The sequence below is a fragment of the Mixta sp. BE291 genome, assembly GCF_031457955.1.
Lineage (GTDB): Bacteria > Pseudomonadota > Gammaproteobacteria > Enterobacterales > Enterobacteriaceae > Mixta.
In genome coordinates this window covers 1-57,138 of sequence record NZ_JAVDXN010000013.1, presented here as the reverse complement: position 1 = coordinate 57,138, position 57,138 = coordinate 1, and the positions used below count along the sequence as shown (strand labels likewise).

General features: G+C 56.0%; 52 protein-coding genes and 6 tRNA genes. 13 read left to right on the top strand and 45 right to left on the bottom strand.

Features of this window, described 5'->3' with window-relative positions:
* Window positions 1-17: 17 nt before the first annotated feature.
* The 3 genes from rhtC to pldA all read right to left on the bottom strand — a co-directional run bounded on the left by rhtC (window position 18) and on the right by pldA (window position 3,582).
* Window positions 18-647 (bottom strand): threonine export protein RhtC, encoded by a 630-nt coding sequence (rhtC, locus tag J2X14_RS20125; RefSeq protein WP_352412914.1) that lies wholly within the window; start codon window positions 645-647, stop codon window positions 18-20.
* 132 nt (window positions 648-779) lie between these two features.
* Window positions 780-2,606, bottom strand: a complete 1,827-nt coding sequence (gene recQ, locus J2X14_RS20120; protein ID WP_352412913.1) for an ATP-dependent DNA helicase RecQ — start codon at window positions 2,604-2,606, stop codon at window positions 780-782.
* Between the two features lie 97 nt (window positions 2,607-2,703).
* Window positions 2,704-3,582 (bottom strand): phospholipase A, encoded by an 879-nt coding sequence (pldA, locus tag J2X14_RS20115; RefSeq protein ID WP_352412912.1) that lies wholly within the window; start codon window positions 3,580-3,582, stop codon window positions 2,704-2,706.
* 190 nt (window positions 3,583-3,772) lie between these two features.
* Between pldA and J2X14_RS20110 the strand changes: the two genes are divergently transcribed.
* Window positions 3,773-4,243 (top strand): thioesterase family protein, encoded by a 471-nt coding sequence (locus J2X14_RS20110; protein ID WP_352412911.1) that lies wholly within the window; start codon window positions 3,773-3,775, stop codon window positions 4,241-4,243.
* 59 nt (window positions 4,244-4,302) lie between these two features.
* Window positions 4,303-5,202, top strand: a complete 900-nt coding sequence (rarD, locus tag J2X14_RS20105; protein ID WP_352412910.1) for an EamA family transporter RarD — start codon at window positions 4,303-4,305, stop codon at window positions 5,200-5,202.
* On the opposite strand, the gene J2X14_RS20100 is transcribed toward rarD, so the two are convergent.
* The 9 genes from J2X14_RS20100 to lptM form a co-directional block, all read right to left on the bottom strand.
* Window positions 5,182-6,228, bottom strand: a complete 1,047-nt coding sequence (locus J2X14_RS20100; protein WP_352412909.1) for an AbrB family transcriptional regulator — start codon at window positions 6,226-6,228, stop codon at window positions 5,182-5,184. The two genes, rarD and J2X14_RS20100, sit on opposite strands and share 21 nt — an antisense overlap.
* Window positions 6,229-6,330: 102 nt before the next feature.
* Window positions 6,331-7,284, bottom strand: a complete 954-nt coding sequence (gene corA, locus J2X14_RS20095; RefSeq protein WP_352412908.1) for a magnesium/cobalt transporter CorA — start codon at window positions 7,282-7,284, stop codon at window positions 6,331-6,333.
* Between the two features lie 144 nt (window positions 7,285-7,428).
* On the bottom strand, window positions 7,429-7,485 hold the full coding sequence (gene ysgD / locus J2X14_RS20090) for a YsgD/CorL family protein (protein WP_350355818.1): 57 nt from the start codon (window positions 7,483-7,485) through the stop codon (window positions 7,429-7,431).
* A 179-nt stretch (window positions 7,486-7,664) separates the two neighbouring features.
* Window positions 7,665-9,827: a DNA helicase II gene (gene uvrD, locus J2X14_RS20085; RefSeq protein WP_352412907.1), complete on the bottom strand. Its 2,163-nt coding sequence runs from the start codon at window positions 9,825-9,827 to the stop codon at window positions 7,665-7,667.
* Between the two features lie 57 nt (window positions 9,828-9,884).
* Window positions 9,885-10,601, bottom strand: coding sequence for a 5-amino-6-(5-phospho-D-ribitylamino)uracil phosphatase YigB (gene yigB / locus J2X14_RS20080; protein ID WP_352412906.1), 717 nt, complete (start codon window positions 10,599-10,601; stop codon window positions 9,885-9,887).
* Window positions 10,601-11,509, bottom strand: coding sequence for a tyrosine recombinase XerC (xerC, locus tag J2X14_RS20075; RefSeq protein ID WP_352412905.1), 909 nt, complete (start codon window positions 11,507-11,509; stop codon window positions 10,601-10,603). Before xerC ends, yigB begins: the two co-directional genes overlap by 1 nt.
* Window positions 11,506-12,207: a DUF484 domain-containing protein gene (locus tag J2X14_RS20070; RefSeq protein ID WP_352412904.1), complete on the bottom strand. Its 702-nt coding sequence runs from the start codon at window positions 12,205-12,207 to the stop codon at window positions 11,506-11,508. The genes xerC and J2X14_RS20070 overlap by 4 nt, the downstream gene beginning before the upstream one ends.
* Window positions 12,204-13,028 (bottom strand): diaminopimelate epimerase, encoded by an 825-nt coding sequence (gene dapF, locus J2X14_RS20065; RefSeq protein WP_352412943.1) that lies wholly within the window; start codon window positions 13,026-13,028, stop codon window positions 12,204-12,206. Before dapF ends, J2X14_RS20070 begins: the two co-directional genes overlap by 4 nt.
* 29 nt (window positions 13,029-13,057) lie before the next feature.
* The gene (gene lptM / locus J2X14_RS20060) at window positions 13,058-13,282 is read right to left on the bottom strand and encodes an LPS translocon maturation chaperone LptM (RefSeq protein ID WP_352412903.1); all 225 of its coding nucleotides are present in this window, start codon (window positions 13,280-13,282) and stop codon (window positions 13,058-13,060) included.
* A 168-nt stretch (window positions 13,283-13,450) separates the two neighbouring features.
* On the opposite strand from lptM, the gene cyaY reads away from it, so the two are divergent.
* Window positions 13,451-13,771: an iron donor protein CyaY gene (gene cyaY / locus J2X14_RS20055; RefSeq protein WP_352412902.1), complete on the top strand. Its 321-nt coding sequence runs from the start codon at window positions 13,451-13,453 to the stop codon at window positions 13,769-13,771.
* Window positions 13,772-13,826: 55 nt separating this feature from the next.
* Here cyaY and J2X14_RS20050 read toward each other — a convergent pair whose 3' ends face one another.
* From J2X14_RS20050 to J2X14_RS20035, 4 genes are all read right to left on the bottom strand, one after another.
* Window positions 13,827-14,249 (bottom strand): hypothetical protein, encoded by a 423-nt coding sequence (locus J2X14_RS20050; protein WP_352412901.1) that lies wholly within the window; start codon window positions 14,247-14,249, stop codon window positions 13,827-13,829.
* A 189-nt stretch (window positions 14,250-14,438) separates the two neighbouring features.
* Window positions 14,439-14,855, bottom strand: coding sequence for a hypothetical protein (locus J2X14_RS20045; protein ID WP_352412900.1), 417 nt, complete (start codon window positions 14,853-14,855; stop codon window positions 14,439-14,441).
* Window positions 14,852-15,544 (bottom strand): hypothetical protein, encoded by a 693-nt coding sequence (locus tag J2X14_RS20040; protein ID WP_352412899.1) that lies wholly within the window; start codon window positions 15,542-15,544, stop codon window positions 14,852-14,854. Before J2X14_RS20040 ends, J2X14_RS20045 begins: the two co-directional genes overlap by 4 nt.
* A gap of 189 nt (window positions 15,545-15,733) precedes the next feature.
* Window positions 15,734-18,286: a class I adenylate cyclase gene (locus tag J2X14_RS20035; protein WP_352412898.1), complete on the bottom strand. Its 2,553-nt coding sequence runs from the start codon at window positions 18,284-18,286 to the stop codon at window positions 15,734-15,736.
* Window positions 18,287-18,577: 291 nt separating this feature from the next.
* Here J2X14_RS20035 and hemC point away from each other — a divergent pair, with 291 nt between their 5' ends.
* Genes hemC through hemY form a run of 4 tightly spaced genes read left to right on the top strand, consistent with a single transcriptional unit; the run spans window position 18,578 to window position 22,612 of the window.
* A complete protein-coding gene (gene hemC, locus J2X14_RS20030) occupies window positions 18,578-19,519 on the top strand; it encodes a hydroxymethylbilane synthase (protein ID WP_352412897.1) in 942 nt (313 codons plus the stop codon).
* Window positions 19,516-20,262, top strand: a complete 747-nt coding sequence (gene hemD, locus J2X14_RS20025; RefSeq protein ID WP_352412896.1) for a uroporphyrinogen-III synthase — start codon at window positions 19,516-19,518, stop codon at window positions 20,260-20,262. The genes hemC and hemD overlap by 4 nt, the downstream gene beginning before the upstream one ends.
* Window positions 20,263-20,279: 17 nt before the next feature.
* On the top strand, window positions 20,280-21,419 hold the full coding sequence (gene hemX, locus J2X14_RS20020) for a uroporphyrinogen-III C-methyltransferase (RefSeq protein ID WP_352412895.1): 1,140 nt from the start codon (window positions 20,280-20,282) through the stop codon (window positions 21,417-21,419).
* Window positions 21,420-21,421: 2 nt separating this feature from the next.
* Window positions 21,422-22,612 (top strand): protoheme IX biogenesis protein HemY, encoded by a 1,191-nt coding sequence (hemY, locus tag J2X14_RS20015; RefSeq protein ID WP_352412894.1) that lies wholly within the window; start codon window positions 21,422-21,424, stop codon window positions 22,610-22,612.
* A gap of 736 nt (window positions 22,613-23,348) precedes the next feature.
* Here hemY and J2X14_RS20010 read toward each other — a convergent pair.
* From J2X14_RS20010 to trxA, 18 genes are all read right to left on the bottom strand, one after another.
* Window positions 23,349-23,425: transfer RNA gene (locus tag J2X14_RS20010), tRNA-Pro, on the bottom strand.
* Between the two features lie 33 nt (window positions 23,426-23,458).
* Window positions 23,459-23,545: transfer RNA gene (locus J2X14_RS20005), tRNA-Leu, on the bottom strand.
* A 16-nt stretch (window positions 23,546-23,561) separates the two neighbouring features.
* Window positions 23,562-23,637 (bottom strand) — tRNA-His (locus tag J2X14_RS20000).
* 59 nt (window positions 23,638-23,696) lie between these two features.
* Window positions 23,697-23,773: transfer RNA gene (locus tag J2X14_RS19995), tRNA-Arg, on the bottom strand.
* A 178-nt stretch (window positions 23,774-23,951) separates the two neighbouring features.
* The gene (wecG, locus tag J2X14_RS19990; protein ID WP_352412942.1) at window positions 23,952-24,692 is read right to left on the bottom strand and encodes a lipopolysaccharide N-acetylmannosaminouronosyltransferase; all 741 of its coding nucleotides are present in this window, start codon (window positions 24,690-24,692) and stop codon (window positions 23,952-23,954) included.
* 1 nt (window position 24,693) lies between these two features.
* On the bottom strand, window positions 24,694-26,070 hold the full coding sequence (gene wzyE, locus J2X14_RS19985) for an ECA oligosaccharide polymerase (RefSeq protein WP_352412893.1): 1,377 nt from the start codon (window positions 26,068-26,070) through the stop codon (window positions 24,694-24,696).
* Window positions 26,067-27,140 carry a TDP-N-acetylfucosamine:lipid II N-acetylfucosaminyltransferase gene (gene wecF / locus J2X14_RS19980; RefSeq protein ID WP_352412892.1) on the bottom strand — a complete coding sequence of 358 codons (1,074 nt, stop codon included), beginning with the start codon at window positions 27,138-27,140 and terminating at the stop codon, window positions 26,067-26,069. The genes wzyE and wecF overlap by 4 nt, the downstream gene beginning before the upstream one ends.
* Window positions 27,137-28,387 (bottom strand): lipid III flippase WzxE, encoded by a 1,251-nt coding sequence (gene wzxE / locus J2X14_RS19975; protein WP_352412891.1) that lies wholly within the window; start codon window positions 28,385-28,387, stop codon window positions 27,137-27,139. Before wzxE ends, wecF begins: the two co-directional genes overlap by 4 nt.
* Window position 28,388: 1 nt before the next feature.
* The gene (gene rffA / locus J2X14_RS19970; protein ID WP_352412890.1) at window positions 28,389-29,519 is read right to left on the bottom strand and encodes a dTDP-4-amino-4,6-dideoxygalactose transaminase; all 1,131 of its coding nucleotides are present in this window, start codon (window positions 29,517-29,519) and stop codon (window positions 28,389-28,391) included.
* A gap of 4 nt (window positions 29,520-29,523) precedes the next feature.
* Window positions 29,524-30,216, bottom strand: coding sequence for a dTDP-4-amino-4,6-dideoxy-D-galactose acyltransferase (gene rffC / locus J2X14_RS19965; protein ID WP_352412889.1), 693 nt, complete (start codon window positions 30,214-30,216; stop codon window positions 29,524-29,526).
* The gene (rfbA, locus tag J2X14_RS19960) at window positions 30,194-31,075 is read right to left on the bottom strand and encodes a glucose-1-phosphate thymidylyltransferase RfbA (RefSeq protein WP_352412888.1); all 882 of its coding nucleotides are present in this window, start codon (window positions 31,073-31,075) and stop codon (window positions 30,194-30,196) included. The genes rffC and rfbA overlap by 23 nt, the downstream gene beginning before the upstream one ends.
* A gap of 11 nt (window positions 31,076-31,086) precedes the next feature.
* Window positions 31,087-32,160: a dTDP-glucose 4,6-dehydratase gene (rfbB, locus tag J2X14_RS19955; RefSeq protein ID WP_352412887.1), complete on the bottom strand. Its 1,074-nt coding sequence runs from the start codon at window positions 32,158-32,160 to the stop codon at window positions 31,087-31,089.
* The gene (gene wecC / locus J2X14_RS19950; protein WP_352412886.1) at window positions 32,157-33,419 is read right to left on the bottom strand and encodes a UDP-N-acetyl-D-mannosamine dehydrogenase; all 1,263 of its coding nucleotides are present in this window, start codon (window positions 33,417-33,419) and stop codon (window positions 32,157-32,159) included. Before wecC ends, rfbB begins: the two co-directional genes overlap by 4 nt.
* Entirely contained in the window at window positions 33,416-34,546 is a 1,131-nt protein-coding gene (gene wecB / locus J2X14_RS19945; RefSeq protein WP_352412885.1) for a non-hydrolyzing UDP-N-acetylglucosamine 2-epimerase, read from the bottom strand. The genes wecC and wecB overlap by 4 nt, the downstream gene beginning before the upstream one ends.
* A 57-nt stretch (window positions 34,547-34,603) precedes the next feature.
* Entirely contained in the window at window positions 34,604-35,635 is a 1,032-nt protein-coding gene (wzzE, locus tag J2X14_RS19940) for an ECA polysaccharide chain length modulation protein (protein WP_352412884.1), read from the bottom strand.
* 29 nt (window positions 35,636-35,664) lie between these two features.
* Window positions 35,665-36,747, bottom strand: coding sequence for a UDP-N-acetylglucosamine--undecaprenyl-phosphate N-acetylglucosaminephosphotransferase (wecA, locus tag J2X14_RS19935; RefSeq protein WP_352412941.1), 1,083 nt, complete (start codon window positions 36,745-36,747; stop codon window positions 35,665-35,667).
* 287 nt (window positions 36,748-37,034) lie between these two features.
* Window positions 37,035-38,294, bottom strand: coding sequence for a transcription termination factor Rho (rho, locus tag J2X14_RS19930; RefSeq protein WP_038628983.1), 1,260 nt, complete (start codon window positions 38,292-38,294; stop codon window positions 37,035-37,037).
* 339 nt (window positions 38,295-38,633) lie between these two features.
* On the bottom strand, window positions 38,634-38,966 hold the full coding sequence (trxA, locus tag J2X14_RS19925; RefSeq protein WP_352412883.1) for a thioredoxin TrxA: 333 nt from the start codon (window positions 38,964-38,966) through the stop codon (window positions 38,634-38,636).
* A gap of 117 nt (window positions 38,967-39,083) precedes the next feature.
* Here trxA and rhlB point away from each other — a divergent pair, with 117 nt between their 5' ends.
* Entirely contained in the window at window positions 39,084-40,376 is a 1,293-nt protein-coding gene (rhlB, locus tag J2X14_RS19920; RefSeq protein WP_352412882.1) for an ATP-dependent RNA helicase RhlB, read from the top strand.
* 7 nt (window positions 40,377-40,383) lie between these two features.
* Window positions 40,384-41,868 (top strand): guanosine-5'-triphosphate,3'-diphosphate diphosphatase, encoded by a 1,485-nt coding sequence (gene gppA, locus J2X14_RS19915; RefSeq protein WP_352412881.1) that lies wholly within the window; start codon window positions 40,384-40,386, stop codon window positions 41,866-41,868.
* Window positions 41,869-41,907: 39 nt separating this feature from the next.
* Here the strand turns inward: gppA and rep are convergent, their stop codons facing one another.
* Window positions 41,908-43,932 carry a DNA helicase Rep gene (gene rep, locus J2X14_RS19910; RefSeq protein WP_352412880.1) on the bottom strand — a complete coding sequence of 675 codons (2,025 nt, stop codon included), beginning with the start codon at window positions 43,930-43,932 and terminating at the stop codon, window positions 41,908-41,910.
* 83 nt (window positions 43,933-44,015) lie between these two features.
* Between rep and ppiC the strand changes: the two genes are divergently transcribed.
* Window positions 44,016-44,297 carry a peptidylprolyl isomerase PpiC gene (ppiC, locus tag J2X14_RS19905; RefSeq protein WP_038628993.1) on the top strand — a complete coding sequence of 94 codons (282 nt, stop codon included), beginning with the start codon at window positions 44,016-44,018 and terminating at the stop codon, window positions 44,295-44,297.
* 168 nt (window positions 44,298-44,465) lie between these two features.
* Here the strand turns inward: ppiC and ilvC are convergent, their stop codons facing one another.
* The gene (gene ilvC / locus J2X14_RS19900; protein WP_352412879.1) at window positions 44,466-45,941 is read right to left on the bottom strand and encodes a ketol-acid reductoisomerase; all 1,476 of its coding nucleotides are present in this window, start codon (window positions 45,939-45,941) and stop codon (window positions 44,466-44,468) included.
* A gap of 165 nt (window positions 45,942-46,106) precedes the next feature.
* Here ilvC and ilvY point away from each other — a divergent pair, with 165 nt between their 5' ends.
* Entirely contained in the window at window positions 46,107-46,988 is an 882-nt protein-coding gene (ilvY, locus tag J2X14_RS19895; protein WP_352412878.1) for an HTH-type transcriptional activator IlvY, read from the top strand.
* On the opposite strand, the gene ilvA is transcribed toward ilvY, so the two are convergent.
* The 6 genes from ilvA to ilvL form a co-directional block, all read right to left on the bottom strand.
* Complete coding sequence (gene ilvA / locus J2X14_RS19890; protein WP_352412877.1) at window positions 46,989-48,533, bottom strand: threonine ammonia-lyase, biosynthetic; 1,545 nt, start codon at window positions 48,531-48,533, stop codon at window positions 46,989-46,991. It lies immediately after the preceding gene.
* 2 nt (window positions 48,534-48,535) lie between these two features.
* Window positions 48,536-50,386 carry a dihydroxy-acid dehydratase gene (ilvD, locus tag J2X14_RS19885; RefSeq protein WP_352412876.1) on the bottom strand — a complete coding sequence of 617 codons (1,851 nt, stop codon included), beginning with the start codon at window positions 50,384-50,386 and terminating at the stop codon, window positions 48,536-48,538.
* Between the two features lie 63 nt (window positions 50,387-50,449).
* Window positions 50,450-51,379 (bottom strand): branched-chain-amino-acid transaminase, encoded by a 930-nt coding sequence (gene ilvE / locus J2X14_RS19880; RefSeq protein WP_352412875.1) that lies wholly within the window; start codon window positions 51,377-51,379, stop codon window positions 50,450-50,452.
* Between the two features lie 18 nt (window positions 51,380-51,397).
* Entirely contained in the window at window positions 51,398-51,655 is a 258-nt protein-coding gene (gene ilvM / locus J2X14_RS19875; RefSeq protein ID WP_352412874.1) for an acetolactate synthase 2 small subunit, read from the bottom strand.
* Complete coding sequence (ilvG, locus tag J2X14_RS19870) at window positions 51,652-53,298, bottom strand: acetolactate synthase 2 catalytic subunit (protein WP_352412873.1); 1,647 nt, start codon at window positions 53,296-53,298, stop codon at window positions 51,652-51,654. The genes ilvM and ilvG overlap by 4 nt, the downstream gene beginning before the upstream one ends.
* A gap of 149 nt (window positions 53,299-53,447) precedes the next feature.
* Window positions 53,448-53,546, bottom strand: a complete 99-nt coding sequence (ilvL, locus tag J2X14_RS19865; protein WP_352412872.1) for an ilv operon leader peptide — start codon at window positions 53,544-53,546, stop codon at window positions 53,448-53,450.
* Between the two features lie 338 nt (window positions 53,547-53,884).
* Between ilvL and J2X14_RS19860 the strand changes: the two genes are divergently transcribed.
* Complete coding sequence (locus J2X14_RS19860) at window positions 53,885-55,405, top strand: YifB family Mg chelatase-like AAA ATPase (protein WP_352412871.1); 1,521 nt, start codon at window positions 53,885-53,887, stop codon at window positions 55,403-55,405.
* A gap of 62 nt (window positions 55,406-55,467) precedes the next feature.
* Here the strand turns inward: J2X14_RS19860 and J2X14_RS19855 are convergent, their stop codons facing one another.
* Window positions 55,468-55,806: a MaoP family protein gene (locus tag J2X14_RS19855; protein ID WP_352412870.1), complete on the bottom strand. Its 339-nt coding sequence runs from the start codon at window positions 55,804-55,806 to the stop codon at window positions 55,468-55,470.
* Window positions 55,807-55,927: 121 nt separating this feature from the next.
* On the opposite strand from J2X14_RS19855, the gene hdfR reads away from it, so the two are divergent.
* On the top strand, window positions 55,928-56,755 hold the full coding sequence (gene hdfR / locus J2X14_RS19850; protein ID WP_352412869.1) for an HTH-type transcriptional regulator HdfR: 828 nt from the start codon (window positions 55,928-55,930) through the stop codon (window positions 56,753-56,755).
* Window positions 56,756-56,959: 204 nt separating this feature from the next.
* On the opposite strand, the gene J2X14_RS19845 is transcribed toward hdfR, so the two are convergent.
* Both J2X14_RS19845 and J2X14_RS19840 read right to left on the bottom strand, forming a co-directional pair.
* Window positions 56,960-57,035, bottom strand: a tRNA-Trp gene (locus tag J2X14_RS19845).
* 9 nt (window positions 57,036-57,044) lie between these two features.
* Window positions 57,045-57,121: transfer RNA gene (locus tag J2X14_RS19840), tRNA-Asp, on the bottom strand.
* Window positions 57,122-57,138: the final 17 nt, after the last annotated feature.

The following is a 57,138-nucleotide window of genomic DNA, read 5'->3' as shown; positions in this document are numbered from 1 at the left end:
TCGATCAAAGGCCGCACCTAGCGAGAAAGGATCAGATGGATGCCGAAACCGGCGAAAAGCACGCCCGCCATACCGTCGATCCATTTCGCCATGCGCTGATATTGGCGGCGCATCCAGGGAAGCGCAAACACCGCAGCCACCAGGGTAAACCAGGCGAACGTTTCGCTGATAATCAATACAAACAGACCCCAACGCGCTCCGGCGGCAACATCGTCGCCGACAAACAGAGAAAACACGCTGCCGAAATAGATAACCGCTTTAGGGTTAGAGAGGTTGGTCAGGAAGCCTTTCAGGAAACTGTGCCCTTTTTTGGCCAGTTCCACCTGTACTTCCGCGTTGTCCGCTGCCGGTTGAAGATGCTGACGACGCGCCGAACGCATAAGCTGCCAGCCCAGCCAGGTGAGATAAAGCCCGCCGCACACCATAATCACTTCGTGCAGCCACGCCATTTTTTGCAGGATAAGATGTAACCCCATCAACGCGACGCCAGCCCAGATAACAATACCCAGCGTAATACCCAGCACGCCCATCATCGCCTCTTTACGAGAACGGCTGGCGGCGGTTTGCGAAACAAAAAAGAAGTCTGGCCCCGGGCTCATCAGTGCGACTAAATGCACTGCGGCGACGGTAAGAAAAAGCGCGAGCATAACAGTTTCCTTGCCGATAGTTGAAACGGGAGAGCCAGTTGGCTATCCCGGGAACCGGTGATTATTACGCTAAAGGCTTTTTAGGTCATCTGCTATTTGCGGCGAGCACTTTGCGTGCAGTAGGGCGCGGTTTTACTCTTCGCCATCCACATGTTCGCGGATCATCACCAGGAACGGCTTACCAAAACGTTCCAGCTTACGGTGCCCGACGCCGTTGACGCTGAGCATTTCCGATGCGGTAATCGGCATCTGCTCCGCCATCTCAATCAGCGTCGCATCGTTAAACACCACGTAAGGCGGAATATTCTCTTCATCAGCAATCGCTTTACGTAGCTTACGCAGCTTGGCGAACAGCTTGCGATCGTAATTGCCGCCGTAGCTTTTCTGGTTGTTATATTTCGCCTTCACGGTAATCAGACGCGGCACGGCCAGCATCAGCGGCGCTTCTCCGCGTAAAATCGGACGCGCCGCTTCGGTAAGCTGTAGCGCTGAATGTAGCGTGATGTTCTGCGCTACCAGACCTAAATGGATGAGCTGACGCAGCACGCTGACCCAATGTTCGTGGCTTTGCTCGCGACCAATACCGTAAACCGGCAGCTTATCGTGCCCCTGATCGCGGATGCGCTGGTTGCTGGCGCCGCGTAGCACCTCCACTACATAGCCCATGCCGAAGCGCTGGCCGACGCGGTAAATGGTAGAGAGCGCCTTTTGCGCCTCAACCAGGCCATCGTAGCGGCGCGGCGGATCGAGACAAATATCGCAGTTGCCGCACGGCTGCTGACGGCCTTCGCCAAAATAGTTCAGCAGCACCAGGCGACGACAGGTTTGCGCCTCAGCGAAAGCGCCCATCGCATTCAGCTTATGGCGTTCAATATCCTGTAGCGGGCCGGGCGCTTTCTCTTCCAGACAGCGGCGCAGCCAGGCCATATCCGCCGGATCGTAAAGCAGCATCGCTTCGGCAGGCAGGCCGTCACGTCCGGCACGTCCGGTTTCCTGATAATAGGATTCGATATTACGTGGAATATCAAAATGCACCACGAAGCGGACGTTGGGCTTGTTGATGCCCATGCCGAAGGCCACGGTCGCCACTACGATCTGCAAATCGTCGCGCTGAAACGCTTCCTGCACCTGGGCACGATGCGCGTTGTCCATGCCAGCATGGTAGGCTCCCACGCTCAGGCCACGGCTTTGCAGGCGAGCGGCGGTATCTTCAACTTTTGCCCGGCTGTTGCAGTAAATAATGCCGCTTTTACCGCGCTGATCCTGCACATAACGCAGCAGCTGCTCGGTTGGCTTAAATTTTTCCACCAGCATGTAGCGGATGTTGGGCCGGTCAAAGCTGCTGATTTGGATCAGCGGGTCGTCCAGCTGTAGCAACCGGACAATATCATTACGGGTGGTTTCGTCGGCGGTGGCCGTCAGCGCCATCACCGGCAGCGCAGGAAAGCGCTGACGCAGCTGGCCCAGCGCGCCATACTCAGGACGGAAATCGTGACCCCACTGAGAAATACAGTGTGCTTCGTCCACCGCCAGCATCGCCGGATTCCAGCGCGTCAGGCTGTCGAGGAAGTTATCCATCATCAGACGTTCCGGCGCGATATAGAGCAGGCGCACCTCGCCGCTGCGGCATCCCGCCATCACCGCCTGCTGCTCTTCGCGCGTTTGCGAGGAGTTCAGGCACGCCGCCGCCACGCCGTTCGCCAGCAGCTGATCGACCTGATCTTTCATCAGTGAGATCAGCGGCGAGACGACCAGCGTCAGGCCTTCGCGTAGCAAAGCCGGAATTTGATAACAGAGCGATTTCCCGCCGCCGGTGGGCATCACCACCAGACAATCCCGGCCGCTCAGCGACGCCTGAATGATGGTTTGCTGCCCGGGGCGAAACTGCTGATAGCCGAAGGTATCGCGTAATACCTGTTCAGCCAGCGCTTCGTGATTGATTACTGCCGCCGTAGACACGTCTTCCCCGTATTGCACTGCATAATGATGACTTGACGGGCGGCGTGCCGCCCGAAGAGAGAATAGCGATATGACAGGCCCGTCAGGCGGGCCCGGATCAGAACATATCGTTTAAGGTTACGCCCATGCCAACGCGCGTCTGGCGGTGATTATAATCGATTAACGATTCGCCATAGCCACTAAATACCTGCGTATAAAAACGCACATGTTCGCTGATCGGATAGCTCCAGCCCAGCTCCGCGCCGCCGTAACCGCTGTTCCAGTTATAGTTGCCCTGAATGCTGAAAATGCTGTCGCCCATCTGGTAACCCAGCTTGGCGCGATAGTAACCCATGTATTTGGTGATATCAGAGTTATCATCTTTATCGGCATTTTCTGACAAACGAAACCAGGGCTTAATTTCCGCAAGGAAGTTGCCGTTTTTCGCCATTAAACGCGCATAAACGCGGTTCCAGCTGCGGGAAGTGGGATCGGAGCGTCCGTTCGACTGATGGTTAAAGCCCAGTTCCACATCGCGCAACGTCCAGCCAGCGAACGAGTAATCAGTGGCCCATCCGAGAAAAATTTGTGGTTCGTAGTTGGTTTCACGGAAAGGCGAAGACTCGCCGCTATTAGAGAGCTGCCAAAAAGAGCGTTGCGTATAAGACGCAGCCAGCACCGAATTGTCGCCCAGAATCCCGCGCCATAAAGGAAACGCCAGGCTAATCTGGAATTCTACCTCATCCTTTTTCGCATTATCAGCCCAGTCATAGGATTCAATGCCCTCTTTATTGAGGTCGCTGGTCCATGTATAGAGCAGATAGTTACGTTCATAAGGATAAAGCACAAAAGGATTATCGTGTCTTTCCAACAGGTTAGCGATAATACTGCCGCTTACTGCGGGGGCGTCATGCACATCCTTGATTGTGGCCTCTTCTGCCTGCGCCAGGGCGGGCACTAATAAAGCCGCCGCAACTAATCCTCTTAGCATCCGCATACTGTCTGTTCTCCGGTAAAGCGCTGTGTCATATAAAGGCTATTACGTAAAAAGCAGGCCATTCTACACACAATTCACCGATGAATTCAGCGCTGTTTTCTGAAAGTGGAAAGCAGGTTCCTGGCAGCATAGAATACACAACTTGTTAACATCAGTGCATATCACGATCGTGCTTCAGGAAAACCCTTTTATGTCAGAGACTCAGTTAAATTCAGCGGCGGCGCGTCAGCTTATTGGCGAGATTTTTGTTTATCACATGCCTTTTAATCAGGCGCTGGGCCTGGAGCTGAAACGCCTTGAATCCGATTACGCTGAACTGCGTTTCGCCAATAAAACCATGCTGGTCGGCAATGCCGCGCAGCAGATTTTACACGGCGGCGTTATCGCCTCGGTGCTGGATGTCGCGGCCGGTTTGGTCTGCGTCACCAGTTCGCTGACGCGGCAGGAAAGCATCACCGAACAGGAACTGCGCCAGCGGCTGGCGCGTATGGGCACCATCGATCTGCGTGTGGATTATCTGCGCCCCGGACGCGGCGAGCACTTTATTGCCGCCAGTAGCCTGTTACGCGCTGGCAACAAAATATCCGTGGCGCGCGTGGAGCTGCATAACGATGCGGGCGTCCATATCGCCAGCGCCACTGCAACCTATCTGGTCGGCTAATTTTCACCGCCGCGTCAGCTTTTCCTTTACACTGACGCCTTTACCCCGAGAACAACGTGATGGATACACAACAAACGCGCCAGGGCATTCTGTGCGCGCTCTGCGCTTATTTTATCTGGGGCATCGCGCCCGCCTATTTCAAACTGATTCAGCAGGTTGCGCCTGGCGAGATCATGACGCATCGCGTGATCTGGTCGGCGCTGTTTATGCTGGGGCTGATTTCCGCCACCCGCAGCTGGCGGCGCGTGAAAACAGTGATCCAGCAGCCGAAGAAAGTGCTGTTGCTGGCGGTTTCCGCCACGCTGGTCGGCGGTAACTGGCTGCTGTTTATCTGGGCGGTGAATAATCACCATATGCTGGAAGCCAGCCTGGGATATTTTATTAATCCCCTGCTTAACGTGGTGATCGGCATGCTGTTTCTTGGTGAGCGCTTTCGGCGCATGCAGTGGATAGCGGTGGCGCTGGCAACCTGCGGCGTGCTGGTGCAGCTGTGGAAATTTGGTTCACTGCCGGTTATCGCGCTGGGGCTGGCGTTGAGCTTTTCCCTGTACGGTTTGGTGCGCAAGAAAATTGCGGTAGATGCCCAGAGCGGAATGTTGATTGAAACGCTGTGGCTGTTCCCGCTGGCGTCGCTTTATCTGTTTGGCATCGCCGACAGCGCCACCAGCCATCTCGGCAACAATAGCGCTTCGCTGAACCTGCTGCTGATCGCTGCGGGCGTGGTGACCACCATCCCGCTGATGCTGTTTACCGCTGCCGCCACGCGCCTGCGCCTTTCGACGCTGGGCTTTTTCCAGTATCTCGGCCCGACGCTGATGTTCCTGCTGGCAGTGCTGTTTTATGGCGAGATCATGACGCCAGATAAAGCGGTTACCTTTGGCTTTATCTGGCTGGCATTGGCGCTGTTTATTATCGATGCGCTCTATACGCTGCGTCGGTCAGGCGCGCGCAAAGCGTGAGATAAAGCGCGCCAGCGCTGGACCGGTCATTAAAATGGTAAACAAACGCAGCGTTTGCAGCGCCATGACGAAAGCCATATCGACGCGGCTTCCCGCCGCGATAATCGCAACGGTGTCCAGCCCGCCAGGGCTGGTTGCCAGATAAGCGGTCATCAAATCAATCGGCAGCAGCTGGGTTAGCACCCATGCCATTGCGCCGCATAACAGCATCAGCCCGATAATCGACGCCAGCATCTGCGGCAACGTGCGCAGCGCCAGGCGGAAAATCGGCCGGGTAAAGCGCAGGCCCGCCGTCCAGCCGATCAGCGCATAGGCACCCGCCAGCAGCCACTCCGGCACCTGTAACATCACCGTACCGCTGCTTTGCAGCGTCGCGCCTAACAGCGCAGGCAGCAGCAATGCACCGGAAGGAATGCGAAACAGCTGCCCCAAAAACGCGCCCAGTAACATCACGCCCAATGTGATAACGAAACGCATATCCAGCGGCGGAAACCACTCCAGCGCCGCGGCGCTTTGCGCGTTATCGCCCAGCCCGGCGCGCGCCACCAGTGCCGCCGCCGTCGCGACAAACAGCACGCGCAGGTATTGCATAAAGGCCACCAGACGCACATCGGCGCCGTAGTCGCCCGCCATCGCCACCATTGCCGACGCGCCGCCGGGAGAGGAGCCCCAGGCGCCGGTCGGGCCCGGCAGATCGCTGTAACGCACCAGCAGAAAACCAGAAAGGCCGCTGGCCGCCAGGGTCATCAACAGTACCGCCAGCACTACCGGCCAGTCGGCAAGCAGCGTATCGATAATCGATGGCGAGAGGCTCTGACCAATCATGCAGCCCAGCACCGCCTGGCAGAGAATAACCAGCCGTTTATTGATACGCAGCGTAGTGCCCAGCAGGCCCATCGCCACGCCGACGATCATCGGGCCCAGCAGCAGCGCGGCTGGCACATGAAAGTATTGCAGGATAAAACCCAGCAGCAGAGATGCGCTAAGCAGGAAGGTCCATTGCAGCTTCGGTGAAAGGTGTTCCATAGCGCAGAGAGGTCGCAGCAGGTTGAAAAACGTAAGGTTACGCACAACCCGGCAGGAACGCCAGCGCAAACCGGCCGGGACAGGCGCCCCGGCCAGCAAAGGTTACAGCCAGTTTTTACGCTTGAAGTAGAGGTAAGGCGCCAGACCGGCAAGGATCATCAGGCCGATCGCGCCCGGATAACCAAAGCTCCATTTCAGCTCAGGCATAAACTCAAAGTTCATGCCGTAACTTGAGGCCACCAGCGTCGGCGGCAGGAACACCACCGATACTACCGAGAAGATTTTGATAATGCGGTTCTGCTCGATATTGATAAAGCCCATCGCCGCCTGCATCAGGAAGTTTACCTTCTGGAACAGCGATTCGTTATGCGGCAGCAGGGATTCGATATCGCGCAGGATCTCACGCGCCTGCTCCAGCTGATTATTCGGCAGACGCGCCTTACGCACCAGGAAGTTCAGCGCGCGCTGGGTATCCATCAGACAGAGGCGCACTTTCCAGCCGATATCTTCCAGCTCCGCCAGCGTTGACAGCGCCTGGTCGAACTCGTCGCCCTGCTGCCCTTCCATAATCACCCGGCTCAACTTTTCCAGATCGCTGTAGATATTTTCAATCTCATCCGCCAGCTGTTCGATTTTGGTTTCAAACAGATCCAGCAGCAGCTCATAGGCGTTGCCGTCAATCAGCGTCTGGCTGCGGGCGCGCATACGATAGAGACGAAAAGCCGGTAGCTCACGTTCGCGCAGCGTATAGAGACGGCCTTCGCGAATGGTAAACGCGACGGTGGCGTTGCCCGCATGATCTTTGGCATCTTCATAGAAAAAGAAGGAGTGGATATGCAGGCCGTCTTCGTCCTCAAAAAAGCGGGCGGAGGCTTCGATATCTTCCAGTTCGGGACGGGTCGCCAGGCTTTGACCCAATTCATTTTGCACGCGATCGCGTTCTGCTTCTTCAGGTTCGATTAAATCGACCCATACCGAAGAGACCAGATCTTCCGGCGTCTCTTCCAGCTCCATGCGTGCAAGGCGGCTGTGATCCAGTTTAAAAGCGCTCAGCATAGCAGTACTCCCAATCGGTCATTCAGATGGGACAATACGCCAGAACACAGAAACCTGAGTTTCAGTCGGTGATAAACGCTAACTCGTGCGACGGGAAATGCGGTCGCTGACAACCACAAAGGCTATCAGCATAAGAGGATGGCCTTAGGGGTTGTACCTGTTGATAAGGTGGGTGAGCCAGCATCGACTGGGAGTGTCCAAGGCGAAAGTCCTCTTAGGGTGATGATGCGCGCATGTTACGCTGAGACGAAAAAGGCGTCAAGCGAAGCAGGACGCCGCTCATCGCCGCGTCCCGACTTTTCACCGGCGGAGGAAAGCCTTGCCTGGCGCGCATATGGCCAGGCGAAACCCGGTCAGGCAAGGTTACCGAACGGCGACAGCTATACCGCTTCCAGCCGCGCGTAGGCAGCAACCAGCCATTTGATCCCCTGCCCCTGAAACGCCACCTGCAGGCGACTGTGATCGCCACTGCCTTCCAGGTTAATAATCGTGCCTTCGCCAAACTTGGCGTGGCGCACACGCTGACCCAGCGTAAAGCCGCTGTCGTTTTGCGCCACCGGCGTGCCCATGCGCTGATGACTGACCGGGCGGCTGATGCTGGCGCGCAGGCGCACTTCATCCACGCACGCTTCCGGCAGTTCGCCGATAAAGCGCGACGGGCGATGATAAACCTCTTTGCCGTACAGCCGACGCGTTTCCGCATAGGTGAGCGTCAGCTTTTTCATTGCGCGGGTGACGCCAACGTAGGCGAGACGGCGCTCCTCTTCCAGCCTGCCGCCCTCATCAAGCGACATCTGGCTGGGGAACATGCCCTCTTCCATGCCGACAATGAACACCTGGCTGAACTCCAGCCCTTTGGCGGCGTGCATGGTCATCAGCTGGGCGGCGTCCTGCCATTTATCGGCCTGACCTTCGCCCGCCTCCAGCGCCGCGTGCGACAAGAACGCCTGCAACGGCATCAGATCTTCGTCTTCGTCCTGATAGCTGTACTGGCGCGTGGCGTTCACCAGCTCTTCTAAGTTTTCGATACGCGTCTGGCCTTTCTCGCCTTTTTCCTGCTCATACATCAGCCACAGGCCGGAATCTTTAATCACCCGGTCGGTCTGGATATGCAGCGGCAGCTCGGCGGTTTCCTGCGCCAGCGAATCCACCAGCTCGGTAAAACGCTGTAACGCCGCAGCGGCACGTCCGGCCAGCGCTTTTTCCTGTAACAGTTCACGGCTCGCCTGCCACAGCGTTAACTGGCGATCGCGCGATGTCTGGCGCACCACATCCAGCGTACGATCGCCGATGCCGCGCGTCGGCGTATTCACCACGCGCTCAAAGGCGGCGTCATCGTTGCGATTGGCGATCAAACGCAGGTAGGCCAGCGCATCTTTGATCTCCTGACGCTCGAAGAAGCGCATGCCGCCGTAAATGCGATACGGCATGCTGGCCTGCAACAGCGCCTCTTCCAGCACGCGTGACTGGGCGTTGCTGCGATAAAGAATCGCGCAGTCATTAAGCGCACCGCCGTTCTCCTGCCACACTTTGATGCGGTTCACCACAAAACGCGCTTCATCCAGCTCGTTAAAGGCGCAATAAAGGGAGATCGGCTCACCGTCGCTGCCGTCGGTCCACAGCTCTTTCCCCAGACGGCCGTTGTTGTTGGCAATCAGGGCGTTGGCCGCTTTCAGAATGTTATTGGTGGAGCGATAGTTCTGCTCCAGACGGATGGTCTCCGCGCCGCGAAAATCGTTCAGGAAGCGCTGGATGTTTTCCACCTGCGCGCCGCGCCAGCCGTAAATGGACTGGTCGTCATCGCCGACGATCATCACCCGACTGCTGTCGCCAGCCAGCATACGGATCCAGGCGTACTGGATGTTGTTGGTGTCCTGGAACTCATCCACCATGATGTTGGTGAAGCGCTCACGATAATGGTTAAGGATGTGCGGTTTCGTCAGCCACAGCTCATGGGCGCGCAGCAGCAGCTCGGCAAAATCCACCAGGCCTGCACGATCGCATGACTCCTGATAGGCCTGGTAAATTCGCAGCCAGGTTTGCTCCACCGGATTGTTATAGCTTTCAATATGCTGCGGGCGCAGGCCTTCATCTTTTTTGCCGTTGATGTACCACATCGCCTGACGCGCCGGCCACTGCTTCTCATCCAGATTCATTGCCTTAATCAGGCGCTTCAGCAGGCGCAGCTGATCTTCGCTGTCGAGAATTTGAAAATCCTGCGGCAGGCGCGCGTCGAGGTGATGCGCGCGCAATAAACGATGCGCCAGGCCGTGGAAGGTGCCGATCCACATGCCGCCCTGACTGGTGCCGATCAGCTGCTCAATACGATGACGCATCTCCGCCGCGGCTTTATTGGTAAAGGTGACCGCCATAATCGAATAGGGCGAGCAGTTCTCTACGGTAAGCAGCCAGGCGATACGATGCACCAGCACGCGTGTCTTGCCGCTGCCCGCGCCTGCCAGCACCAGCAGGTTATTGCGCGGAGCCGCCACGGCTTCACGCTGTTTATCATTCAGGCTGTCTAGCAGGTCAGAAACGTCCATAAGCACCGTCAGTCAGGAAAAACGATCCAGCAGGTTACTGGATATTTGTACAGAAGATTATATCAGCGCGGTCAGCGATGCCAACTGCGTAATTTCTACATGCGGTAATAGTCGCGCGTCATTAATCTGCATCAGGTTGCCTTCACGCAGATTAATCCAGCATGCCTGCATCCCGCAGCGCACCGCGCCCGCCACGTCGGTGGTTAAATCGTCGCCAACGTGCAGAATATTTTTCGGCGCAAGTTTTAACCGCTGCGCCGCCAGATGATACATATCCTGATAGGGTTTCGCACGCCCGTGCGGGCCGGCACGCAGCACAAACTGAAAATAGCTATCCAGCCCGAACAGGTGCGGCTCGGCGTTGCCGTTGGTGATCGCCACCAGCGGAACCCGCTCTGCCAGCGCCGCCAGCGCAACATGCGTTTCCGGCGGCACGTCCACCTTGCTGCGCCAGTGAGCAAACACCGCCATCACCTTATCAGCGCCTTGCTGCGCCTCGGCGGGCGTCAGGCCGATGTTCAGCATCGCCAGTTCCACAGTGCGCCGCCGCCATTCCGTGACATCATGATAAATATCAGGTTCCTGCGCTAATAATTGATTGCGCAGCTGCTGATAAGCTTCCACTGAAAAATCATGCAGATCGGGATGCGAAGACTGTAAAAAGCGGTGTGATTCTTCCGTGGTTTTAAGGATCACCGGATAGTTATCATACAGCGTGTCATCCAGATCGAAGGTGATCGCTTTGATCGGCTGTAGCCGACGGTAAAAATGCATCAGGATTTTCCTCGTTTGGCGCGTGGATGCGCCTCATCATACACCGACGCCAGGTGCTGAAAGTCGAGATGGGTATAGATTTGCGTGGTGGAGAGGCTGGCGTGACCCAGCAGTTCCTGCACCGCGCGCAGATCGCCGCTGGACTCCAGCATATGCGTGGCAAAAGAGTGGCGCAGCTTATGCGGATGAACGTGACTGCTGACGCCCTGCTTCACGCCCCATTCGGCGAAGCGTTTCTGCACGTTGCGCACTGAGATACGCTTGCCCGCTTTAGAGATAAACAGCGCATCGCTCTGCGGCGCGAAACCGGCACGCAGCAGCAGCCATTTCTCAACCCATTCGATTGCCGTGCGGCCAACCGGCAGACGGCGCTCTTTGCTGCCTTTGCCGGTCACCCAGACCTCGCCCACCTCGCGATCGAGATGGCGCAAATCGATACCCACCAGCTCAGAAAGACGCAGGCCCGCGCCATACATCACTTCCATCATGGCGCGATCGCGCACCGCCAGCGGATCGCTTTGGTCAATGCTCAGCAGCTGGTTAACTTCATCGACATCGATATTTTTCGGCAGATGCCGCGGCGCGCGCGGCGTGGCGATACCTTTGGCGGGATTCGCCTTCAGCACGCCCTGGCTGACTAGCCAGTCCAAAAAACTGCGCAGCGCGGAGAGGCGCAGCGCCAGGCTCGCGGGCTGTAATCCAGCGCGACGCCCTTTTGCCGCCAGCGAACGAACATGCGCCGGTTCCAGCTGCGTCCAGTCAGTGAGGTTCATTTCGCCGACCTGCTCGGTCAGCGCCGCCAGCTGGCGCGCATAGTTTTCATGGGTGAGCGGGCTAAGCTGGCGCTCGACCTGCACATAACGCAGAAACCCCTCAACGGCGGCCTGCAACGCTACGCGCTCACTCATGCGCGCGCTACCCAGCGGTTTAACAGTTCCGGCAGCATCAGCGCCAGATAGTGCAGCAACAGCGTGCCCTGCCCGGTTTGATAATGGTGCATATCGCGGCTGCTGAAGATCAGCACGCCCAGGTCGCCCCGTTCACCAAACAGCGACATCGCCACCGACCCCACCGAACGCGCCTGCGGCAGTAACAGCAGCAGCTCCGGCCCGTTCAGGCTGCCCAGATAATGCTGCTCTTTGCCCAGCAGCTGAATACGCACCGGCTCAAATGCCTGACGCGATAGCGCCAGCTGCGTAAAGCTTGACGGCGCGCCCAGCTGCCAGCGGTCGCTGAACAAACGGACATCGGCACCGGCCAGCCCTAAATCCCGCGCCCAGCGCTGCAGGCGATTGAGCATATCCTGTAAAGAAGGCGCGGAGGCCAGATGACTTTGCAGGCTGAGCAAGCGGTCAAACAGCTGATGGTTGGCCGAGGCCTGCTCCATGAGCTGCGTGATCTCCTCTTCCAGCTGTTGGATATGGTTGCGCTGGCGCGCCATATGCCATTCCACCAGCGATACCGTGCCGCGTACCGGATGCGGCACCGACATCTGCTCAACCTGACGCGCGTTGCGAATAAAAAAGTCTGGATTTTGCCGCAGGTAATCACCTACCGCTTCGTCGTTCAGCATCAGCGCCGGAGCAGTCTCTTCGACATTTTTCATAAGTGAATAAACCCATCATAAACATGCGTGGCCGGTCCGGTCATATAGAGCGGACTCCCCGGCCCTTTCCAGGCGATATGTAGCGTGCCGCCGGGCAGATCGACGCGTACTTTCTCCGCCAGCAATCCCTGTTGGATGCCGCTGGCGACGGCCGCACAGGCGCCGCTGCCGCAGGCCTGGGTTTCTCCCGCGCCGCGCTCGTAAACGCGCAGGCGAATGTGCTCCGGGTTCACCACTTCCATAAAGCCGACGTTTACCCGCTCCGGGAAGCGTTCGTGGCTTTCCAGCAGCGGCCCGAGGGTTTCCACCGCCGCCGTTTTCACGCTGGTGACCTGAATGACGCAGTGTGGATTGCCCATCGAGACCACGCCAAACATCAGCGTCTGTTCCGCGACGCGCAGCAGATAAAGACTTTCCGCTTTATTGGCGCGAAACGGCACCTGCTGCGGCTCAAAATTGGGTTCGCCCATATTTACGCGCACCAGCTCGTCGCTGGTCACGCTCAGTACCATCCGTCCGGTTTGCGTACTGACGCGAATCTCGCTTTTGTTGGTGAGCCCTTTCAGCCGCACAAAACGCGCAAAGCAGCGCGCCCCGTTGCCGCACTGCGCCACTTCGCTGCCGTCAGCGTTAAAAATACGGTAGTGAAAATCGAGATCGGGATCGTACGGCGGCTCGACGATCAACAGCTGATCGAAGCCTACGCCCAGATGACGATCCGCAAGGCGGCGGATCAGCTCCGGCGAGAAATAGACATTTTGCGTGACGGCATCAACGACCATAAAGTCATTGCCAAGACCGTGCATTTTCGAGAACTGCATTTTCTGCTCCGCCGGCTGGGCCATCATAATTACTGCGTCGCTTGCATATCCGCATCCGGGCTGGTCAGGTTAGTGTCCTGTTGGCCATCCGGCTGGGTCGCCGTGGAAGAAGAAGCGGGCTGCTCTGCCGCGGGCTGCGGTGAACTCTGTTTCGGCTTATCCTGCGGCGGAAAATAGAGCGGCCCTTTCAGTCCGCAGCCGGCCAGGCTGGTTAACGCCAGCGCCATTGCCAGCCGACAAATGGTTTTCTTCATGGTATTCCTGCTTATGATTAATGCATATTCCTGGTTGCTTATCATCGCAGCTGACTTCGGAAAAGCAACAGGAAAAGGTGACGTGATGTGCGACATCTCACTCTTATCAGACGATGTTGCAAAGGCGCCTGGCACGTTATACTCGAGCAAAACGTAAAGGAGGCAACGATGCAAGACAGTGAATTTCACCAGTTAGCCGACGACCTGATGTTAGCGCTGGAAGAGCAGCTTGACGCGTACCAGGGCGACAGCGATATCGATTATGAAATCCATTCCGGAATCATGACGCTCACGTTTGAGAACGGCAGCAAGATTATTATCAATAAGCAGGAGCCGCTGCATCAGGTGTGGCTGGCGACCAAAGGCGGCGGCTACCATTTCGATTATCAAAACGGCCGCTGGATCTGTAACCGCAGCGGCGCAGAGTTCTGGCAGCTGCTGTCCGAGGCGTGCAGCACGCAATCGGGCGAGCCGGTTACGCTGCGTTGATTGCCTGCCTGAATTCTGGACGGTTGACATCACAAAGCCCCGGCGGGGCTTTGTTTTAAAAGCTATATTTGGTTAAGCAGATGGTCTGCTGCTCTTTATTTTGCTCTAAAGAAAATTCCGTTTTCCGCTGGCCTTCTCTTTCCCAGTATCCGCCCCCCTCATCGTTAAGGACATAATGATATCCCAAAGCCGTCAGGTAGTTTTCTAATGCCGCCGTTTCTGTTGCGCCATTAAAAACAACCCTGCTCATTTCTGGTGAGGGGCCGTCCATCATTCCAAAGAGAAAGTAATAATCATCCGAAATACGCGGCGCATTTTTGATATCCTCATCAACGAAAGAATAATAAAGCCACCAGTCGCTCTGTTTAAACCCTGGACTCTTGTCTGCTACGCCCATCATTTTACAGTCAGCTAAAATCAGGGCGATAGCCATCACCATCGTTAGCCCTAGCGTGCGCGTTAGCCATTTCATTTTCATTATTTATCTCACTTAGCCCATTACCTGTGCTGCCTGTATCAACCTGACAGACAATCTGGGCATCCTTTTCTGGCTGACAAATGAGCCGGTGGTAACCTGTAGCGTGCAATCGGGCGAGGCGATTTTTTGCGTTAACTGCCAGCCGGAATCTAAGGAGACCCAGACGACAAAACCTCTATAGTGCTTTGTTTACAGTGAGTATTTGGTTAAAGAGATCGTCTTACTCGCGGTGTCGCGCCATATATAAATGTTGGGATTGGGACGACCATCCTTTTCCCAACGTTGACCAATCTCATCATCAGAGACGTGCTGGTATCCCAAAGCCGTCAGATACTTTTCTAATGCCGCCGTTTCCGTTATGCCATTAAAGACAATCCCGCTGATTTCAGCAGAAGGGCCGTCCATCCTGCGGTATTGAAAGTAATAGTCATCCGAAATACGCGGCACATCTTTGATATCTTCATCAACGTAAAAGCGATAAAGCCCCCATTCGCTCTGTTTGAAACCGGAATTCCGCTCCGCTGCATTTATCATCTTTTCATCGATCAAAAAAATGATGACAACAGTAATTACCAGAAGTCCCAGCGCCCACTTAAGCCATTTCATTTTTTCTTAACGTCCCATCCGACGGTGACCTGCGCTCCGGCATCGATACGACGAACGATATCAGAATCAAACTGGGTAAACGGCCTAATCGACATCATAAAATTTGGCAGCCGGCCTTTATAAGGAATATGAGGAACATGTGTATCAGCGGGATCCGGGAATAGCAGCGGATTAAATCCTCGGTTTTTAAAACTGCCCAGCGCGCCATAATAATCCCAACGCCGGAGCGCTGCCTCTTTACTGACGATTTTCAGCCACGGCCAGTAATTTTGCGGACGCACGACTTTATAAAAGCCCAACAGATCGGAAACCAAATCTTCTGCGCTAAAGCCGCTGTCGGTGTACCAGCTAAAAAAAGGCATCGACTGCCAGTTCTCAAACGCAATCGCTGTTTCCATCATCAGCGCCAGCGTAATGCTGTGCCTTTCGGCAAGCGTTCGCCCGCGTTTGATATTCCAGCGCGAACAACGGCCAGTAGTAATTTTTATACGCGTCATCGTTTGCCGATACTTAACCAGGTAATAGGGCTGCCCGCTGGCCTCGCCCCTCTCCATTTGCCCCAGGCAATCTGTTATATCACCGCCGCGTGCGTGCCCTAAATCTATCCAGCCTAAAACCTCTGAATAAACCAGCCCAGACTCATTTTTCCTTGGTGCCCACGGGTCAATCACATCATCACGTTTGCTCATAGCCATCCCTGCACAGTGACAAGAAATTACTGGCGAAAAAACAACCTGCTCGCCATGAGCAACATAAAGCAGTGGCGCAGCCGCGCACTTAAGACCTGTCTCGAAAACGGGGAAAAGAGAGGGCGATGGCTACATATCGGCGGGCAGACGCCAGTAACCCGCGGCCTGAAACGGCGTCAGGCGGCGAACTTAATAAACCTGGAAGCGCTGCGGATAGTCGGTGCTTTCCGGCGGGTTAGCGCACAGCTGGGTCAGCGTCTGGCTACGAAAGGGGATCACCTGAGTGCGATTGTCCAGGCTGACCAGTTGATAAAACTGCGGCAGATTGAAGTTAACGAAGCTGGAGCCGTAGGTAAAACGATCGTGCGAAGAGGAATAGAAGCGGCTGACATCGCGCACCAGCTCTTCCTTACTGCCTTCACAGTGGTGATAGACCTCAATGCGGTTCGCTTCATCCAGAATATAGATATTAAAGCCGCTGTCGTTATTGGTGTCTTCAAAAAAGAACTGAATGATCCCTTCGCTGGCGTAGCCGTTGACCACCGGCGGCAGCTGTACCTGCTCGGTCTCGACTTTAATCGACAGGCCGTGCAGCTTGTTGTTGGAGATCGCGCCGTAAAACTCCACCGCATTTTCCAGCTTCTGTACCGACACGCCCAGGCGTTCAAAGAACAGTCCCCAGGTCTGTCCGGCAACGCGCAGCGCTTTAAATCGGCCCGGATCCTGGCGCGTACTGGAAAGACGCAGCTCAATGCATTCAGAGACCAGCTGCTGCACGCGCGTACGGATCAGGCCGCGCAGATGCTGGCTATAACAGAACACCTCAACCGCATCGGGCGGTGAGGCATCCTGATGCATCTTGCCGAGAATGGTTTTTAACGCCTCCAGCACCGCCTGCTCGCCGCTGAAATGCAGCGTGCGCACTTCATTCCACGAGTTGCGATACAGCAGATCGATACTGCCAATCAGGCACTGCTGCTGCTGACCAAAACTGAATACGTCCAGCTTACGGAAATCGAAATGCACCACCTGATTACGGAACGCGGCGGTCGGGTCATATTCCAGATTGACGATCAGCGCCAGATGGCGAATTTCACAGGGGCTATACAGCGCCTTCGCAGTGGGTGAAGGCAGCCGCAGCGGGAAATGGTGCGAAACGTCCGCCACCAGCTCCTGCAAGCGCGCCAGATCGCAAGTCTCGTTGCCTTTAATATGCAGCCGGGTTCTTTCCGTCAGCAGCCCGTTAAACCACGCCCAGGCCACCAGCTTATTCAGATAGCGGTTATATTCCAGCGGCTGATGGCTGATAATCGAATCCATGTCCGGCGCCTGGTTATAAAGATACCAGCCAGAGCGGTTCGCACGTCCGGCCGGAACGTGGATAAAGGTTAAATGCGTTTCCGAAAGATCGGGCGAAATCTGCGGATTAACCAGCGTCACCTTGCCAGGCAGCGCTTCAAAGGCGGCATACAGCTTACGCGTCAGCACGCCAATATCCTGTGGGCTGGCGCTGACGCTTAAGTTGTTACGGCGGGCAAAACGAATCAGATTGCGATAGCTCTGCATCATCGCATCCAGCAGTTCATTATGCGCTTCCCGCACGCGTTCGATTTTCCAGTCGGCGCGGCTGTCGAGCACCGCAAGACGCGCCTCGTCCCAGCCCCATTCGCTGACCAGCTGCGCCAGTATTTCGCGTCGCCAACCGGAGCGATGAGCGTTGCCGTCCTGCGACAGCTTTTCACACACCTTCAGGTAAAAACAGCGGCGCACCAGATCGAGCCGGGCATGATCGTCGATGCTGATAAGATAGTGCGTGACGCGTTCCAGCATCATGCAATAAGGATCCAGACCGAACGACACTATCTCGCCATCGTGCAGGCGCTGTTTGATATCCATCGCCAGCAGACGCGTCTGGGGATATTCCCACGAGTAGGCTTCCAGCAGCAGGGTTTTCAATACCGCTTTATAGGGCGAATCGATGCTTTTATAGAGCTGCCACAAACTGGCACCGAAATACTCTTCAGCGGAAAGCGTACTTAGCCCGCCCAGATCGAGCCATTCATTCGGCGTTAGCACCCCTTGCGCATAGAGCGACATCACGTAGTCGTCGTAATGCTCCTCTTCTTCGCCCGGCACCATGTTCCACAGAATGCGTTTGCCCGCCATACGCACGGCGGTACGGTAAAACTCATCCAGCAGTAAAATATGCTGCGTTGAACCGCAATCTTCGCCGCCCAGGCTGCCGCTTTCATTATGACGGAAGCGATTTTCGTCAATCAGAAAGAAGCTGACCTCAACACCCATCGCCGCGCACCACTTCTGCAACAGCTGACATTTTTTCTGCAGCGCCAAACGCTCCTCGCCATCCAGCCATGACTGGTGGCACACCCAGATATCCAGGTCAGAGGTGCTGTTTTGCCCAACGGAGGAGGTACTGCCCATAGAATAGAGGCCGGTAATCGGCATCTCTCCTTTAGGCGGTACGGCGACAAGCTGGTTCGATTTACGCTCGATATCCTGCAGATAATGCAGTTGGTTTTCATCAGACGTGTAGAAGCTGATGCCGCAGGGAACGTTACCTTCAAGGTAGCCCGGCATCAGAGGGTGATGATGATGTAATAAGGTTGGCAGCAGACCGTAAACCTGCTGGAAAGCAGGGCCCATAGCAGCCAGTGCGCGATCGACACGCAGTTGGTTGATGGCATCCAGTCTCTGTTTCAGTGTCTCAATGTAGAGGTACAAGACGTCTCGCCTGATTATCCCAGTGCTTATAAATAACCCTGTTTCCCTTGATCCGCCGCTTGGTTAAAAAAGTTTTCGGGCAGATTACTGCTGGAAACGTGATCAATCTAACACCTGGCAGATTGACCGTAAAGAAAGTTGCGCTACTTAACAGTTTAGCACGCTTTATCCCCCGATCGATCTGTCCCGTCCCTTTTACGCTTTCCTTTACTTGTCTAAAAATCGTGGAAACTGACAGCCTTCCTGTATCAATGATAGGATAATCAATGAACGATCAAAACGGTATCAAGCATGTTAGATAAAATTTTAAGAATTGCCACCAGACAAAGTCCGCTGGCGTTATGGCAGGCACAGTATGTTCAGCAGCGCCTGATGGCCTGTCATCCGGGGCTACGCGTGGAGCTGGTGCCGATGGTCACGCGCGGCGACATTATCCTCGATACGCCGCTGGCCAAAGTAGGCGGCAAGGGACTATTCGTCAAAGAGCTTGAGCTGGCGATGCTTGAAGACCGTGCCGATATCGCGGTGCATTCGATGAAGGATGTGCCGGTAGAATTTCCGCAGGGTTTAGGTCTGGTCACCATTTGCGAGCGCGAAGATCCGCTGGACGCGTTTGTCTCCAACCACTACGCCACGCTGGATGCGCTGCCGCAGGGGGCGATTGTCGGCACCTCCAGCCTGCGTCGTCAGTGCCAGCTGGCTGAGCTACGCCCTGACCTGAAAATTCGCTCGCTGCGCGGCAATGTTGGCACGCGGCTGTCAAAACTGGACGCCGGTGAATATGATGCCATTATTCTGGCTGCCGCTGGTCTGAAACGTCTTGGCCTGCAGGATCGCATTCGTTATGCCATTCCCGCCGAAGTCTCTTTACCTGCCGTGGGCCAGGGAGCGGTCGGCATTGAGTGTCGCCTGGATGATGAGCAGACCATTATGCTGCTGGCGGCGTTAAATGATGACGATACCGCAACGCGGGTGAAAGCGGAGCGCGCCATGAATACGCGGCTGGAAGGCGGCTGTCAGGTGCCGATTGGCAGCTACGCGGTGCTGGAAGGCGATGATATCTGGCTACGCGGCCTGGTGGGCGCGCCAGACGGTACGGTAATGATTCGTGGTGAACGCCGCGGTCCGCGCAGTCAGGCAGAGCAGCTGGGCATCTCACTGGCTGACGAGCTGCTGCATAACGGCGCGCGCGACATCCTGCGCGAGGTTTATCAGGGGAATCCTCCGGCATGAGCATCCTTGTCACCCGCCCTTCTCCCTCAGGCGATGAGCTGGTGACGCGCCTGTGCGCGCTGGGTCATACGGCCTGGAGTTTTCCATTAATTGAGTTTTCGCCTGGCCGCGAACTGGCGCAGCTGCCGCAACAGCTGGCCGCGTTGTCGCCAGGCGATCTGGTTTTTGTCCTTTCTCAGCATGTCATGCAGTACGCGCAACCCTGTATGCAGCAGGCAGGTTTAACATGGCCCGCTGCGCTGGACTATTATGCTATAGGTCGCAGTACCGCTTTGGCGTTGCATCGTGCCAGCGGGCTGAACGTTATCTGGCCGCCTGAGCGTGAAACCAGTGAAATGCTGCTGCAATTGTCGACGCTGCGGCGGCTAAAAGGGAAAAAAGCGTTAATACTGCGTGGCAACGGCGGCCGTGAACTGCTTGGCACAACGCTGGCGCAGCGCGGCGCCGATGTTCGCTTTCTGGAGTGCTACCAGCGCTGTGAAAAGTTTTATCACGGCCCCAGCGAAGGCAAACGCTGGCGCGACCGCGGTATTGATACGCTGGTGGTCACCAGCGGCGAAATGCTGCAACAACTTCATCGGCTATTTCCTGCGATCGATCGTGAGGAATGGCTGCTGGGCTGTCGGCTACTGGTCGTCAGCGAACGTTTGGCTACCCTGGCCCTGGAACTTGGCTGGAAGAATATCAAGGTAGCTGATGGTGCTGATAACGACGCGCTGCTGCGCGCGTTACAAACAACTTGAAAATGGGATGTGCCACAATGACGGAACAAAAAGATTCCTCCGCCATGGTTGAAGAGACTACGCCTGCGGTAGAGACCAAAACCCCGCCGGTAAAAAAGCCGGTGCGTAAATCTGGTCAAACCGGCACCGCGCTGGGCGCGCTGGCGATCGTGATTGCGCTGGCGATTGGTGCCGGGCTGTGGGTCAATGCGCGTCATCAGGCGCAGCAACAGGCGCAGGTCAGCCAGACGTTAAGCGAACAGCTCTCCGCGCTGACACAGCAAAGCGAGCGCGAAAAAGCGCAGCTGAAACAACAGCTCAGCACGCAGAGCGACGAACTGCAAAGCGCGCACGCGCAGCAGGCGGCGCTGGGTCATCAGCTGGATGAGCTAAAAGAAAAAGTGGCCACCATTTCAGGCAACGATTCGCGCACCTGGCTGCTGGCACAGGCCGATTATCTGGTGAAACTGGCGGGACGTAAGCTGTGGAGTGATCAGGATGTGACTACCGCAGCCGCGCTGTTAAAAAGCGCCGACGCCAGCCTGGCGGATATGAACGATCCCAGTCTGGTGCCGGTGCGTCGGGCGATCACTCAGGATATCAGCAACCTGTCGGCGGTGAGCCAAGTTGATTACGACGGCATTATTTTAAAGCTGAATCAGCTCTCTAACGGCGTCGATAATCTGCGTCTGGCGGACAACGACAGCGATAGTGCGCCAATGGATGCCGACAGCAATGAGCTAAGCTCTTCGCTGCGCGAATGGCGTCAGAACCTGGTGAAAAGCTGGCACAATTTTATGGATGATTTTATTACCATCCGTCGCCGCGACAATACGGCGCAGCCGCTGCTGGCACCAAATCAGGATGTCTACCTGCGTGAAAACATTCGTTCGCGTCTGCTGATTGCCGCGCAGGCGGTGCCACGCCATCAGGATGAAGTCTATCGACAATCGGTGGATACCGTCTCGACCTGGGTACGCGCCTGGTTTGATACCAGCGATGCCAGCACCAAATCTTTCCTGGCGCAGCTGGATGAGTTGAGTCAGCAGAATGTTTCCATGGAGGTGCCGGAGTCGCTGGAAAGCCAGCCGCTGCTGGACAAACTGATGCAAACGCGGGTGCGTAACCTGCTGGCGCAGCCCGCTGAACCGGCAGCACAGCCGCAGCAGGGAGAGTAACAATGCTAAAAGTCTTTATACTGTTTCTCCTGCTGATTGCGGGCATTGTCATCGGCCCGATGATTGCGGGCCACCAGGGCTATGTGCTGATTCAGACCGATAACTGGAATATTGAAACCAGCGTAACGGGCCTGGCGATCATGCTGATTATTGCGCTGTTGGTGATCCTTGCCGTGGAATGGCTGCTGCGTCGCCTGTTTCGTACCGGAGCCAAAACCCGCGGCTGGTTTATGGGACGCAAGCGTAACCGCGCGCGCCGCCAGACTCACGAAGCGCTGCTCAAGCTGGCGGAAGGTGATTATCGTCAGGTAGAAAAACTGCTGTCACGCAATGCCGATCACGCGGAACAGCCGGTGGTGAATTATCTGTTGGCGGCGGAAGCGGCCCAGCAGCGCGGCGATGAAATGCGTGCGAACCAGCATCTGGAAAGAGCCGCCGAGCTGGCGCATAACGATCCGATTCCGGTGGAAATTACTCGCGTGCGTCTTCAGCTGGCGCGTAATGAAGATCATGCCGCCCGTCATGGCATCGATCGCCTGCTGGACGTGGCGCCGCGTCATCCTGAAGTGCTGCGCCTGGCGGAACAGGCTTATGTGCGCACTGGTGGCTGGAGCGCATTAATCGATATCCTGCCAACCATGGAAAAAACCGGCGTCGCCGACGAAGAGCATATCAAAGCGCTACGTCAGCAGGGCTGGCTTGGCCTGATGAATCAGGCGATGGCGGAACAGGGCAGCGAAGGCCTGAAACGCTGGTGGCAGAGCCTGAGCCGCAAAACGCGTCACGAAACGGCGCTGCAGGTGGCGATGGCGGATCACTTAATCGCCTGCGACGATCATGATACCGCGCAACAGATCGTGCTGGATGGTCTGAAACGTCACTATGATGAGCGCCTGATCCTGTTAATGCCGCGTTTGAAAACCGGTAACCCGGAACAGCTGGAAAAAGCGCTGCGTCAGCAGATCAAACAGCATGGCGCGACGCCGTTGTTGTACAGCACGCTGGGACAGCTGTTGATGAAGCACGGTGAATGGCAGCAGGCAAGCGAGGCGTTCCGTGAAGCGCTGAAACAGCGTCCGGATGGGTTTGATTACGCCTGGCTGGCCGATACGCTGGATAAGCTGCATCATCCGGAAGAGGCAGCGCAAATGCGTCGTGAAGGGTTATTGCTCACGTTAAAAAACAACCGCTAACCACAGCGCTGATGACAAGCCGGGCTAACCACCCGGCTTTTTTTATGGGCGCGTTCCGGGCGTCACCCAACGCAATGCGAATAATCCCCCGGCCGTGCCGACGCAGCCCACCTGATTTTTTGTAGGCAGATCGTTTATTAACAGATAAAAAAACGCCTGCCTAAAACAGGCAGGCGTAAAGATCAGGTCGGTAAGACAACCGGATTGGTACCCGACTCAACGTAGTGCCCTGAGACCCAATAAGGCGAACGATATTGGCTGGCTGGACAACGGGTACCCTAATTTGGCTCTGCATCATTCCTGAGTTTATGAGGCCGAAGCGAACATAAGAGGTGGAATGAGCATCTACCCCCAGAGTATTGCACAAGATGTGCCAGGCTGCGCTTGTCTTTCCCATTATTTTCTATCTGCTTGAATGAAAAGCCCTCTTTATGCTCGCAGCGACATCACGCTTTGCTGTTGTCATTAACTGGCGACAAACCGGCTCCAGCTTGTCGCCACCTTGCGACAACCCAAAGCCATCAGGCGTAATCTGATAATAATCAATTAATTATATGTCGCCAGCCAGAGACACAAGGCGCAAAAAAGCGACGCCGCTGTACAAAGGGCAAGATTAGGGTTTGGCATTGATTTTGATAAGGCAGATACAAACAGAAAGGATGATAAAAAATACATCAAACAGGAGCAGGAGCAGAATAGCAGATACAAAAAAACCTGCATAAGCAGGTTAATAAGATGGTCGGCGAGAGAGGATTCGAACCTCCGACCCACTGGTCCCAAACCAGTTGCGCTACCAAGCTGCGCTACTCGCCGACGTATACTCTTATCTTACTTCTTTCTTTTGCCTGGTGCGAAGAGAGGGACTTGAACCCTCACGTCCGTTAAGACACTAACACCTGAAGCTAGCGCGTCTACCAATTCCGCCACCTTCGCATGTTCCAGCAAAAGTTGGGGTGGCTAATGGGACTCGAACCCACGACAACTGGAATCACAATCCAGGGCTCTACCAACTGAGCTATAGCCACCATTACTTCTTACTACTAACGCGGTAAATGTTACCACCGCAGCTCTTGCGCCCGATTAATGGCGCGCCCGACAGGATTCGAACCTGAGACCTCTGCCTCCGGAGGGCAGCGCTCTATCCAGCTGAGCTACGGGCGCGTAGCGCCGTTGCGGATGGGGATACTACGGATTTGCACCTAACCTGTCCAGTGCTTTTTTAATAAAAAAACGCGTTTGATTACGCTTTGTGCATTCCGTCTAAACAAACGCCACTTCCGGACGGCAAGCGGATAAAAATCCACCATTTAGCCCTTTACCGCCCGGAAATGGCCGTTATTTACAGCTGACCGCGATAATAATAGCCGAGAAATTTTATCAGCCGCAGCTGACGGCGCAGACGGCTGGGCTGGCTTAGCAGACGATAAAGCCACTCCAGCCCCAAACGCTGCCAGATAACCGGCGCGCGCTTAACGTGTCCGGTGAACACATCATAGGTGCCGCCCACGCCCATATAGAGCGCCTGCGGCCAAACTTCGCGGCACGCCTGCATCAGCAGCTCCTGCTTTGGCGACCCCATCGCGACCGTGACAATCTGCGCCCCGCTCTGCGCAACACGCGCAAACAGCGTTGCGCTGTCGTCGGCGTTGAAATAGCCGTGCTGCGTACCAACAATATTCACCTGCCACTGCTGACGCAGTTTCGCTACCGTCTCTTCCATCACCTGCGGCTTACCGCCAATCAGGAACACCGGAATCCCCTGCTGCCCGGCGCGCGCCATTAACGCTTCCCATAGATCGGCACCGGCGATGCGCGTCACCTGCGCCTGCGGATACTTTTTACGAATCGCGCGCACGATGCTGATGCCGTCAGGGTATTTGATCTCCGCCGCATCAATAAGCTGATGCAGCGCCGCATTCTCCTCATAGGCCAGCACTTTTTCCGCATTAATCGCCACCAGCGTGCCGCTGCGTGCCTTGCCTTGCGGGCAGAGATAGTCCAGACATTCAGCCATGCCAGAAAAGCCGTGCAGCCTGATGCCACGAATCTGATAGGGAGGTGCCTTCGGCGTGACATCCATTTTAATATTCCTCACATCTTTCCGGCGTCGCGGGGGGCGCTTTAGCCAGCACGGCAGCGCGGCGACGCGGGCGAATCAAACCGGCGCTGTCGAGCAGCCAGAACAGTAACTTGGCGATCATCACGCAGGCGGCAAAAATCAAACAGAAGAACACCACCCGACTGACAAAGGCATCCAGACCTTCACGCGCCAGCACAATGATGTTAAACACCGCGCCAAAGCAGAAGCTCTGCAAAATAGCGGACTTATAACGATTTGAGTGCTGCTTACCGCGTTCATAAAGCCAGTCGAACCATTTGATAATCAGGCCGACCGCAACCGCACCAACCGGAATAAAGGCCGCGCCGCCCATTACTACCAACGATCCCAGTAACGTCGGGGAGATCGCCAGCCCCGAATGGTTGTTCAGCACTTCCCAGGTAAAATAGTTTGCGCTATTCAGCACCAGCGAAGGTCGGTTCGGCCACAGCCAGCTGGGTATAAACACGTAAAAATCACGCGCAATCGGCGCCAGCCCCTGAAAATGGATGTTGTCGTAGTTTTGCAGCAGCAGCGCCAGGTTCTCCCAAGGCGAAAAGGTATCGCGCGTGAGATAAAGAAAGGTGTACAGCGCTTCTGCGCCACTGACGTCGAGGTTATAGCGTCGCAGCGCCAGCCAGAACATCCCCACAATGCCGAACGCCCCGGCGGCGAACAGCATCCACAGCGTGATCCAGCCGCGAATAATGCCGATAAACAGAAACAGGGCAAAAGCGATAATAATATTGGCGCGCGTGCCGCCAACAATGGCGTAGGTCAGCAGGCCAAAGGCGACGGTGCTGGCGAGAAAGCATAGCCAGGCGCGTTTTCCCGGCTTCAGGAAGTAAACCACCAGCATTGCCGGAATAAAGAAATAGAAGAAGCGTTTGAGCGCTACGCCTGAAACTTCGCTGGAAAATATCTCGCTGTAGGCATGCAGGCGAAACAGCAGGAAACCGTTACGCATAAAGAATATCGCCACGGTCACCAGCGCCAGCAGCGCTAACATGCCCCAAATCAGATGCGCTTCCACCCGGTTGACGTTAAACAGGTCGCGCCCGCTCTCCGCCCGGCGCGCCCGCAGGCGTGTTTTGTAGCTGACATAGTAGATCGCATAAAAGCTGCTGGCCGCCAGCAGCGCCTGCAACAGAAATGCGGGCGGCACCACGGCGACATCAAACCGGAACACCAGCAGGCAGGTCAAAGGGAAGCCGAAATAGAAGGTCAGCAAAAACAGCAGCGAGAAAAAGACGTTGAAGTTAAAGCGCACCCGACGGAACTCACGCCACGTCAGGGTCAGAATAAAGCCCAGCGAAACCAGCCAGACCAGCAACAGGCCACCAAACTGCGCGAGACTCATTGCGCTTCTCCTTCTGCCAGCGTGAGCGCCTGCTGCCAGCCGATAATAAAGGCCGGATCAAAAAAGGCGATCGCGCTTTTATCGATGCCGGAGAGTTGCTGACGCGCCTGAGCGACAAGCTCCATACTCAGCGCATCGTTATCAAACAGCACGGGAAGCTGTTGCTCCACCATATCCTGCCAGAACGGGTTTTTGCGGTTTAACACCACCGGCACATTGGCCTGCATCAGCAGACAAAGCGTGCCGATGCCCTGCTGACGTTCAAAAACGAAATAGCCTAAATCACAGTCGGCGATCAGTTGCAGATAGTCGTCAAACGCCATCTTATCGGTGAGCAGCGCGACCTGGCCCGCGGGAAAAAGCAGGTTTGCCGCCGCGCTGACCTGGCTGATATAAGCCTGATTATTTGGCGGGTAACCGAGCGGCACCACCACCCTGACCTGCTCGCCAAACTGCTGGCGGATGGCGTGCAACGCCGGAATATGGCGGTTGCTGGGATCGCCGGAGTTGCCTAACAGCAGCGTAAAGGTTTTATCCTGCCGCTGACGCGCGGGCATCATCTGATGCATACGCGTGGGGAAATAGAGCAGCGAAGCCGGAACATGCCGGTGACGCTGCTGATAGTGGCTGATATCGCCGCGCGTCGCGAAAAGGCGCGCTACCCGCCCCTGCGCCAGACGCCGCAGCTGATAAAACAGACGGAACTTCAGGCTGCGCGACTCTTCATAGAGATCCGCGCCCCAGGCATGCCAGTAAACCTGATGGCGCCGCAGGCCGCCGTTCAGCAACGCCAGCCACAGCCAGGGATTAAACTGCCCGTGCAGGAAAAAGCGCATTTGCCGATCGCGCGCGCGTTGTAACACCGCCTGCGCCAGCGCTTTTTTGCTGGCAAAAATCTCTACCTGCAATGCGGGCCAGGCGGCGGCCAGCGCCCGATCCTGGCTCACCACCATAAAGGTACGCGGCGTCAGGCAAGGCTGCGCCTCATGCATCACATCATTAAAAAAGCGCAGGATAGTCTGGTTATGATGCGGAATATCCGAACCCAGTACATGGATCAATTTCGTCATACTCTTCGGCGATAAATCAAAAAAGCGCATAAACAGAGCGCAAAATAAACAATATAGGTAGCCATATAGGCCTGCGCGGCGCCAACTGCGCCATAAGGCGGAATCAACCAGCGCGAAAAAGCTGTCAGCAAAAGAAACTGGCTAATCTCGGCGGCAATATAAAAACGCAGCGACGCTTTCGCAATCACCAAATAGCCGAAAACGTAGGCCCCGACCTTCAGCACATCGCCCACCAGCTGCCAGATAAACAGATCGCGCATGCCGACAAACGCACTGGAAAACAGCAGCCAGATCGCCACATCGCGCAGCAGCCAGACGCAAACGCCCACGGCGGCTACCGCAGGCAGCACAAAGCGCAGCGTACGAAAGATTTCCCGTGAGATTTCCGCTTTGCTGTTCAGGCGCGAAAGGGTCGGCAGCAGCCAGACGCTAAAGGTCGCGGTAATAAACTGTAGCCAGGCGTCGGAAATAGTGGTGACGCCCTGCCACAGCCCGACCTCTTGCCAGCTATAGCGCGCCGCCAGCAGGTTACGCATCATCATCCAGGCGATGGGCAGCGTGGCGGAAGTGATCAGCGCCATCAGCGTGAACTTAGCCAGCTGACGGGCCAGATCGCTTTGCCAGCGCGGTACCAGCGCCCGCAGCGGCAGGTGATCGCGTTTTACCAACAGCAGCAGCGCCGGGATCGCGATCAGCGCGGGCACCAGCGCCAGCCCGACCAGCGCGCCGCGATAGCCGCCCAGCCAGTAGCAGATAACATACCCGATCACGCCGATAACGCTGCCCGCCATCAATGAGAGCGCATTGCCCATCGCATCGCGAAAGCCTTTCATAATCGCCAGCGCCAGATTGGCCCAGGCGATGCCCATTTGCAGGAAAGCCACAATGCGAATCACCTGCTGATAGCGCTCGTGACCAAACAGCAGCTGGCTAATGGGCGCGGCAGCCAGCAAAAACACCACCGCTAACAACGTGGAAAAACCCAGCACCATGCTGGAGGCAGTGCCGGTGACGGCAGCCAGCTGCGACGGCTGCTGCTGGTACTGCGCGACATATTTGGTGACGCCGTTAAAGATACCGGCTCCCGCCAGCACGCCCAGCACGGTAATCAGCTGACGGAAGTTACCCGCCTGGCCAACCCCTTCCGGCCCAAAGCTCACCGCCAGCAGCTTTACCACCAGCAAACCGGCAGCAATTTTTACCAGCGTGGACGCCGCCGTCCACACCGAGGCTTTTGCTAATGACATATCAGGAAAAGAAGCTCAGCAGAGAGTTAATAACGGTGCTTTGGTTGTTCTCTGACAGGTTATAGAACAGCGGCAAACGCAGCAGGCGCTCGCTTTCAGCGCTGGTATAGCGATCTTCGCCCGCAAAGTGGCCAAACCGTTCGCCCGCAGGCGCGCTGTGCAGCGGAATGTAATGGAACACCGCCAGAATCTCCGCTTCTTTTAGCCAGTTAATCAGCGCCGTTCGATCGTCAGCATCGCGCAGCTTGATGTAAAACATATGCGCGTTGTGTTCGCAATGGGCCGGGATCACCGGCAGTTCAATACGGCCGCGCGCCGCCACCGGCTTCAGCGCATCATAATAGCGCTGCCAGAGGTGCAGCCGCTGCTGATTGATACGCGTTGCCGCTTCCAGCTGCGCCCAGAGATAGGCCGCCTGCAAATCTGACATCAAATAGCTGGAGCCGATATCGCGCCAGGTATATTTATCCACCTGACCGCGGAAAAACTGGCTGCGGTTGGTGCCCTTTTCGCGGATGATCTCCGCCCGCTCCACCAGCGCGCTGTCATTAATCAACGTCGCGCCGCCTTCACCGCCTGCGGTGTAGTTTTTCGTTTCGTGAAAGCTGAAACAGCCGATATGGCCGATGCTGCCCAGCGCGCGTCCTTTATAGGTGGACATCACGCCCTGCGCCGCATCCTCGATCACATAAAGCTGATACTTCTGCGCCAGCGCCATGATGACGTCCATTTCACAGGCCACGCCCGCGTAATGCACCGGCACAATAGCGCGCGTTTTTTCCGTAATCGCCGCTTCGATACGGGTTTCGTCCATGTTCATGGTATCCGGGCGCACATCGACAAAAACGATTTTCGCGCCGCGCAGTACAAAGGCGTTGGCGGTGGAAACAAAGGTATAGCTCGGCATAATCACTTCATCGCCGGGCTGGATATCGATCAGCAGCGCGGCCATTTCCAGCGATGCGGTGCAGGAGGGCGTCAGCAGGACTTTTTTACTGCCGAAGCGTTGCTCCATCCACTGCTGACAGCGACGCGTAAAGCCGCCATCGCCGCACAGCTTGCCGCTGCCCATGGCGGACTGCATATATTCAACTTCGGTTCCCACCACCGGTGGCGCATTAAATGGAATCATGACATTACCTGTATAACCAGTAGGCGGTGCTTTCAAGCGTGGCACCGCAACGAAGATAGAGCCGCATGGCGGCCAGATTGCTGAGCTGTGTCGCCACGCGCAGGGTGTTTCGCCGCCGCGCCCGACACCAGTCCAGCGCCGCCAGCATCAGTCGCGTGCCGACGCCCTGTCCCTGCGCCGTGGGCAGCGTAGCCAGCAGGCCGATACGCGCCTCATCGGCGCCCAGCTCGCGCAGCGAAACAAATCCCTGTAGTTTGCCCTGCTGGTCATGGGCGATCAGACACTGGTTATCGAATGTGCCGCGCACCGCGTTTTCAATCCATTGCGCATAGAAGCGGGCGCTGTCGTGCGGCTGATACCAGGGCGCGCGAAAACGGCTGTGGGCGAAAGCGGCTCCGGCGGCGGTACGCAAGGCGGGAATATGCTCCGGACGCGCGATGCGAATCCCGCTCTGCCGCTCACCGGCGGTGACCGCCAGTTGCAGATCCGCCTCCCCTTCCACCAGGCGAAAACCCAGCTGCTGCAGCGTATCCAGCAGCATTACCTGCTGGCTGGCGACTTTGGCCTGCACCAGATCAAACGCCTCAAGCTGCGCCAGATCGAGCGTGGCGGCGTCATCCCATACCAGCTGCGCGCCGTGGCGTTGGAAAAAGGCGTTTTCCCAGTCGAGCGGTTTAATACTGGCGTGGACGCGCATGTAAAATATCCAGCAGATACTGGCCGTAGCCGGTTTTATGCAGAGCCTGAGCCGCACGGCGCAGACCATCATCGTCCAGCCAGCCGTTGCGCCAGGCGATCTCTTCCAGACAGGCGATTTTAAAGCCCTGCCGTTTCTCAACCGTTTGCACAAAGGTGCTGGCTTCAATCAGGCTGTCATGCGTGCCGGTATCCAGCCAGGCGAAGCCGCGGCCCAGCAGTTCAACGTTCAGCTCGCCCTGCTCCAGATAGCGCTGGTTGATCGAGGTGATCTCCAGCTCGCCGCGCGCCGAAGGTTTTACCTGGCGTGCGAAATCCACCACCTGGCTGTCATAAAAATAGAGGCCGGTAATCGCCCACCTGGATTTGGGGTTGGCGGGTTTTTCCTCCAGCGAAATCGCGCGGAAATCGTCGTCAAATTCCACCACGCCAAAACGCTCTGGATCCATTACCTGATAGCCGAAGATGGTTGCGCCCTGATTGCGCGCCGCCACTTTCTTCAGCTTAGGGCTGAAACCCTGGCCGAACCAGATGTTATCGCCCAGCGCCAGGCAGCTCGGTTCGCCGTTGAGAAAGGTTTCGCCAATGATAAACGCCTGCGCCAGCCCGTCCGGGCTGGGCTGGGCCGCATACTCCAGCCGGATGCCGAACTCGCTGCCGTCGCCCAACAGGCGTTGAAAGTGCGTCATATCATCCGGCGTGGTAATAATCAGAATTTCCCGGATGCCCGCCAGCATTAATACCGACAGGGGATAATAGATCATCGGCTTGTCATAGATGGGCAGCAGCTGTTTCGAGATCCCACGGGTAATGGGATGCAGCCGCGTGCCGGATCCACCGGCCAGAATAATGCCTTTCATTGTGATTCGCCTCAGTGAGAGGAAGAGAGCCCGAGCCGCTCGCCCTGGTAGCTGCCGTCAAGAATGCTGCGCCACCAGGTCTCATTACTCAAATACCATTGCACCGTTTTCCGCAGGCCGCTGGTAAATGTCTCCTGCGGACGCCAGCCCAGCTCGCGCTCGATTTTACCGGCGTCGATGGCGTAGCGCTGATCGTGGCCAGGGCGGTCGGTAACAAAGGTAATCAGATCGCGGAAGTGCGCAATGCCCGCCGGTTTAGCGGGTGCCAGCTCCTCCAGCAGATCGCACAGCGTTTCTACCACCTCGATATTACGCTGTTCGTTATGGCCGCCAATGTTATAGGTTTCCCCGGCTTTCCCGCGGCTTACCACGGTGACCAGCGCCCGCGCGTGGTCTTCCACATAGAGCCAGTCGCGAATTTGTCCGCCGTCGCCGTAGACCGGCAGCGGTTTGCCTGCCAGCGCGTTGATAATCATCAGCGGAATCAGCTTTTCGGGAAAATGATAGGGACCATAGTTATTGGAGCAGTTGGTCACGATCGCCGGCAGGCCATAGGTGCGCATCCAGGCGCGTACCAGATGATCGCTGCTGGCTTTGCTGGCGGAGTAAGGGCTGCTGGGCGCGTAAGGCGTGGTTTCGGTAAAGAAATCATCGCTGCCGTGCAGGTCGCCAAACACCTCATCCGTGGAGATATGGTGGAAAACAAACGCCGCCTGTTTTTCCACAGGCAGGCTGCGCCAGTAATGACGCGCCGCTTCCAGCATCTGCCAGGTGCCGACAATATTGGTTTCCATAAACGGCCAGGAGCTGTCGATGGAGCGGTCAACGTGACTTTCCGCCGCCAGGTGCATAATGCAGTCGGGCTGATAGTGCGCCATCAGGCGATCCAGCGCGGCGCGATCGCAGATATCCACCTGTTCAAAGGCGAAGCGATCGCTCTTTGCAACCGGCGCCAGCGAAGAGAGATTCCCGGCGTAGGTCAGCTTATCGACCACCACCACACGGTGTTCTGTATCCTGAATAAGATGGCGCACCACCGCTGACCCGATAAAGCCCGCGCCGCCGGTAACCAGAAACTGTTTCATCGCCAGACTCCTTTGGTGTCCACCACCCAACGCTGAGCGACCTGTTCACCGCTCACCGCTTTAAAGGCGCGGTGGTCAACCAGCATCACCAGCACGTCAGCCTGCTCCAACGCCTGCTCCAGCGTGACCAGCGTCGCTTCATCAGCCAACGCCGTCGGGATCTGCTGCACGTTAGGCTCCACCACCCAGGTAACGCCGCTGTGCCAGGAAGCGACCAGATGCGCCACTTCCATCGCCGGGCTTTCGCGCAGATCGTCGATGTTGGGTTTAAACGCCAGGCCAAAACAGGCGATGGTTAACTCGCTGGCGCGTTTGCCGCTGTCGTTCAGGCAATCGGCCACCGCCGCTTTCACCTGATCCAGCACCCAGTGCGGCTTGGCATCGTTCACTTCACGCGCGGTGCGGATCAGCCGCGCCAGCTCCGGGTTTTGTGCGACGATAAACCAGGGATCAACGGCAATACAGTGCCCGCCAACGCCCGGCCCCGGTTGCAGAATATTGACGCGCGGATGGCGGTTAGCCAGCGCAATCAGTTCCCATACGTTGATGCCCTGCTGCGCGCAAATCAGCGACAGTTCATTAGCAAAGGCGATATTGACGTCGCGGAAGCTGTTTTCCGTCAGCTTGCACATTTCCGCAGTGCGGGCATTGGTGACCACGCATTCGCCTTCCAGAAAGATGCGATACAGCTCGCTGGCGCGCGCGGAGCAGGCGGGCGTCATGCCGCCGATCACGCGATCGTTTTTAATCAGCTCAACCATCACCTGGCCTGGCAATACTCGCTCAGGACAGTAGGCGATATGGATATCAGGATTTTCCGGCTGCTGCTGCGGGAACATGAGATCCGGGCGCGCCTCGGCCAGCCACTGCGCCATCTGTTCCGTTGCGCCGACCGGCGAGGTCGATTCCAGGATCACCAAATCGCCCCGCTTCAGCACCGGTGCCAGCGACAGCGCCGCTGCCTGCACATAGCTCATATCCGGCTGGTGGTCGCCTTTAAACGGCGTTGGCACAGCGATCAGAAACGCATCGGCGGCAGCCGGCTGCGTGGCGGCGCGCAGAAAACCCTCCTGCACCGCCTGGCGGACCACCGTATCCAGATCGGGTTCGACAATATGGATGTCGCCACGGTTGATGGTCTCAACCGCCCGCGCATTAATATCAACGCCCACTACCTGCTGCTGACGCGATGCAAACGCGGCGGCAGTAGGCAGCCCGATATAGCCAAGGCCGATAACCGAAATCGTTTTAAAACTCATAATGTCACTCTGTGATTTTTTAACGCCTGCAGAATGCGGGCGCAGGCATGACCATCGCCATACGGATTGTGCGCATGGCTCATCGCCTGCCAGGCTTCTTCGTGGGTGAGCAGATGGGTAACCTCTGCCACAATATCCTCTTCGCGCGTGCCGACAAGGCGCACCGTTCCGGCGTCAATCGCCTCGGGACGCTCGGTGGTTTCGCGCATCACCAGCACCGGTTTGCCCAGCGAAGGCGCTTCCTCCTGGATGCCGCCGGAATCGGTCAGAATCAACCATGCCCGATTCATCAGCCAGACAAAGGGCAGGTACTCCTGCGGCTCAATCAGAATAATATTGTCGATGCCGCTCAGAATACGTTTTACCGGCTCGCTGACGTTGGGATTCAAATGTACCGGATAGACAATCTGAATATCAGGATGCTGGCGCGCCAGCGTCGCCAGCGCGCTACAGATGCGCTCAAAACCGCCGCCAAAACTTTCACGTCGGTGGCCGGTAACCAGAATCAGCTTTTTTGTCGCATCAAGAAACGGATAACGCGCCGCCAGGCTCGCATCGTGCTGAGGATCGGAAAGAATGCGATCGCGTACCCAGAACAGCGCATCAATAACCGTATTGCCGGTGACGAATATCTGTTTATCCGCCAGGTTTTCCCGCAGCAGGTTCTGACGGGAATATTCGGTGGGGGTAAAGTGCCACGTCGCCAGATGCCCGGTCAGCTTACGGTTCGCCTCTTCAGGCCACGGCGAATAGAGATTGCCGGTACGCAGCCCGGCCTCCACGTGCCCGACCGGAATGCGGTGGTAGAAAGCGGCCAGGCTGGCGGCGAGCGTCGTGGTGGTATCGCCATGCACCAGCACCACATCAGGTCGGAAGGAGGCAAACACCCCTTTTAGCCCTTCGAGGATGCGGCTGGTAATTTCCGTCAGCCCCTGCTCCGGGCGCATGATATCCAGATCGTAGTCCGGCTTGAGCGCGAAAAGGTGCAGCACCTGATCGAGCATCTCACGATGTTGAGCCGTCACACACAGGCGAGCCTCAAAAGCGGCATCGTTCGCCAGCGCATGCACCAGCGGCGCCATTTTGATAGCTTCCGGTCTCGTGCCAAAAACGGTAAGTACTTTCACTGTTTTTCTCTTCGTTCGTTAGCCGTGTCAGTCACAGCGACACTTGCAACGCGCATATCAGGCACGACCACGGCGAATGAGGGCAACGCCTGCGCCAATTAACGCGCCAATGGCGCCCCACATGATCATAACGAATACCCGACGCGGGCTGTCACGCTTCACCGGCTCTTCCGGGGTACGTAAATAGCGGTAGGTCTGGAACTTGCGTTCAAGCGTAGGGCCAACGTTCAACGTATCGAGCATGGCCCGATTTTGATCATAGTCCAGATCGTAAGTTGGCCCATTGGCCTGCAGGTTTTCCAGCCGCGCCTGCAGCATCGGCCTGCCCAGCAAAAACAGCTCTGAATCGGGAAGCTGCTCCGACGGCGTACTGGTTTTTACCTGGTCGATTCCCTGCTGCTGCGCGATTTTCAACGCCTGCTCCACGCTGTGTAGCTGTCGCTGGTAGACCGCACTCGCTACCTTTTCCTGCCGTTGAACCTGCGCTTTCATCTGCACGGTACGCGCCGCCCAGGCCGCCTTCAGCTCCTGATTTAAATGCCGCGCCGCACGCTCGCTGGCAAAGGCAACATACTGACGCAGCAGATTGTTGGCATCCGCCGCGGTTTCCGCCACCAGCCTGACGCTGTCGCTTTGGTTTTTCGCGCTGTCTGCCGGGCTGAACTGGATATTGCTGACCATTTCATCCAGCAGCGCGGCGTCCTGATGAACGTTGCCGCTTTTGCGATGTTTGTAGTAGTCCGTCTGCAACCAGAATTCGCGCCGCGTATCCCAAGAGGAGAGCTGCATGATAAATTCCTGATAAGCATCGTCCATTACCGACGGCTGCGGTACGGCCAAGGCTCCCGCGTTATTACGGCTGTCGAGGTTGCGTAAGAATTGCTGCTGCGAATAGTAGCCGCCAATCATATTCACCGTCGGGCGATCGGTCACCGCCGTGGTGCTCCACTCCTGTTTAACCAGCAGGGACCAGATCCAGGCCAGCAGCATGCCCAGTAGCGCCAGGGCGATAATCCAGCGTTTACCGCGCCACAGCGCGCAAAACAGGCCACGAATATCTAATTCGTTTTCCACGAAGTCAGAGGTCATATGCAGGTTATCCTTGTCCAAAGGGCTTGTTAGCCCGTGAGCTTATTTTTATTAGCGCGACGCAGGCGGCGCTTGAGACGTTTAATCATGCGGGCGACGCGCCAGGCGCGCTTGATGCAGTAGCCATAGAGGATGAAGGCAAACAGAAACAGCAGCAGCATCACCCATTCAGGAATAAAGGCCAGGTATTCACCTAATACGCCAACGCCCGCCAGCAGCGCAGCGGCAAGCGTGATCAGCACAAACGCCTGGCGGGAAGTAAACCCGGCGCGCATGATCAAATGATGAATATGCTGCCGATCGGCAGAGAAAGGGCTCATGCCTTTACGCAGGCGGCGGTACATAATCGCCACCATATCCATCAGCGGGATGGCAATCAGCCACAGCGCCGTGACCGGTGTAATGGGATGGGTAACACCTTGCGTGGTTTCCAGCAGAATCCAGATAATGGTAAAGCCGATCAGCGTGCTGCCCGCATCGCCCATAAACACTTTGTAGCGTTTACCGAACACGCCCAGGTTCAGCAGGATATAGGGAAGCGTGGCGGCAATCATGGCAAAGCACCACATTGCCAGGCTGTGCTGGCCGTCGAAAAACAGGATGATGCCCATTGCGCCGAAGGTTACGCAGGATAGTCCGCCCAGCAGGCCATCAATACCGTCAACCATATTGAAGGCGTTGATCGCCGCCCAAACGGCAAACAGCGTCAGCACGTAGCCAAACGGCCCGACCACCAATTCCATCGGCCCAATAATATAGCCAAGGCTCAGCAGATAGAGCTTGCCCACCACCATCATCACGATCGCGATCGCCGCCTGCACCACCGCACGGATTTTGACGCTAATGTCAAAACGGTCATCCAGCGCGCCAACGAACACCAGCACGCCTGCGCAGATCAAATAGAGTATCGCGTGCGGCAGATAATAGTTGGTGATAACGAAAGTAAAACAGATGCCCGCATAAACGGAGATGCCGCCAACCAGCGGTATTAACCCCTGATGACGTTTACGGTAGTTCGGTCGGTCGACCAGGCCGACTTTTTTAGCTGCTTTGCGCGCAAAGAAAATAAACGCCAGCGAAAACAGAAAAATAAGACCAAGCTCGGTACTCATGGTGAGTAAATTCACATTAACAGCTCTCAGCTAAGACACCGGGTAAATATAAGCAATAATTATGCCTGCCACCCTGACTGACGTCTTGATAACGCGATTAGGCCGCACGACCGCTGGTTATTTAAGCAAAAGAGCCTGCTTTTATTACACTTAGCGACCGGGGACGTCCGACAGTCGCTTTATCCTATAGCCCAAAAATAAAAAACGCCACGTCTGAGCGTGGCGTTACCCGAGTTTTCTTACCGTAATAAAGGCCCCTTAACTAAGCGGGTCCAACGGCTGAAAAATTATGAACGTTTCATCATATCGAAGAATTCATCGTTGGTCTTGGTCATGGCCAACTTGTTAATGAGGAATTCCATGGCGTCGATTTCACCCATCGGGTGAATGATTTTGCGCAGGATCCACATTTTCTGCAGCTCTTCCTGAGAAGTGAGCAGCTCTTCTTTACGCGTACCGGAGCGGTTGTAGTCAATCGCCGGGAAGACGCGTTTTTCCGCGATTTTACGGGCGAGATGCAGCTCCATGTTACCGGTGCCTTTAAACTCTTCGTAAATCACTTCGTCCATTTTCGAGCCGGTATCCACCAGCGCGGTGGCGATAATGGTCAGACTGCCGCCCTCTTCCACGTTACGCGCCGCACCAAAGAAGCGTTTCGGACGATGCAGGGCATTGGCATCCACACCACCGGTCAGCACTTTACCGGAAGCCGGTACCACGGTGTTGTAGGCACGCGCCAGACGGGTGATGGAGTCGAGCAGGATAATCACGTCTTTTTTATGCTCAACCAGGCGCTTGGCCTTTTCGATCACCATTTCCGCAACCTGAACGTGGCGAGACGCTGGCTCATCAAAAGTAGAAGCAACCACTTCGCCTTTAACCAGACGCTGCATCTCGGTTACTTCTTCCGGACGCTCGTCAATCAGCAGCACCATCAGCACGCAGTCAGGATGGTTGTAGGCGATGCTCTGCGCGATGTTCTGCAGCAGCATGGTTTTACCCGCTTTCGGCGGCGCGACAATCAGGCCACGCTGGCCACGGCCAATCGGTGAAGCGAGATCCAGCACGCGTGCGGTCAGGTCTTCTGTTGAGCCGTTACCGCGCTCCATGCGTAAACGTGAGTTCGCATGCAGCGGCGTCAGGTTTTCGAACAGAATCTTACTGCGCGCATTTTCCGGTTTGTCGTAGTTGACCTCATTAACCTTCAGCAGCGCAAAGTAACGCTCGCCCTCTTTCGGCGGACGAATTTTGCCTGAAATGGTGTCACCAGTGCGAAGGTTAAAGCGGCGAATTTGGCTGGGGGAAACGTAGATGTCATCAGGACCGGCGAGGTAGGAGCTGTCTGCGGAGCGGAGGAAACCAAATCCGTCCTGCAGTATCTCCAGCACGCCATCACCGAAGATATCCTCACCGCTTTTCGCGTGTTGTTTGAGGATAGCAAAAATGATGTCCTGCTTGCGCATGCGCGCCAGGTTTTCCAGCCCCATGTTCTCGCCAAGAGTAATCAGCTCTGAAACCGGCGTATTTTTTAGTTCGGTAAGATTCATAATGGTGGGTTCTTAAACTCGGGGTATATCTCGAAAAGGTTGTCGTGAATGGTATGGCAAAAGAAGGTCCATGCCCGTTAATGGCTCCGTTTCCGTGTCTGCTCGATGATCTTATGCGTGAATGCCGATCTGAAAACGAGGAGACGGTTGAAAACAGATACCGGAAATTGTGATGCTAACCGTCAGATTGTTGAGGCACTGTGAAGATAACGCCAGCGTTCAACAAGGGAAACAAACTACAGGTAAGTTCGTAATGCAGTAGATTTAACTTAGCACGCTTCATGCCGGGCGTCTAGCGGTCTGGCAAAAATTACTCTGACCGCCAGCGCCGGCAATGAATCAGCTCAGATTCGCGTTCAGGAACTCTTTGAGCTGGCCTTTCGACAGTGCGCCAACTTTGGTCGCCGCGACTTCGCCGTTTTTAAACAGCAGCAGTGTTGGGATGCCGCGAATACCGTATTTCGGCGCCGTTTCCGGGTTCTCATCGATATTCAGTTTGGCAATGGTCAGCTTACCGTCATACTCTTCTGCTACTTCGTCGAGGATCGGGGCGATCATTTTGCACGGACCACACCATTCTGCCCAGAAGTCCACCAGCATTAAACCTTCGGCTTTCAGCACATCGGTTTCAAAGCTGCTGTCGGTTAGATGAACGATTTTATCGCTGCTCATGTCTTACTCCACAAGATTATGCCTGGCTGGTTGGCGTAAAATCTGCCAACGTAGGTTGACTTTATTTCACCGGATACGCTTTCGTAAAGCAATAGTAAGCTGATATTCTACCACACTATGAGCAAAACACACTTAACCGAACAGAAGTTTTCCGACTTCGCCCTGCACCCTCAGGTTATCGAAGCCCTTGAAAAGAAAGGCTTCCATAATTGTACGCCGATTCAGGCGTTAGCATTGCCCCTTACACTGGAAGGGCGCGATGTCGCGGGCCAGGCGCAAACCGGAACCGGCAAAACGATGGCGTTTTTAACGTCAACGTTCCATTACTTGCTTTCTCACCCCGCAGCCGAAGGTCGTCAGATTAATCAGCCACGTGCGCTGATTATGGCGCCGACCCGCGAGCTGGCCGTACAGATTCATGCCGATGCTGAGCCGCTGGCACAATCCACCGGCCTGAAGCTTGGCCTCGCCTATGGCGGCGACGGCTACGACAAACAGCTGAAAGTGCTGGAAAAAGGCGTTGATATTCTGGTCGGCACCACCGGTCGTCTGATCGATTACGCGAAACAGAACCATATCAATCTGGGCGCGATTCAGGTTGTGGTACTGGATGAAGCCGATCGCATGTTTGATCTCGGCTTTATTAAAGATATCCGCTGGCTGTTCCGCCGTATGCCTGCGGCTAATCAGCGTTTGAGCATGTTGTTCTCCGCCACGCTTTCTTATCGCGTACGCGAGCTGGCGTTTGAGCATATGAACAACGTCGAGCACATTGAAATCGAACCGGATCAGAAAACGGGCCACCGCATTCAGGAGGAGCTGTTCTATCCCTCTAATGAAGAAAAGATGCGCCTGCTGCAAACGTTGATTGAAGAAGAGTGGCCGGATCGCGCCATTGTTTTCGCCAACACCAAACATCGTTGTGAAGATATCTGGGGCCATCTGGCAGCAGATGGACACCGTGTCGGGTTGCTGACCGGCGACGTGGCGCAGAAAAAACGCCTGCGTATCCTGGAAGATTTCACCCGTGGCGACGTCGACATTCTGGTCGCAACCGATGTTGCCGCTCGCGGCTTGCATATTCCCGCGGTAACCCACGTCTTTAACTACGATTTGCCTGACGACTGCGAAGATTACGTGCACCGTATCGGTCGTACCGGACGCGCTGGCGCCAGCGGTCACTCCATCAGCCTCGCCTGTGAAGAGTACGCGTTGAATCTGCCTGCTATCGAAGAGTATATCGGTCACGGTATTCCGGTAAGTAAATATAACAGCGACGCGTTGATGAGCGATCTTCCGCCGCCGAAGCGCCTGGCGCGTACCCGTCCGGGTAGTGGCCCACGTCGTGCTGCCGGTAATAACCGTCGTAGCGGCCCGCCGCGTAACAACAACCGTAAACGTTCAGGCTAATCACACCATGTTCAGCGCGTCGTCACTTTATGCTGCGATTGATTTAGGCTCTAACAGCTTTCATATGTTAGTGGTGCGTGAGGTCGCGGGAAATATCCAGACCGTGGCCCGCATCAAGCGTAAAGTGCGCCTCGCCGCCGGTCTTAACAGCGCCGGCGTGCTTTCTGAAGAGGCGATGGAGCGAGGCTTACAGTGCCTGAGGCTCTTTTCCGAGCAGCTACAGGATATCCCTGCCGATCAGATTCGCGTGGTGGCGACCGCCACGCTGCGGCTGGCAACCAACGCGAAGCAGTTCCTCACGCAGGCGGAAGCCATTCTCGGCTGCCTGGTTAACGTGATCAGCGGCGAAGAAGAAGCGCGGCTGATTTATCAGGGCGTGGCGCATACCACCGGCGGCTCTGATGAACGTCTGGTGGTGGATATCGGCGGCGGCAGCACCGAACTGGTGACCGGCACGGGGGCAAAAACCACCGCGCTGTTCAGCCTGCATATGGGCTGCGTAACCTGGCTGGAACGCTATTTCGCTGACCGCCATTTAGGCAGAGCGAATTTCGAACAGGCGGAGCAGGCCGCGCGCGATATTATTCAGCCTGTCGCCGGGCAGTTGCGCGCGCAGGGCTGGCAAATTTGCGTGGGCGCTTCCGGCACCGTGCAGGCGCTGCAGGAGATCATGGTGGCGCAGGGCATGGATGAGCGCATTACGCTGGATAAGCTGCAACAGCTTAAGCAGCGCGCCATTAAGTGCGGCAAGCTGGAAGAGCTGGAGATCGAAGGCCTGACGCTGGAACGGGCGTTGGTTTTTCCCAGCGGGCTGTCGATTCTGATCGCCATTTTTGAAACGTTAAATATTGAAAGCATGACGCTGGCGGGCGGCGCGCTGCGCGAAGGCCTGCTGTACGGCATGCTGCACTACCCGGTCGATCGCGATATTCGCAGCCGAACCATCCACAATATTCAGCGCCGCTTTATCATTGACGTTGAGCAGGCCGAGCGTGTGCGTCAGCTGGCGATGAATTTTGTTCAGCAGGTTAGCCCGCACTGGAAGCTGGATGCCTATTGTCGTGAACTGCTGGAAAGCGCCTGTTTAATTCATGAGATCGGCCTGAGCGTGGATTTCCGGCAGGCGACGCAGCACGCCGCTTATCTGGTGCGCCATCTCGATCTGCCAGGCTTTACCCCGGCGCAGAAAAAGCTATTGGCGACGCTGTTGCAGAATCAAAGCAACGGCATCGATCTGGCGCTGCTTAATCAGCAAAACGCCGTGCCGACGCGCGTGGCGGAACATATGTGTCGGCTGCTGCGTCTGGCGGTGATTTTCGCCAGCCGTCGTCGTGACGATATTTTGCCGGCCGTCTGTTTGCACGGTGATGATGAAGCGCTACAGGTGCTGTTGCCGCCGGGCTGGGCGCAGGCTCACCCGCTGGGCGCGGAAATGCTGGAGCAGGAAAGCCGCTGGCAATCCTATGTCCACTGGCCGCTGACGGTGGTTTAGTACGTTGGGCTGCATCCTCACAGACGCAGCCCCGCTTTCTCAGGCACCTTTCTTTGCTTTATCCAGCATGGCGCGCAAACCGGCGACCCGACTCTGCCCGGTTTTCATACGCTCTTCGGCGCTGACCACTTTGCGTTCGGTTTCCCACATCACATCATCCTGCGGCAGCTCAAGCAGAAAACGGCTCGGCTCCGGGCGCACCAGCTCGCCATATTGCCGACGCTCGCGACAGAGCGTAAAAGTCAGCTCTTTCTGCGCGCGGGTAATGCCCACGTAGGCCAGCCGACGCTCTTCCTCAATGTTATCTTCATCGATGCTGCTTTGATGCGGCAACAGCCCCTCTTCCATGCCGACCAGATAAACATAGGGGAACTCCAGCCCTTTCGAGGCATGCAGCGTCATCAGCTGAACCTGATCCAGCTCTTCATCGCTTTCGCCGCGCTCCATCATATCGCGCAGCGTAAAGCGCGTGACCACCTGCGTCAGCGTCATGGCTTCATCCAGCTCGCTGCCTTCCAGCATCTCCGTCATCCACTGAAACAACGTATTGACGTTTTTCATGCGCATTTCAGCCGCTTTCGGGCTGGCGGAGGTTTCAAACAGCCAGCTTTCATAATCGATACCGCGAATTAAATCACGTACTGCATCGATCGGCTCCCGCTCCGCCAGCTGGGCGATCTCCTGCAACCAGCCGGTAAAACGCTGGAGGTTCTCCAGGCCGCGGCCGGTGAGCGTTTGCCCCAGCCCTAAATCGAAGCTGGCGCTGAACAGGCTTTTATTACGCTGATTGGCCCACTCGCCCAGTTTTTGCAACGTTGCCGGGCCGATTTCACGGCGCGGCGTGTTAATGATGCGTAAAAACGCGCTGTCATCGTCGGGGTTGGTTAATATGCGCAAATAGGCCAGCAGATCCTTGATTTCCGGGCGGGAAAAGAAGGAGGTTCCGCCGGAGATACGATAAGGAATGCGGTTCTGCATCAGCATCTTTTCAAATACGCGCGCCTGATGGTTGCCGCGATAGAGAATCGCGTAATCTTTATACTGCGTTTTATTAATAAAGTGATGCGCGATCAGCTCGCCGGTAACGCGCTCCGCCTCGTGATCTTCGTGATTCGCGCTCAACACTTTTAACTCTGCGCCATAGCCCAGCTGAGAAAACAGGCGCTTTTCAAACACGTGCGGGTTATTGGCGATCAGAATATTGGCCGCCTTCAGGATGCGCTCGGTGGAGCGGTAATTTTGCTCCAGCTTAATCACCTGCAACGCCGGAAAATCCTCTTTTAACAGCACCAGGTTTTGCGGACGTGCGCCGCGCCAGGAGTAGATCGACTGGTCGTCGTCGCCAACCACGGTAAAGCGCGCCCGCGCGCCAACCAGCAGTTTCACCAGCTCATATTGGCTGGTGTTGGTGTCCTGATACTCATCCACCAGCAGATAGCGGATGCGCTGTTGCCAGCGTTCACGCACTTCCTGGTTGCGCTGCAACAACAGCGTCGGCAGCAGAATTAAGTCATCAAAGTCCAACACGTTACAGGACTTAAGATGCCGATCGTACAGCTCATAACAGTGGGCGAAAATACGATCCCGTTCTGACTGCGCCTGCGCCTGGGCGTGCGCCGGATCGATCAGATCGTTTTTCCAGTTGGAAAGCGTAGAGATCAGCTGCTGTAGCAGGTTCTTGTCATTTTCCAGCCACTGTTCGGTTAAATCTTTCAGCAGCGCCAGCTGGTCCTGATCGTCAAACAGGGAAAAGTTAGATTTCATTCCCAGCGCGGCATATTCGCGTTTGATAATTTCCAGCCCCAGCGTATGGAAGGTGGAGATCATCAGCCCGCGCGCTTCTTTACGACCCAACGTCTGCGCCACACGCTCTTTCATTTCGCGTGAAGCTTTGTTGGTGAAGGTGACCGCCGCGATATGGCGAGCCTGATAGCCGCATTCGCGGATCAGATGGGCAATTTTATTGGTAATGACGCGCGTCTTGCCGGAACCCGCGCCTGCCAGCACCAGGCACGGGCCGGTGACAAATTCGACGGCTTGTTGTTGGCTGGGATTCAGACGCATAGAAGTACTCAGTGAAAAGAAGGAGGGTTAACTAACAGCGTGGTAGTATATCCAGCAGTATCCACACGACTCAAGGCACGATCATGGCAAAAACCGCAGCGGCAATGCATATCCTTGTAAAAGAAGAGAAACTGGCGCAGGAGCTGTTAGCGCAGCTGGAAAAGGGCGCCGACTTTGAAAAGCTGGCGAAAAAGCACTCAACCTGTCCGAGCGGACGCAAAGGCGGACATCTGGGCGAGTTTAAAAAAGGGGCAATGGTGCCCGCTTTCGATAAAGTCGTTTTCTCTTGTCCTCTGCTGACGCCTTACGGACCTCTGCATACCCAATTCGGCTATCACATCATCAAGGTGCTGTACCGCAACTAATAAAAAAACCGGTGTCTGCAACACCGGTTTTTGTTTGCGCTTCGCTTGCCTGGCATCTTCTGTCGCGATGCCCGGCAAGTAAGTAAGCCGCTCCCCGGCAGCACAAAGAATTATACCGCCAGGACATGCTACGTCAGCCAACGCATCGGCAGGCGGCAACAGAGAGCATCAGCCCGCGACGGAAATACGCTTCATATCGGTCATATAACCGCGCAGCTTACGTCCCACCGCTTCGATCGGATGATTGCGCACCGCTTCGTTGACATCACGCAGCTGAGCATTATCGACCGCCGCAGGCGCAACCTCTTTGCCTAAGTCCCCAGCCTGCAGCGTGGTCATAAACTCTTTCAGCAACGGTACGGCAGCGTTAGCAAACAGATAGTTGCCATATTCCGCGGTATCCGAGATCACCACGTTCATTTCATACAGGCGCTTACGGGCGATGGTATTGGCGATCAGCGGCAGCTCATGCAGTGATTCGTAATAGGCGGACTCTTCGATAATGCCGGAATCAACCATGGTTTCAAATGCCAGCTCAACGCCCGCTTTCACCATTGCCACCATGATGACGCCGCGATCGTAGTATTCCTGCTCGGAAATTTTGCCTTCATACTGCGGCGAGTTTTCAAAGGCGGTCTGGCCGGTTTCTTCACGCCAGGTCAGCAGCTTTTTATCGTCGTTGGCCCAGTCAGCCATCATGCCGGAAGAGAATTCACCGGAGATGATGTCATCCATATGCTTCTGAAACAGCGGCGCCATGATGGTTTTCAGCTGTTCGGAAAGCGCGAAGGCGCGCAGCCTGGCGGTGTTGGATAAGCGATCCATCATCAGCGTGATACCGCCATGCTTCAGCGATTCGGTGATGGTTTCCCAGCCGTATTGCAGCAATTTGCCTGCGTAAGCGGGATCGGTGCCGTCAGCCACCAGCTTGTCGTAACAGAGCAGCGAACCGGCCTGTAACATACCGCAGAGAATGGTCTGCTCGCCCATCAGGTCAGATTTCACTTCGGCAACGAAAGAAGATTCCAGCACGCCTGCGCGGTGACCGCCGGTCGCCGCAGCCCAGGCTTTGGCGATCGCCATGCCCTCGCCTTTCGGATCGTTTTCCGGGTGTACCGCAATCAGCGTCGGCACGCCGAAGCCGCGCTTATACTCTTCGCGCACTTCAGTACCCGGACACTTCGGCGCCACCATCACCACGGTAATATCTTTACGGATCTCTTCACCCACCTCAACGATGTTAAAACCGTGCGAATAGCCCAGCGCCGCGCCCTCTTTCATCAACGGCTGCACCGCCTGCACCACCGCCGAGTGCTGTTTGTCCGGCGTCAGGTTAACCACCAGATCGGCCTGCGGAATCAGGTCTTCATAAGTTCCAACCTGAAAACCGTTTTCGGTGGCTTTGCGCCAGGAAGCGCGTTTTTCGGCAATCGCTTCGGCACGCAGCGCGTAAGAGACATCCAGACCGGAATCACGCATGTTGAGGCCCTGATTAAGGCCCTGCGCACCACAACCAACGATGACGACTTTTTTCCCTTTCAGGTAGCTTGCTTCATCAGCAAATTCATCTCGCGTCATAAAGCGACATTTACCTAATTGCGCCAGCTGCTGACGCAGGTTCAAAGTGTTGAAATAGTTAGCCATGGGCACTCCGTTTTGAGGTTGTGTTTACCGTTATTTTTTACGCGAAACCTGTTACAGCCTCGCTTTCTATAGCCCCATCATATGACAGGAAATCCGTTGCTTAAATTGATATATTAACAACGTCGCATTGCAATAATTGCAACGTAAAAATGAGGCCTGAATCGCATGGATTTACGAGACCTGAAGCTTTTTTTACATCTGGCGGAGAGTCGGCATTTCGGCCGCACTGCCCGCGCCATGCACGTTTCGCCCTCCACGCTTTCGCGCCAGATACAGCGGCTGGAAGAAGATCTCGGCCAGAGCCTGTTTTTACGTGATAACCGCACCGTTACGCTGACCGACGCCGGTGAGCAGCTGCGCCAATTCGCGCAGCAAACCCTGCTGCAATATCAGCAGATGCGTCATGCTATGGGCCAGCATGGCCCTACCCTGAGCGGCGAGCTGAAACTGTTCTGTTCCGTTACCGCCGCTTACAGCCACCTGCCGCCGATCCTCGATCGCTTTCGCGCTGAACATCCGCAGGTAGAAATTAAACTCACCACCGGCGACGCCGCCGACGCGGTAGAAAAAGTCCAGACCGGGGACGCCGATCTGGCGATTGCCGGTCGCCCTGAAACGCTGCCCGCCAGCATCGATTTCACTTCGCTGGGTCATATCCCGCTGGTATTGATCGCGCCCGCTCTGCCTTGTCCGGTACGCAGCCAGGCAACGCAGTCTGAACCTGACTGGGCGAAAATACCGCTGATCCTGCCAGAGCAGGGCCCGGCGCGCCGTCGCATCGATCTCTGGTTTCGGCGCCTGCGCATCGCTAATCCGTTGATTTACGCCACCGTCTCCGGTCATGAAGCGATTGTATCTATGGTGGCCCTGGGCTGCGGCATTGCCCTGCTGCCTGCGGTGGTGCTGGAAAACAGCCCGGAACCGGTACGCAACCGGGTGCTGGTGCTGGAAAATGTTGATGCTGTCGCGCCCTTTGAGCTGGGCGTTTGCGTGCAGAAAAAGCGGCTCGGCGAGCCGCTGATTAAGGCGTTCTGGCAGCTGCTGTAACTAGCCCGCCAGGAAAAAGCGAAATGCCGGGTTCTGGCTTTCATCATGAAAATCGTAGCCCAGCGCGGTGAGATGCTCCTCAAAGCGCGGCTCATTCTCACCCAGTTCAAACGCCGCCAGTACCCGACCGTAGTCGGTGCCGTGGCTGCGATAGTGAAACAGCGAAATATTCCAGTAGGTGCCCAGCGTTTGCAGGAACTTCAACAGCGCGCCGGGCGCTTCCGGGAATTCAAAGCTGAACAGCCTCTCGTGCAGCGGCTTGGAAGGACGACCGCCCACCATATAACGCACATGCAGTTTGGCCATTTCATCATCGGAAAGGTCAACCACCTGATAGCCGCCCGCGGTTAACTCCTCGATGATTTCCCGCCGCTCTTCCCGGCCACGCGTTAAACGCACCCCGACAAATATGCAGGCGTCTTTGGCATCGGCGTAGCGGTAGTTAAATTCCGTTACCGCGCGTCCGCCCAGCGTCTGGCAGAACTTCAGGAAACTGCCCTGCTGCTCCGGGATAGTGACGGCCAACAGCGCTTCGCGCTGCTCGCCAAGCTCACAACGTTCCGAGACGTAGCGTAGCCCGTGAAAGTTAACGTTAGCGCCGGAAAGCACATGCGCCAGCCGCTCGCCTTGCAGATTATGCTGCTGGATATATTTTTTCATGCCCGCCAGCGCTAACGCGCCGGAAGGTTCCGCCACGGCGCGCACGTCTTCAAACAGATCTTTCATCGCCGCGCAGATGGCATCGCTGTCTACGGTAACAATGTCATCAAGGTATTCCTGACACAGACGGAAGGTCTCGCTGCCGATGCGCCTTACCGCCACGCCTTCGGCAAACAGCCCGACGCGCGGTAAATCTACCGGCTTGCCCGCTTTCAGCGCCGCCTGCAAACAGGCTGACTCGGCGGCTTCAACCGCGATCACTTTAATCTGCGGCATCAGCTGCTTGATTAATACCGCCACGCCCGCCGCCAGCCCGCCACCGCCGACCGGCACAAAAATGCGATCGAGATGCGCATCCTGTTGCAGCAGTTCCATCGCCAGCGTTCCCTGACCGGCGATCACCGCAGGATGATCGAAGGGCGGAACAAAGGTATAGCCCTGCTGTGCCGCCAGCTCGATCGCTTTCGCTTTCGCCTCGTCAAAGTTGGCGCCGAACAGATAAGCCTCACCGCCAAACGCGCGTACCGCCTCGACTTTAATATCAGCCGTGGTAACCGGCATCACAATCAGCGATTTGATGCCCAGTCGACTGGCGGAAAGCGCCACGCCCTGAGCATGATTTCCCGCCGAGGCGGTAACCACGCCGCGCGCCTTTTGCTCCTCATTCAGGCCTGCGATCATCGCGTAAGCGCCACGCAGCTTAAAGCTGTGTACCGGCTGGCGATCCTCGCGTTTCACCAATACCGTGTTGCCAAGGCGGGCAGAAAGCTTTTCCATTTTTTGCAGCGGCGTGACCTGCGCCACTTCATAAACCGGCGAACGCAGGACGGCGCGCAGATATTCAGCGCCGCAGGGCGCGTTGGATAACGGTTGAGACTCAGCCATCCTTAGCCTCCCAGCTTCGATTTATCGCGCACTGCGCCTTTATCGGCGCTGGTTGCCAGCGAAGCATAGGCGCGCAGCGCAAAGGAGACCTGACGCTCGCGCGCATGCGGCGTATACGCGGCATCGCCACGCGCTTCTTCCTGCTCACGGCGCGCATGCAGTTTGTTGTCCGGCACATCAAGCCGGATGCCGCGGTTCGGGATATCGATTTCAATGATGTCGCCATCCCGCACCAGCGCGATGGTGCCGCCGCTGGCCGCTTCCGGCGAGGCGTGACCGATAGAAAGCCCGGAGGTGCCGCCGGAGAAACGTCCGTCGGTGATCAGCGCGCAGCTTTTCCCCAGCCCCATGGATTTCAGATAGGTGGTTGGATAGAGCATCTCTTGCATGCCCGGCCCGCCTTTCGGCCCTTCGTAGCGAATCACCACCACGTCACCGGCCACCACTTTGCCGCCCAGAATCGACTCAACCGCATCTTCCTGGCTTTCATACACTTTTGCCGGGCCACGGAAAGTCAGGATCTCTTTGTCTACGCCTGCGGTTTTCACAATACAGCCATCTTCCGCCATATTGCCGTACAGCACCGCCAGCCCGCCGTCCTGGCTGTAGGCATATTCGCGCGCGCGGATACAGCCTTCCTGACGATCGTCATCCAGCGTGTCCCAACGGCAATCTTGCGAAAACGCCTGGGTGGTGCGGATGCCTGCCGGTCCGGCGCGGAACATTTTTTTCACCGCTTCATCCTGCGTCAGCATGATGTCGTAGTTATCCAGCGCATCGCGCAGCGTGGTGCCCAGTACGTTGTGTACGTCAGTTTGCAGCAGTCCGGCACGATCCAGCTCGCCGAGGATGCCGATCACGCCACCTGCGCGGTGAACATCTTCCATATGGTATTTCTGCGTGCTGGGCGCGACTTTGCATAAATGCGGCACCTTGCGCGACAGGCGATCGATATCGGAAATATTGAAATCGATCTCACCTTCCTGCGCCGCCGCCAGCAGGTGCAGCACGGTATTGGTCGAGCCGCCCATGGCGATATCCAGCGTCATCGCGTTTTCAAACGCGGCTTTATTGGCGATATTGCGCGGCAGTGCGCTTTCATCGTCCTGCTCGTAGTAGCGTTTCGCCAGGCTCACGATGCGTTTACCGGCGTTCAGGAACAACGCTTTACGATCGGCATGGGTCGCCAGCAGCGAGCCGTTGCCCGGCTGCGAGAGACCCAGCGCTTCGGTCAGGCAGTTCATGGAGTTGGCGGTAAACATGCCGGAACAGGAGCCGCAGGTAGGACAGGCGGAGCGTTCAATCTGATCGCTTTCGGCATCGCTGACGTTAGGGTTGGCGCCCTGAATCATCGCGTCCACCAGATCCAGCTTGATGATTTTATCGGACAGCTTGGTTTTGCCCGCTTCCATCGGCCCGCCAGAGACAAAAATGGCCGGAATGTTGAGGCGCAGCGCCGCCATCATCATCCCTGGGGTGATTTTATCGCAGTTGGAAATACACACCATCGCATCGGCGCAGTGCGCATTCACCATATATTCTACCGAGTCGGCAATCAGTTCGCGCGACGGCAGAGAATAGAGCATGCCGCCATGACCCATGGCAATCCCGTCATCGACCGCAATCGTATTGAATTCTTTCGCCACGCCGCCCGCAGCTTCGATCTCCTCGGCAACCAGTTTCCCCATGTCGCGCAGGTGCACGTGACCCGGCACGAATTGGGTAAAGGAGTTAACGACGGCGATAATCGGTTTGCCGAAATCGGCGTCGGTCATTCCTGTGGCGCGCCACAGGGCACGGGCACCGGCCATATTACGGCCATGAGTGGTAGTGGCGGAACGGTACTTAGGCATGCTCTGTTTACTCCAGTCGGGATAAAGACGCGGGCCGATCAGCGCACCCGCAAAATCAAGGTGTTATGGGTTTACCGGATCCAGCCAGCCCCATTTATCTTCAGTTTCGCCGGTGAACAGGCCAAAGAATGCCTGCTGCACGCGTTTCGTTACCGGGCCGCATTTGCCTTCACCAACCTGAATGCCGTCGACGCTGCGCACCGGGGTGATTTCAGCTGCGGTGCCGGACATAAACACTTCATCAGCCAGGTAGAGCGATTCACGCGACAGCACCTGCTCACGCACTTCAATGCCCGCGTCTTTCGCCAGCTTAATAATCGCGTCGCGGGTAATGCCCGGCAGCGCGGATGAGGAGAACGGCGGGGTAAACAGAATGCCGTCTTTTACTTCAAACAGGTTTTCGCCTGCGCCTTCCGAGATATAGCCGTTGGTATCCAGCGCGATACCTTCCTGATAACCGTGACGGCGAGCTTCGCTGCCGACCAGCAGGGAAGAAAGATAGTTGCCGCCCGCTTTAGCCGCAGTAGGGATAGTGTTTGGCGCGACGCGGTTCCATGATGAAACCATCGCATCGATGCCCTGCTCCAGCGCTTCTGCGCCCAGGTAAGCACCCCACGGGAAGGCGGCAATAATCACATCGGTGCCGTAGCCATCCGGCGGATTAACGCCCAGACCGACATCACCCACAAAAGCCAAAGGACGGATATAAGCACTTTGCAGCTTGTTCACTCGCAGCACGTCACGGCAGGCGGCCATCAGTTCGTCCACGTTATATTTCAACGGAAAACGATAGATTTTGGCCGAGTCGTGCAGGCGCTGCATATGTTCACGATGGCGGAAGACTACCGGGCCTTTGTGCGAGTCGTAGCAGCGGACGCCTTCAAAAACCGAGGTGCCGTAATGCAGGGCGTGAGACATGACGCTGACCTTCGCCTCTTCCCATTTCACCATCTCACCGTTGAACCAGATAAAGTCTGCTTTCTTCGTACTCATTCTTATTTCCTTTCGCGACTAGGCGCGGATTTGTTGTGTTGTCTGTTGTTGAATCTGGACGCAAGCGACATCCATCAGTTTACTCAGCTGTGTTGACAGTAAATCGACTGAGCGCTGACTGGCAACGGTCATCTCAATATTAATATTCTCTGCGCTGGTTCCGCTGGCCATATTCATCGCACAGACCTGAAAGCCGCGATGACGAATCACGCGCAAAATACGCTCCAGAACTTCCGGCCGGAAACGCGCTTCGATAGATAACTGGTGCTGGTTCATACGGTTTTCTCCATCATGTTTGCGTTGCTGGCACCGGGCGGCACCAGAGGCCAGACGTTTTCAAGCTCATCAATCGCCACATGCAACAGATAAGGGCCTTCACTGTTCAGCAGCGCGTCTAATGCGGCGTCGACCTGGTCTTTACGGGTGATTCGCTGGCCAGGAATATCAAAGGCGTTTGCCAGCATCAGAAAATCGGGATTGTCGGACAGGTTGGTTTCGCTGTAACGCTCGGAAAAAAACAGCTGCTGCCACTGGCGCACCATGCCTAAGCGTTGGTTATCCATCAGCACGATTTTTATCGGCAGCTTTTTGCGCTTGATGGTGCCCAGCTCCTGCACGTTCATCATGAAAGAGCCATCGCCGGATACGCAGATCACGCAATCGTCCGGTCGGGCTACCTGGGCGCCCACCGCCGCTGGCAGACCAAACCCCATCGTTCCCAGTCCGCTTGAGGTGATAAAGTCTTCTGGCGCGCTGAAAGACATATGCTGCGCCGTCCACATCTGGTGCTGCCCAACATCTGTCGTGACGATGGCGCGTTTCGCTTTGCGATCGGACAGCTGGCGCAAAAACAGCGGCGCATAGATCGCCTCGCCCGGATGATCGTAACGCCAGCTGTGCTCAGCTTTCAGCGTGATAACCTCGGTACGCCACTCATCAATCTGACACGGCTGCGCCAGTTCAGGCAGCAGCGCGTTAAAATCGCCTTGTAAGCCAACGTGCGCCCGACGCAATTTGTTCAGCTCAGCAGGATCGATATCCAGATGAATCACGCTGGCGTGCGGTGCGAAGGTATCAAGTTTGCCGGTAACCCGATCGTCAAAGCGCGCGCCGACAGCAATCAGTAAATCGCACTGTTGTACCGCCAAATTCGCCGCTTTGGTGCCGTGCATGCCTAACATTCCGAGGTAGCAAGGATCGCTGGCAGCGGGCGCGCCCAGACCTTTCAGGGTCGCTACGGTGGGGATACCGGTCTGCTGAACAAAGTCGCGCAGTGCCGGTACGGCCTGTGCGATACCCACGCCGCCGCCGATATACAGAATGGGTTTTTTCGCCTGCGCAATCAGCGCGCGCGCCTGCTGTAATTCCTGATGGGGATGCTCTACGGTCTCGGCAACCGGCAGCAAATGTGGTGTTAAATCGCCGCTGGCGACCTGAATATTTTTAGGGATATCAACCAGCACCGGGCCTGGACGCCCCGATTGCGCAATGGCAAACGCCTCGGCCATCACTTCAGGCAGCGTCTCTAACGACTCAACCAGAAAGCTGTGCTTGGTGCAGGCCAGCGATAAACCCAGTACGTCAATTTCCTGAAAGGCATCGGTGCCGATCAGCGGGGCGGCAACCTGCCCGGTGATGGCGACAACGGGAACAGAATCCATCATGGCATCCGCCAGGCCGGTAATCAGGTTGGTGGCGCCCGGCCCGGAAGTGGCGATACAGACGCCGACGTTGCCGGTAGCGCGCGCATAACCGATAGCCGCCATCGCAGCGCCCTGTTCGTGACGGCACAATAGGTGTTCAACGCCTCCGTCATACAGCGCGTCATAAACCGGCATAATCGCACCGCCCGGATAACCGAATACGGTTTTCACCCCTTGCGCACGCAACGCTTGAACCACCCATTGAGCACCTGTCATCGTTATTCACCTGCCTGATAGCGGGAACAACAGCATTTTATGCTACTGTGCATTGTTTGTTCCTCTTTCATTGACTGTCCCGATACCTGACCATAAAAAAACCCCCGGACCTTTCGGTGCGGGGGTTCTTTTAGATTCAGGCTTGATTTTTAAGCCTTTCTTCCTCCGAGCGCAGCCCCGCACGGTGTGATAATAATCACCACCACGCTAATCACGACTAGGCTAATCACTCGTAGAAGGGTTTTCATATGCTGTTCAAAATTTCACTTATTCGAAGTAATGCCTAAAGAGGTATCACAGACAGCTATGCCACGACAACCTTTTTCATCAGAAAATTTTATAGCTGCTGCCACTCTGCTTAAAAATAACCTTCTATTTCAGCAGGTAACCATTATTGAAAGTTATTCATTACGCACCTTGCGTAACGGATTAAATGTGCCATGAGTGTTTTTTCAATCCGGCTGTTTTTACTTTTTTGCCAGCGGTAAAAAGATATTTTTCGAGAAGCCGCGCAGTTTTATTCACTGAGCGTCGCTTCATTACCGCACCCTACGCATACTTCTTCGAGATAATACAAGGAGCGAGTATGTCTTTATCCCGCGTTATGACACGTGCGGCGTTGGGCGTGGAAGCGCCGCTGGTAACGGTAGAAGTGCATATAAGTAACGGGCTACCCGGCCTCTCTCTGGTGGGTTTACCGGAAAAGACGGTGAAAGAAGCGCGTGACAGAGTACGTAGCGCCATGATTAACAGCGGTTTTACTTTCCCGGCAAAACGCGTCACGGTGAATCTGGCACCCGCTGATTTGCCCAAGGAAGGCGGCCGTTTCGATCTTCCTATCGCTATCGCCATCCTTGCCGCTTCAGAGCAACTCCCCGACGTAAAACTGGCACAGTATGAATTCCTGGGAGAACTGGCGCTTAGCGGCGCGCTCAGGGGCGTACAGGGCGCGATTCCCGCTGCGATGGCCGCGACAGAGGCAGCAAGAAGGTTAATTTTGCCCGCCGAAAACGCTGCGGACGTCGGTTTAGTGCAGCAGGGGGAAGCACTGGTTGCCGACAATTTAACGGAGATCTGTGCTTTTCTTTTACAGCAGCGATCGCTGTCAGCAGGCCGGGCCGACGTGATTTCTCTCGAAGAGAAAAGTGAAGATCTGCGCGATATCATCGGCCAACAGCAGGGAAAGCGTGCGCTGGAAATTGCGGCAGCCGGTGGACACAATCTGCTGCTTATTGGTCCGCCGGGAACAGGAAAAACTATGCTGGCCATGCGGCTGACGGGGCTGCTGCCTCCGCTGACCGAGCAGGAAGCGCTGGAGTGCGCCATTATCGCCAGTATCGTAAAAAGCGGTGATGTACATAAGCAGTGGCGAAAGCGGCCGTTTCGCCTGCCCCATCATAGCGCAACGCTTTATGCGCTTATTGGTGGGGGAAGTATCCCGCAGCCGGGAGAAATCACGCTGGCGCATAATGGAGTGCTGTTTCTGGATGAGCTACCGGAGTTTAATCGTAAAACGCTTGATGCGCTGCGTGAGCCGCTGGAAACCGGAGAAATTACCATTTCCCGTGCCCGGGCAAAAGTAACCTGGCCTGCGCGTTTTCAGCTGGTTGCGGCGATGAATCCCAGCCCGATGGGACATTATCAGGGCAGTCATAACCGCAGCTCGCCGCAGCAGACGTTGCGCTATTTGAATCGTTTATCAGGGCCTTTCCTCGATCGTTTCGATCTTTCTCTGGAGATCCCATTGCTGCCAGCTGGCATGTTAAGCCAGCCGCAAAAAAATATGGAAGGCAGCAATGAAGTGCGATTACGGGTAGTGAAAGCACGCGAACGCCAGCTGGCACGCCAGGGTAAGGTGAATGCGCTCATGAGTAACGCAGAAGTGCAGCAATGGTGTGAGCTGCAAAAGGCGGACGCGGAATGGCTTGAGTCGGTTTTGGTTAAGCTGGGGCTTTCTGTGAGGGCGTGGCAGCGCTTGTTAAAGGTCTCTCGCACCATTGCGGACTTAGCGCAAGACGAAACGCTTAGCCGTGCGCATTTGATGGAGGCGTTAAGCTATCGCGGTATGGATCGTATGCTGGCTCATTTGCATAAAAGCCTGGAATAGAAATGGGGCCGTAGCCCCATTTTAACGTCAGATGTCAGCTTTTCTTTTAAAGAAGATTTTGCTTAATCATCGGAATCGCTATAGTCTTCAACGCCTTCCATTTGTGGTTTACCACCTGAAAGAGTATGAAAGCGCTTTGGACGCTTGATGCGCGTCATATACTTGCTCCAGACACGCTCAGCTTCAGTTTGTGGTTCACGTAAACCGCGACATACTTCTATAAACTGACGTTCTTCTTCTGTCGCAGGCTCACGTCTGGACAGATCAAGCTCATTAAACGCGTAACCGTGTCTCTCAAGAAGCTGAGCTTCTTTAATAGTGAAGTCACCATGACGCGAAAACCCACGCGGGTAGTGTTTGTTATCAAAAAAACGATTATTTGTTGCGAAGCTATCCGCCATTTTACACGCTCCTAACTCTTCTATGGCCGTGCGATTTATGGCGCGGAGTATTAGTTAGGCTTGACAGAGTGTAAAACAAAACATTTAAATCATTACGACAAACAAATTTTTGGGAGTGGCTGTGGATACGGAATTATTGAAGACCTTTCTTGAGGTGAGCAGAACGCGCCATTTTGGTCGTGCAGCAGAAGCCCTCTACCTTACGCAATCGGCAGTAAGTTTCCGCATCAGGCAGCTGGAGAACCAGCTGGGTGTGAATCTTTTTACGCGTCATCGTAATAACATCCGGCTGACCTCTGCCGGTGAACGTCTGCTTCCCTACGCCGAGAGCCTAATGAGTACCTGGCTGATGGCTAAAAAGGAGGTAGCGCATACTCAGCAGCATCATGAGCTATCGATTGGTGCCAGTGCGTCTCTTTGGGAGGCTTATTTAACGCCATGGCTGCAAACGCTGTATGAAAAGCGTGAAAGCCTGCATCTGGAAGCACGCGTCGCGCAGCGACACCTATTGGTTAAACAACTGCATGAGCGTCAGCTTGATCTGTTAATTACCACCGAAGCGCCAAAAATGGATGAACTGACCAGCCAGCAGATTGGTCATATTTCGTTGACGCTATTTCGTTCGCGCAAAAGTGAAAAGCGCGAAAAATATGACTATATCAAGCTGGAATGGGGCGCGGATTTTCATCAGCATGAGAGTTACCTGGCCGGTGCAGACGATGTTCCGGTGCTTACAACCACATCCGCACAGTTAACAAGACAGCTGTTGCACACTACCGGTGCCTGCGCCTTTTTGCCGGATAACTGGGTTCAGCTTTATCCCGATTTGACTGTTATTCCTGATACGCCGGTTGCCGTCAGACCACTGTATGCCGTGTGGTTACAGAACAGCGATCAGCAGTCTCATATTCGTCAGTTACTCAAATTCCCGGTTCTGGTTCCGTCATAATTGTTTTTAAAACAAGAAAATAGTTTTCTAAAAGAATAAGGGTGAGGGGAGTTTTCCGTTCATCCTGCCATTATGGCAACGGTAAAGCGGTTACTACGTTGAGGGGCTAGATTATTTGGTTATCTGATTATCCAGGTAGCTTGTTGGCTTGTTGGCTTGTTGCAGGCAAAAAAAAATCCTTTGCGTTAGCAAAGGATCTTTATCTGGCAGGGGCGGAGGGACTCGAACCCCCAACACCCGGTTTTGGAGACCGGTGCTCTACCAATTGAACTACGCCCCTAAATAAGGGTGGCGGTGCGGACGGGACTCGAACCCGCGACCCCCGGCGTGACAGGCCGGTATTCTAACCGACTGAACTACCGCACCACCGAATACTGCATTAC

Excerpts from the sequence above, each read along its gene's own strand:
- cyaY (WP_352412902.1), top strand. The coding sequence starts at position 13,451 with ATGCAAGACAGTGAATTTCACCAGTTAGCCGACGACCTGATGTTAGCG.
- rffC (WP_352412889.1), bottom strand. The coding sequence starts at position 30,216 with ATGCGCGTCCACGCCAGTATTAAACCGCTCGACTGGGAAAACGCCTTT.
- J2X14_RS20110 (WP_352412911.1), top strand. The coding sequence starts at position 3,773 with ATGTCAGAGACTCAGTTAAATTCAGCGGCGGCGCGTCAGCTTATTGGC.
- J2X14_RS20070 (WP_352412904.1), bottom strand. The coding sequence starts at position 12,207 with ATGAAAAATGTCGAAGAGACTGCTCCGGCGCTGATGCTGAACGACGAA.
- ilvY (WP_352412878.1), top strand. The coding sequence starts at position 46,107 with ATGGATTTACGAGACCTGAAGCTTTTTTTACATCTGGCGGAGAGTCGG.
- wzxE (WP_352412891.1), bottom strand. The coding sequence starts at position 28,387 with ATGTCATTAGCAAAAGCCTCGGTGTGGACGGCGGCGTCCACGCTGGTA.
- rep (WP_352412880.1), bottom strand. The coding sequence starts at position 43,932 with ATGCGTCTGAATCCCAGCCAACAACAAGCCGTCGAATTTGTCACCGGC.
- ilvM (WP_352412874.1), bottom strand. The coding sequence starts at position 51,655 with ATGAACCAGCACCAGTTATCTATCGAAGCGCGTTTCCGGCCGGAAGTT.
- wzzE (WP_352412884.1), bottom strand. The coding sequence starts at position 35,635 with ATGACCTCTGACTTCGTGGAAAACGAATTAGATATTCGTGGCCTGTTT.
- hemY (WP_352412894.1), top strand. The coding sequence starts at position 21,422 with ATGCTAAAAGTCTTTATACTGTTTCTCCTGCTGATTGCGGGCATTGTC.
- J2X14_RS19855 (WP_352412870.1), bottom strand. The coding sequence starts at position 55,806 with ATGGCGGATAGCTTCGCAACAAATAATCGTTTTTTTGATAACAAACAC.
- hemD (WP_352412896.1), top strand. The coding sequence starts at position 19,516 with ATGAGCATCCTTGTCACCCGCCCTTCTCCCTCAGGCGATGAGCTGGTG.
- ilvA (WP_352412877.1), bottom strand. The coding sequence starts at position 48,533 with ATGGCTGAGTCTCAACCGTTATCCAACGCGCCCTGCGGCGCTGAATAT.
- corA (WP_352412908.1), bottom strand. The coding sequence starts at position 7,284 with ATGCTGAGCGCTTTTAAACTGGATCACAGCCGCCTTGCACGCATGGAG.
- rfbA (WP_352412888.1), bottom strand. The coding sequence starts at position 31,075 with ATGAAAGGCATTATTCTGGCCGGTGGATCCGGCACGCGGCTGCATCCC.
- lptM (WP_352412903.1), bottom strand. The coding sequence starts at position 13,282 with ATGAAGAAAACCATTTGTCGGCTGGCAATGGCGCTGGCGTTAACCAGC.
- rarD (WP_352412910.1), top strand. The coding sequence starts at position 4,303 with ATGGATACACAACAAACGCGCCAGGGCATTCTGTGCGCGCTCTGCGCT.
- rhlB (WP_352412882.1), top strand. The coding sequence starts at position 39,084 with ATGAGCAAAACACACTTAACCGAACAGAAGTTTTCCGACTTCGCCCTG.
- hemC (WP_352412897.1), top strand. The coding sequence starts at position 18,578 with ATGTTAGATAAAATTTTAAGAATTGCCACCAGACAAAGTCCGCTGGCG.
- rffA (WP_352412890.1), bottom strand. The coding sequence starts at position 29,519 with ATGATTCCATTTAATGCGCCACCGGTGGTGGGAACCGAAGTTGAATAT.
- rfbB (WP_352412887.1), bottom strand. The coding sequence starts at position 32,160 with ATGAAACAGTTTCTGGTTACCGGCGGCGCGGGCTTTATCGGGTCAGCG.
- ppiC (WP_038628993.1), top strand. The coding sequence starts at position 44,016 with ATGGCAAAAACCGCAGCGGCAATGCATATCCTTGTAAAAGAAGAGAAA.
- wecF (WP_352412892.1), bottom strand. The coding sequence starts at position 27,140 with ATGACGAAATTGATCCATGTACTGGGTTCGGATATTCCGCATCATAAC.
- rhtC (WP_352412914.1), bottom strand. The coding sequence starts at position 647 with ATGCTCGCGCTTTTTCTTACCGTCGCCGCAGTGCATTTAGTCGCACTG.
- yigB (WP_352412906.1), bottom strand. The coding sequence starts at position 10,601 with ATGCATTTTTACCGTCGGCTACAGCCGATCAAAGCGATCACCTTCGAT.
- J2X14_RS20045 (WP_352412900.1), bottom strand. The coding sequence starts at position 14,855 with ATGAAATGGCTTAAGTGGGCGCTGGGACTTCTGGTAATTACTGTTGTC.
- gppA (WP_352412881.1), top strand. The coding sequence starts at position 40,384 with ATGTTCAGCGCGTCGTCACTTTATGCTGCGATTGATTTAGGCTCTAAC.
- pldA (WP_352412912.1), bottom strand. The coding sequence starts at position 3,582 with ATGCGGATGCTAAGAGGATTAGTTGCGGCGGCTTTATTAGTGCCCGCC.
- ilvE (WP_352412875.1), bottom strand. The coding sequence starts at position 51,379 with ATGAGTACGAAGAAAGCAGACTTTATCTGGTTCAACGGTGAGATGGTG.
- ilvG (WP_352412873.1), bottom strand. The coding sequence starts at position 53,298 with ATGACAGGTGCTCAATGGGTGGTTCAAGCGTTGCGTGCGCAAGGGGTG.
- ilvC (WP_352412879.1), bottom strand. The coding sequence starts at position 45,941 with ATGGCTAACTATTTCAACACTTTGAACCTGCGTCAGCAGCTGGCGCAA.
- J2X14_RS20100 (WP_352412909.1), bottom strand. The coding sequence starts at position 6,228 with ATGGAACACCTTTCACCGAAGCTGCAATGGACCTTCCTGCTTAGCGCA.
- uvrD (WP_352412907.1), bottom strand. The coding sequence starts at position 9,827 with ATGGACGTTTCTGACCTGCTAGACAGCCTGAATGATAAACAGCGTGAA.
- trxA (WP_352412883.1), bottom strand. The coding sequence starts at position 38,966 with ATGAGCAGCGATAAAATCGTTCATCTAACCGACAGCAGCTTTGAAACC.
- ilvD (WP_352412876.1), bottom strand. The coding sequence starts at position 50,386 with ATGCCTAAGTACCGTTCCGCCACTACCACTCATGGCCGTAATATGGCC.
- hemX (WP_352412895.1), top strand. The coding sequence starts at position 20,280 with ATGACGGAACAAAAAGATTCCTCCGCCATGGTTGAAGAGACTACGCCT.
- wecG (WP_352412942.1), bottom strand. The coding sequence starts at position 24,692 with ATGGATGTCACGCCGAAGGCACCTCCCTATCAGATTCGTGGCATCAGG.
- rho (WP_038628983.1), bottom strand. The coding sequence starts at position 38,294 with ATGAATCTTACCGAACTAAAAAATACGCCGGTTTCAGAGCTGATTACT.
- wecC (WP_352412886.1), bottom strand. The coding sequence starts at position 33,419 with ATGAGTTTTAAAACGATTTCGGTTATCGGCCTTGGCTATATCGGGCTG.
- J2X14_RS20040 (WP_352412899.1), bottom strand. The coding sequence starts at position 15,544 with ATGAGCAAACGTGATGATGTGATTGACCCGTGGGCACCAAGGAAAAAT.
- xerC (WP_352412905.1), bottom strand. The coding sequence starts at position 11,509 with ATGAGTGAGCGCGTAGCGTTGCAGGCCGCCGTTGAGGGGTTTCTGCGT.
- J2X14_RS19860 (WP_352412871.1), top strand. The coding sequence starts at position 53,885 with ATGTCTTTATCCCGCGTTATGACACGTGCGGCGTTGGGCGTGGAAGCG.
- wzyE (WP_352412893.1), bottom strand. The coding sequence starts at position 26,070 with ATGAGTCTCGCGCAGTTTGGTGGCCTGTTGCTGGTCTGGCTGGTTTCG.
- J2X14_RS20050 (WP_352412901.1), bottom strand. The coding sequence starts at position 14,249 with ATGAAAATGAAATGGCTAACGCGCACGCTAGGGCTAACGATGGTGATG.
- wecA (WP_352412941.1), bottom strand. The coding sequence starts at position 36,747 with ATGAGTACCGAGCTTGGTCTTATTTTTCTGTTTTCGCTGGCGTTTATT.
- dapF (WP_352412943.1), bottom strand. The coding sequence starts at position 13,028 with ATGCAGTTCTCGAAAATGCACGGTCTTGGCAATGACTTTATGGTCGTT.
- ilvL (WP_352412872.1), bottom strand. The coding sequence starts at position 53,546 with ATGAAAACCCTTCTACGAGTGATTAGCCTAGTCGTGATTAGCGTGGTG.